General features: G+C 70.9%; 55 protein-coding genes (2 of these 55 only partly in view). 28 read left to right on the top strand and 27 right to left on the bottom strand.

Going from position 1 to position 55,529, the window contains the following annotated elements; genetic code table 11:
* From P0Y31_RS08955 to P0Y31_RS08910, 10 genes are all read left to right on the top strand, one after another.
* Positions 1–216 carry the 3' end of a YggS family pyridoxal phosphate-dependent enzyme gene (locus P0Y31_RS08955; protein ID WP_275868444.1) on the top strand. The gene continues 486 nt to the left of window position 1, outside the view, so 216 of the gene's 702 nt are visible here — the last part of the coding sequence; its start codon lies beyond the left edge, outside the window; its stop codon occupies positions 214–216.
* A 61-nt stretch (positions 217–277) separates the two neighbouring features.
* A complete protein-coding gene (gene sepF, locus P0Y31_RS08950; RefSeq protein ID WP_275803614.1) occupies positions 278–763 on the top strand; it encodes a cell division protein SepF in 486 nt (161 codons plus the stop codon).
* A gap of 43 nt (positions 764–806) precedes the next feature.
* Positions 807–1,094 carry a YggT family protein gene (locus tag P0Y31_RS08945; RefSeq protein WP_275868442.1) on the top strand — a complete coding sequence of 96 codons (288 nt, stop codon included), beginning with the start codon at positions 807–809 and terminating at the stop codon, positions 1,092–1,094.
* An 86-nt stretch (positions 1,095–1,180) separates the two neighbouring features.
* Positions 1,181–2,248, top strand: a complete 1,068-nt coding sequence (locus tag P0Y31_RS08940) for a DivIVA domain-containing protein (protein ID WP_275868440.1) — start codon at positions 1,181–1,183, stop codon at positions 2,246–2,248.
* 185 nt (positions 2,249–2,433) lie between these two features.
* A complete protein-coding gene (locus P0Y31_RS18585) occupies positions 2,434–3,498 on the top strand; it encodes a TraR/DksA C4-type zinc finger protein (RefSeq protein ID WP_345803622.1) in 1,065 nt (354 codons plus the stop codon).
* Positions 3,471–4,067, top strand: coding sequence for a signal peptidase II (lspA, locus tag P0Y31_RS08930; protein ID WP_275868438.1), 597 nt, complete (start codon positions 3,471–3,473; stop codon positions 4,065–4,067). The genes P0Y31_RS18585 and lspA overlap by 28 nt, the downstream gene beginning before the upstream one ends.
* Positions 4,060–4,983 carry an RluA family pseudouridine synthase gene (locus tag P0Y31_RS08925; protein WP_275803604.1) on the top strand — a complete coding sequence of 308 codons (924 nt, stop codon included), beginning with the start codon at positions 4,060–4,062 and terminating at the stop codon, positions 4,981–4,983. Before lspA ends, P0Y31_RS08925 begins: the two co-directional genes overlap by 8 nt.
* Before the next feature lie 228 nt (positions 4,984–5,211).
* Positions 5,212–8,775, top strand: a complete 3,564-nt coding sequence (dnaE, locus tag P0Y31_RS08920; RefSeq protein ID WP_275868436.1) for a DNA polymerase III subunit alpha — start codon at positions 5,212–5,214, stop codon at positions 8,773–8,775.
* A 62-nt stretch (positions 8,776–8,837) separates the two neighbouring features.
* Positions 8,838–10,970: a S9 family peptidase gene (locus tag P0Y31_RS08915; protein WP_275868434.1), complete on the top strand. Its 2,133-nt coding sequence runs from the start codon at positions 8,838–8,840 to the stop codon at positions 10,968–10,970.
* A gap of 147 nt (positions 10,971–11,117) precedes the next feature.
* Positions 11,118–13,271, top strand: a complete 2,154-nt coding sequence (locus tag P0Y31_RS08910) for a SpoIIE family protein phosphatase (RefSeq protein WP_275868432.1) — start codon at positions 11,118–11,120, stop codon at positions 13,269–13,271.
* A 46-nt stretch (positions 13,272–13,317) separates the two neighbouring features.
* Here P0Y31_RS08910 and P0Y31_RS08905 read toward each other — a convergent pair whose 3' ends face one another.
* From P0Y31_RS08905 to P0Y31_RS08895, 3 genes are all read right to left on the bottom strand, one after another.
* A complete protein-coding gene (locus P0Y31_RS08905) occupies positions 13,318–13,695 on the bottom strand; it encodes a hypothetical protein (RefSeq protein ID WP_275868430.1) in 378 nt (125 codons plus the stop codon).
* 122 nt (positions 13,696–13,817) lie between these two features.
* Positions 13,818–14,264 carry a nitroreductase family deazaflavin-dependent oxidoreductase gene (locus tag P0Y31_RS08900; RefSeq protein WP_275868428.1) on the bottom strand — a complete coding sequence of 149 codons (447 nt, stop codon included), beginning with the start codon at positions 14,262–14,264 and terminating at the stop codon, positions 13,818–13,820.
* 10 nt (positions 14,265–14,274) lie between these two features.
* Positions 14,275–15,069 carry an HPF/RaiA family ribosome-associated protein gene (locus P0Y31_RS08895; protein ID WP_275868426.1) on the bottom strand — a complete coding sequence of 265 codons (795 nt, stop codon included), beginning with the start codon at positions 15,067–15,069 and terminating at the stop codon, positions 14,275–14,277.
* Positions 15,070–15,463: 394 nt separating this feature from the next.
* On the opposite strand from P0Y31_RS08895, the gene P0Y31_RS08890 reads away from it, so the two are divergent.
* Positions 15,464–16,102, top strand: coding sequence for a phosphotransferase (locus P0Y31_RS08890; protein WP_275868424.1), 639 nt, complete (start codon positions 15,464–15,466; stop codon positions 16,100–16,102).
* Between the two features lie 102 nt (positions 16,103–16,204).
* Positions 16,205–17,326 (top strand): PP2C family protein-serine/threonine phosphatase, encoded by a 1,122-nt coding sequence (locus P0Y31_RS08885; protein ID WP_275868422.1) that lies wholly within the window; start codon positions 16,205–16,207, stop codon positions 17,324–17,326.
* An 8-nt stretch (positions 17,327–17,334) separates the two neighbouring features.
* Here the strand turns inward: P0Y31_RS08885 and P0Y31_RS08880 are convergent, their stop codons facing one another.
* The 5 genes from P0Y31_RS08880 to P0Y31_RS08860 form a co-directional block, all read right to left on the bottom strand.
* Positions 17,335–19,452, bottom strand: coding sequence for a SpoIIE family protein phosphatase (locus P0Y31_RS08880; protein ID WP_275868420.1), 2,118 nt, complete (start codon positions 19,450–19,452; stop codon positions 17,335–17,337).
* A 117-nt stretch (positions 19,453–19,569) separates the two neighbouring features.
* A complete protein-coding gene (locus tag P0Y31_RS08875) occupies positions 19,570–20,868 on the bottom strand; it encodes a DUF6596 domain-containing protein (protein WP_275868418.1) in 1,299 nt (432 codons plus the stop codon).
* Positions 20,865–21,221: a YciI family protein gene (locus tag P0Y31_RS08870; RefSeq protein ID WP_275868416.1), complete on the bottom strand. Its 357-nt coding sequence runs from the start codon at positions 21,219–21,221 to the stop codon at positions 20,865–20,867. The genes P0Y31_RS08875 and P0Y31_RS08870 overlap by 4 nt, the downstream gene beginning before the upstream one ends.
* Positions 21,222–21,339: 118 nt before the next feature.
* A complete protein-coding gene (locus P0Y31_RS08865) occupies positions 21,340–21,708 on the bottom strand; it encodes a bleomycin resistance protein (RefSeq protein WP_275868414.1) in 369 nt (122 codons plus the stop codon).
* Positions 21,709–21,757: 49 nt separating this feature from the next.
* Complete coding sequence (locus P0Y31_RS08860; protein WP_275868412.1) at positions 21,758–22,570, bottom strand: hypothetical protein; 813 nt, start codon at positions 22,568–22,570, stop codon at positions 21,758–21,760.
* 734 nt (positions 22,571–23,304) lie between these two features.
* Here P0Y31_RS08860 and P0Y31_RS08855 point away from each other — a divergent pair.
* Both P0Y31_RS08855 and P0Y31_RS08850 read left to right on the top strand, forming a co-directional pair.
* Entirely contained in the window at positions 23,305–24,030 is a 726-nt protein-coding gene (locus P0Y31_RS08855; RefSeq protein WP_275868410.1) for a DUF2975 domain-containing protein, read from the top strand.
* Positions 24,027–24,263, top strand: a complete 237-nt coding sequence (locus P0Y31_RS08850) for a helix-turn-helix transcriptional regulator (protein ID WP_275868408.1) — start codon at positions 24,027–24,029, stop codon at positions 24,261–24,263. The genes P0Y31_RS08855 and P0Y31_RS08850 overlap by 4 nt, the downstream gene beginning before the upstream one ends.
* An 81-nt stretch (positions 24,264–24,344) precedes the next feature.
* Here P0Y31_RS08850 and P0Y31_RS08845 read toward each other — a convergent pair whose 3' ends face one another.
* Both P0Y31_RS08845 and P0Y31_RS08840 read right to left on the bottom strand, forming a co-directional pair.
* Positions 24,345–24,761 carry a DUF805 domain-containing protein gene (locus P0Y31_RS08845; protein WP_275868406.1) on the bottom strand — a complete coding sequence of 139 codons (417 nt, stop codon included), beginning with the start codon at positions 24,759–24,761 and terminating at the stop codon, positions 24,345–24,347.
* A gap of 108 nt (positions 24,762–24,869) precedes the next feature.
* Complete coding sequence (locus tag P0Y31_RS08840) at positions 24,870–25,241, bottom strand: NYN domain-containing protein (protein WP_275868404.1); 372 nt, start codon at positions 25,239–25,241, stop codon at positions 24,870–24,872.
* A gap of 142 nt (positions 25,242–25,383) precedes the next feature.
* Here P0Y31_RS08840 and P0Y31_RS08835 point away from each other — a divergent pair, with 142 nt between their 5' ends.
* The gene (locus P0Y31_RS08835) at positions 25,384–25,725 is read left to right on the top strand and encodes a DUF2200 domain-containing protein (protein WP_275868402.1); all 342 of its coding nucleotides are present in this window, start codon (positions 25,384–25,386) and stop codon (positions 25,723–25,725) included.
* A 103-nt stretch (positions 25,726–25,828) separates the two neighbouring features.
* Here the strand turns inward: P0Y31_RS08835 and P0Y31_RS08830 are convergent, their stop codons facing one another.
* A complete protein-coding gene (locus P0Y31_RS08830) occupies positions 25,829–27,196 on the bottom strand; it encodes an AMP-binding protein (RefSeq protein ID WP_275868400.1) in 1,368 nt (455 codons plus the stop codon).
* Positions 27,197–27,311: 115 nt separating this feature from the next.
* Between P0Y31_RS08830 and P0Y31_RS08825 the strand changes: the two genes are divergently transcribed.
* A complete protein-coding gene (locus P0Y31_RS08825; RefSeq protein WP_275868399.1) occupies positions 27,312–28,058 on the top strand; it encodes a hypothetical protein in 747 nt (248 codons plus the stop codon).
* 16 nt (positions 28,059–28,074) lie between these two features.
* Here the strand turns inward: P0Y31_RS08825 and P0Y31_RS08820 are convergent, their stop codons facing one another.
* On the bottom strand, positions 28,075–28,653 hold the full coding sequence (locus P0Y31_RS08820) for a class I SAM-dependent methyltransferase (RefSeq protein WP_275868934.1): 579 nt from the start codon (positions 28,651–28,653) through the stop codon (positions 28,075–28,077).
* Between the two features lie 320 nt (positions 28,654–28,973).
* Between P0Y31_RS08820 and P0Y31_RS08815 the strand changes: the two genes are divergently transcribed.
* Together P0Y31_RS08815 and P0Y31_RS08810 are read left to right on the top strand one after the other, a co-directional pair.
* On the top strand, positions 28,974–29,555 hold the full coding sequence (locus P0Y31_RS08815) for a hypothetical protein (protein ID WP_275868397.1): 582 nt from the start codon (positions 28,974–28,976) through the stop codon (positions 29,553–29,555).
* A 138-nt stretch (positions 29,556–29,693) separates the two neighbouring features.
* Complete coding sequence (locus tag P0Y31_RS08810) at positions 29,694–30,041, top strand: hypothetical protein (protein ID WP_275868396.1); 348 nt, start codon at positions 29,694–29,696, stop codon at positions 30,039–30,041.
* A gap of 592 nt (positions 30,042–30,633) precedes the next feature.
* Here P0Y31_RS08810 and glnA read toward each other — a convergent pair.
* Positions 30,634–32,058, bottom strand: a complete 1,425-nt coding sequence (glnA, locus tag P0Y31_RS08805; protein WP_275803564.1) for a type I glutamate--ammonia ligase — start codon at positions 32,056–32,058, stop codon at positions 30,634–30,636.
* 225 nt (positions 32,059–32,283) lie between these two features.
* On the opposite strand from glnA, the gene P0Y31_RS08800 reads away from it, so the two are divergent.
* Positions 32,284–32,757: an RDD family protein gene (locus P0Y31_RS08800; protein ID WP_275868395.1), complete on the top strand. Its 474-nt coding sequence runs from the start codon at positions 32,284–32,286 to the stop codon at positions 32,755–32,757.
* A gap of 56 nt (positions 32,758–32,813) precedes the next feature.
* On the opposite strand, the gene P0Y31_RS08795 is transcribed toward P0Y31_RS08800, so the two are convergent.
* Both P0Y31_RS08795 and P0Y31_RS08790 read right to left on the bottom strand, forming a co-directional pair.
* Positions 32,814–33,410, bottom strand: coding sequence for a PadR family transcriptional regulator (locus tag P0Y31_RS08795; protein WP_275868393.1), 597 nt, complete (start codon positions 33,408–33,410; stop codon positions 32,814–32,816).
* A gap of 3 nt (positions 33,411–33,413) precedes the next feature.
* Entirely contained in the window at positions 33,414–34,289 is an 876-nt protein-coding gene (locus P0Y31_RS08790) for a DUF4097 family beta strand repeat-containing protein (RefSeq protein ID WP_275868391.1), read from the bottom strand.
* Between the two features lie 153 nt (positions 34,290–34,442).
* Between P0Y31_RS08790 and P0Y31_RS08785 the strand changes: the two genes are divergently transcribed.
* Positions 34,443–35,303 carry a hypothetical protein gene (locus tag P0Y31_RS08785; RefSeq protein ID WP_275868389.1) on the top strand — a complete coding sequence of 287 codons (861 nt, stop codon included), beginning with the start codon at positions 34,443–34,445 and terminating at the stop codon, positions 35,301–35,303.
* 10 nt (positions 35,304–35,313) lie between these two features.
* Here the strand turns inward: P0Y31_RS08785 and P0Y31_RS08780 are convergent, their stop codons facing one another.
* Both P0Y31_RS08780 and lipA read right to left on the bottom strand, forming a co-directional pair.
* Positions 35,314–36,048 (bottom strand): DUF4191 domain-containing protein, encoded by a 735-nt coding sequence (locus P0Y31_RS08780; RefSeq protein WP_275868388.1) that lies wholly within the window; start codon positions 36,046–36,048, stop codon positions 35,314–35,316.
* Positions 36,049–36,068: 20 nt separating this feature from the next.
* Complete coding sequence (lipA, locus tag P0Y31_RS08775) at positions 36,069–37,079, bottom strand: lipoyl synthase (protein WP_275868386.1); 1,011 nt, start codon at positions 37,077–37,079, stop codon at positions 36,069–36,071.
* A gap of 181 nt (positions 37,080–37,260) precedes the next feature.
* Here lipA and P0Y31_RS08770 point away from each other — a divergent pair, with 181 nt between their 5' ends.
* Entirely contained in the window at positions 37,261–37,614 is a 354-nt protein-coding gene (locus P0Y31_RS08770) for a tetratricopeptide repeat protein (protein ID WP_275868384.1), read from the top strand.
* Here P0Y31_RS08770 and P0Y31_RS08765 read toward each other — a convergent pair.
* Together P0Y31_RS08765 and lipB are read right to left on the bottom strand one after the other, a co-directional pair.
* Complete coding sequence (locus P0Y31_RS08765) at positions 37,565–38,227, bottom strand: hypothetical protein (protein WP_275868382.1); 663 nt, start codon at positions 38,225–38,227, stop codon at positions 37,565–37,567. The genes P0Y31_RS08770 and P0Y31_RS08765 overlap by 50 nt on opposite strands.
* Positions 38,228–38,263: 36 nt before the next feature.
* Complete coding sequence (lipB, locus tag P0Y31_RS08760; RefSeq protein ID WP_275868381.1) at positions 38,264–38,899, bottom strand: lipoyl(octanoyl) transferase LipB; 636 nt, start codon at positions 38,897–38,899, stop codon at positions 38,264–38,266.
* Positions 38,900–39,027: 128 nt separating this feature from the next.
* Between lipB and P0Y31_RS08755 the strand changes: the two genes are divergently transcribed.
* Together P0Y31_RS08755 and P0Y31_RS08750 are read left to right on the top strand one after the other, a co-directional pair.
* Positions 39,028–41,211 carry an MMPL family transporter gene (locus P0Y31_RS08755; protein ID WP_275868379.1) on the top strand — a complete coding sequence of 728 codons (2,184 nt, stop codon included), beginning with the start codon at positions 39,028–39,030 and terminating at the stop codon, positions 41,209–41,211.
* Complete coding sequence (locus tag P0Y31_RS08750) at positions 41,208–42,248, top strand: Gfo/Idh/MocA family oxidoreductase (RefSeq protein ID WP_275868377.1); 1,041 nt, start codon at positions 41,208–41,210, stop codon at positions 42,246–42,248. Before P0Y31_RS08755 ends, P0Y31_RS08750 begins: the two co-directional genes overlap by 4 nt.
* Before the next feature lie 123 nt (positions 42,249–42,371).
* Here P0Y31_RS08750 and P0Y31_RS08745 read toward each other — a convergent pair whose 3' ends face one another.
* On the bottom strand, positions 42,372–43,307 hold the full coding sequence (locus P0Y31_RS08745) for a DUF1996 domain-containing protein (RefSeq protein ID WP_275868375.1): 936 nt from the start codon (positions 43,305–43,307) through the stop codon (positions 42,372–42,374).
* Positions 43,308–43,594: 287 nt separating this feature from the next.
* Entirely contained in the window at positions 43,595–44,320 is a 726-nt protein-coding gene (locus P0Y31_RS08740; RefSeq protein WP_275868373.1) for a peptidase E, read from the bottom strand.
* 96 nt (positions 44,321–44,416) lie between these two features.
* On the opposite strand from P0Y31_RS08740, the gene P0Y31_RS08735 reads away from it, so the two are divergent.
* Positions 44,417–45,859: a serine/threonine-protein kinase gene (locus tag P0Y31_RS08735; RefSeq protein ID WP_275868371.1), complete on the top strand. Its 1,443-nt coding sequence runs from the start codon at positions 44,417–44,419 to the stop codon at positions 45,857–45,859.
* A gap of 44 nt (positions 45,860–45,903) precedes the next feature.
* Here P0Y31_RS08735 and P0Y31_RS08730 read toward each other — a convergent pair whose 3' ends face one another.
* From P0Y31_RS08730 to lpdA, 3 genes are read right to left on the bottom strand one after another with little or no spacing between them, the layout of a single operon-like run.
* Complete coding sequence (locus tag P0Y31_RS08730; RefSeq protein ID WP_275868369.1) at positions 45,904–46,806, bottom strand: TIGR01777 family oxidoreductase; 903 nt, start codon at positions 46,804–46,806, stop codon at positions 45,904–45,906.
* A 13-nt stretch (positions 46,807–46,819) separates the two neighbouring features.
* Complete coding sequence (sucB, locus tag P0Y31_RS08725; protein ID WP_275868368.1) at positions 46,820–48,664, bottom strand: 2-oxoglutarate dehydrogenase, E2 component, dihydrolipoamide succinyltransferase; 1,845 nt, start codon at positions 48,662–48,664, stop codon at positions 46,820–46,822.
* Positions 48,665–48,697: 33 nt separating this feature from the next.
* The gene (lpdA, locus tag P0Y31_RS08720; protein ID WP_275868366.1) at positions 48,698–50,077 is read right to left on the bottom strand and encodes a dihydrolipoyl dehydrogenase; all 1,380 of its coding nucleotides are present in this window, start codon (positions 50,075–50,077) and stop codon (positions 48,698–48,700) included.
* A gap of 223 nt (positions 50,078–50,300) precedes the next feature.
* On the opposite strand from lpdA, the gene P0Y31_RS08715 reads away from it, so the two are divergent.
* Complete coding sequence (locus P0Y31_RS08715; RefSeq protein ID WP_275803528.1) at positions 50,301–50,639, top strand: hypothetical protein; 339 nt, start codon at positions 50,301–50,303, stop codon at positions 50,637–50,639.
* Between the two features lie 86 nt (positions 50,640–50,725).
* Positions 50,726–50,926, top strand: a complete 201-nt coding sequence (locus tag P0Y31_RS08710; RefSeq protein WP_275803526.1) for a DUF5302 domain-containing protein — start codon at positions 50,726–50,728, stop codon at positions 50,924–50,926.
* Between the two features lie 75 nt (positions 50,927–51,001).
* Here the strand turns inward: P0Y31_RS08710 and P0Y31_RS08705 are convergent, their stop codons facing one another.
* The gene (locus P0Y31_RS08705) at positions 51,002–52,516 is read right to left on the bottom strand and encodes a leucyl aminopeptidase (protein ID WP_275868364.1); all 1,515 of its coding nucleotides are present in this window, start codon (positions 52,514–52,516) and stop codon (positions 51,002–51,004) included.
* A gap of 110 nt (positions 52,517–52,626) precedes the next feature.
* Between P0Y31_RS08705 and gcvT the strand changes: the two genes are divergently transcribed.
* Together gcvT and P0Y31_RS08695 are read left to right on the top strand one after the other, a co-directional pair.
* Positions 52,627–53,736: a glycine cleavage system aminomethyltransferase GcvT gene (gene gcvT, locus P0Y31_RS08700; RefSeq protein ID WP_275868362.1), complete on the top strand. Its 1,110-nt coding sequence runs from the start codon at positions 52,627–52,629 to the stop codon at positions 53,734–53,736.
* 115 nt (positions 53,737–53,851) lie between these two features.
* Complete coding sequence (locus P0Y31_RS08695; protein WP_275868360.1) at positions 53,852–54,706, top strand: LLM class flavin-dependent oxidoreductase; 855 nt, start codon at positions 53,852–53,854, stop codon at positions 54,704–54,706.
* Here P0Y31_RS08695 and P0Y31_RS08690 read toward each other — a convergent pair whose 3' ends face one another.
* Positions 54,707–55,486: an adenosylcobinamide-GDP ribazoletransferase gene (locus P0Y31_RS08690; RefSeq protein ID WP_275868358.1), complete on the bottom strand. Its 780-nt coding sequence runs from the start codon at positions 55,484–55,486 to the stop codon at positions 54,707–54,709. It abuts the gene before it with no gap.
* 28 nt (positions 55,487–55,514) lie between these two features.
* A protein-coding gene (locus P0Y31_RS08685; protein ID WP_275868356.1) for a bifunctional adenosylcobinamide kinase/adenosylcobinamide-phosphate guanylyltransferase crosses the window boundary here: on the bottom strand, positions 55,515–55,529 show its 3' end. Its footprint extends 537 nt past the window's final position; 15 of the gene's 552 nt are visible here — the last part of the coding sequence; its start codon lies beyond the right edge, outside the window — the gene reads right to left on this strand; it ends in the stop codon at positions 55,515–55,517.

Genomic DNA, 55,529 nt, shown 5'->3' with positions numbered 1-55,529 from the left:
CTCCTCGGCGTGATGGCGGTCGCGCCGCTCGGCGCCGACCCGGCACCCGCGTTCGGCCGGCTGCGAGAGGTGGCCGACGGCATACGGGCGACGCACCCGCGGGCCACGTGGGTCTCGGCGGGGATGAGCGCCGATCTCGAGGCCGCCATCGCCCACGGGGCGACACACCTGCGTGTCGGCAGCGCAATCCTCGGATCTCGTCCGTCACTTCGGTAACTTCAGGCGCGAACCCGATCGTTCTCGTGAACGACCGCACGACAGACCAAAGGGAGCTCTCATGGCAGGGGCGCTGCGCAAGACGATGGTGTACCTCGGGCTCGCTGAGGACGACGAGCGCTACGAGGGCTACGACGAGTACGACTACGACGAGCCCCACCGCGAGGCGCACCGCGAGCCGCAGCAGGAGCGCTCAGCTGCCGTCACGCCGCTGCCTCAGCGCACGCCGGTGGCTGCAGTCGTGCGCGACGTCGAGGTCGGCGGGCTGAACCGGATCACGACGATCCACCCGCGCACCTACAACGAGGCCAAGAACATCGGTGAGAGCTTCCGCGACGGGACGCCGGTGATCATGAACCTCTCCGACATGGACGACGCCGACGCCAAGCGCCTCGTCGACTTCGCCGCCGGTCTCGTCTTCGGCCTGCACGGGTCCATCGAGCGCGTGACCTCCAAGGTGTTCCTGCTCTCGCCGTCGCACGTCGAGGTCTCCGCCGAGGAGGGCTCGAGCGCCGTCCCGGCGCGCGGCCTGTTCAACCAGAGCTGACCCGCCCACCCGGGCCCCCGCCTGACGTGGCACGCTGACCGCCATGAGACTCGGCGTCGTCGGCAGCATCCTCGACTTCCTGCTGTACATCTTCTTCGTGCTGCTCATCGGGCGGCTGATCCTCGACTGGGTGCAGGTGTTCGCCCGCGAGTGGCGGCCACGCGGGGTCATGCTGGTCATCGCCGAGCTGATCTACTCGGTGACCGACCCGCCGCTGAAGGCGATTCGCAGGGTCGTGCCGCCCCTGAGCCTGGGGTCGGTGCGCATCGACCTCGCCTTCCTCATCCTGATGCTCGGGGTCTCCATCCTCATGGGGGTCATCCAGAGCTGAGCGGCCATCCAATAGGGTGAAGGGCGCCCCAGTCTCTGGGATGCTTGCGACTGCACTGCTTCTGACCTGCCAACCGAGGTGACTACATGGCGCTCACGCCCGAGGATGTCCTCAACAAGAACTTCACGCCGACCCAGTTCCGCCGGGGCTATGACGAACGCGAGGTCGACGACTTCCTCGACGAGGTCGTGGCGGAGATGCGTCGTCTCATCAAGGACAACGACGACCTCCGCGAGCAGCTGAACGAGTGCCGCCAGAGCAAGGGCATGGCTCCGGTCGCCAAGCCCGACGCGCAGGCCGAGGCCCGCAAGGCCGCCGCCGCGAAGGAGGCCGAGGCGGCCCAGGAGAAGGCTGCCGCCCAGGCCCAGGAGCGCATCGCGACCCTGCAGGCGCGTGCCGAGGAGGCCGACAAGGCCGCCCAGGAGCGCATCGCGGCCGCCACGCGCCGCGCGGAGGAGGCCGAGAAGGCGGCGCAGGAGCGGATGCGCGCGGCGGCGGAGCAGCAGGCTGCGGCCGAGCAGCGGGCCGCCGAGGCCGCCCAGGCCCAGCAGCAGGCCCAGCAGCAGGCTCAGCAGCAGGCCCAGCAGCTGGCCCAGCAGGCCGAGGCCCAGCAGCAGGCTCGGGCCCAGCAGGCCCAGGCCGCGCCGGTCGAGACTGCCTCCGAGCTCGGTGCCGCCGCCGCCGGCGGCGGTGCGAGCGCTGCCAGCCTCATCGCGCTGGCGCAGCGCCTGCACGACGAGCACGTCGGTGAGGGCGAGGCCACCCGTGACCGGCTGATCTCCGAGGGCCAGGCCCGCCACGACGAGCTCGTGGAGACCGGTCAGGCGCGCCACGACGAGCTGCTCGCCACGGCGCAGACCCGCCACGACGAGCTGATCAAGGACGCCACCACGCGCCATGAGCAGATGATCACCGAGGCTCGGGAGCGCTCCACCGGCATGGTGCACGAAGCGCAGCAGAAGAAGGCTCAGATCCTCGAGCAGCTCAACCGTGAGCGCGGGCTTCTCGAGAAGAAGATCGAGGAGCTGCGCGGCTTCGAGCGCGACTACCGGGCGCGCCTGAAGTCCTACATCGAGGGCCAGCTCGAGCAGCTCGACCACACGGGGGTCGACCTCGAGCCCAAGCGCGAGGGGCAGGACGAGCAGCAGGGCTGAGCAGCCTTCCACGCAAGCAGTCGCCAGAAGGCGCCGACCAGCACGGATGTGCGCGGTCGGCGCCTTCGGCGTTTTTGCGGAAACCCAACGCGTTTTGCCGTTGAGTACCGGCGCCCCAGGATCTATCCTCGCGGGACCTGACCGCGCTCGTGGGGACGGGCGCACTGCGACCCAAGGGGCCTGCTATGGCTGCACGGACGGCTGACGCCGCCGGGACGAGGAGTGGCACGAACGCGTCGAAGAAGGTCTCGCCGGCCAGTGCGGTGGCGAAGAAGGCGCGCTCTGCGGTCAAGGCCGCGGTGAAGAAGGCAACGACGTCACGCCCAGGGGTCAAGGCTTCGACGGCTGCGACGCTCGCCGCCACGAAGACCACGGCCAAGAAGGCCACGACGACGAAGACCACGGCCAAGAAGGCCACGACGACGAAGACCGCGGCCAAGAAGGCCACGACCCCGAAGGCCACGGCGAAGAAGACCGGGGCGGCCAAGAAGGCGGCCCCGACCAAGAAGACCGCGGCGGCCAAGAAGGCGGCCCCGGCCGCGAAGTCCGCAGCCACGGCGAAGAAGACCGGGGCGGCCAAGAAGGCGGCCCCGGCCAAGAAGACCGCGGCGGCCGGCAGGACCGCCGCGGCCGCGAAACCCGGTACCAAGGCCCCTGCCCCCACAACCGGCCGGTCCGGTACCACTACCGCTACCAAGGCCCCAGCCACCCAGGCTCCTCCTGGAAGGAAAGCCGCTCCCATGAAGAAGACGACGCCCGCCAAGAAGGCCGTCCCGGCACAGGCCGCACCCGTCAAGAAGGCCACTGCGGCGAGGAAGAGCGCAGCCGCCGGCCGGTCGAAGCAGCCCGCCGCAGCGGCGACGCTCCGGGTGCGCGAGGACGAGACGCCGTGGACCGCCAAGGAGCTCGCCGAGGTGCGGGCCTCCATCGAGGGCGACGTGGCGCACCTGCGCGAGGAGATCAAGGTGGCGGAGGCCGACCTCGTGGGGCTCATGCGGGACGGAGGCGACGGGGCCGGTGACGACCAGGCCGACGCCGGAGCCATGACGTTCGAGCGCGAGCACGAGATCTCGGTGGCCAACAACGCCCGCGAGATGCTCATCCAGAACCTCCACGCGCTCGAGCGCCTCGACGACGGCACGTACGGGATCTGCGAGTCCTGCGGCAACCCGATCGGCAAACTTCGCCTTCAGGCCGCTCCTCGTGCGACCCTATGCATGCCATGCAAGATGAAGCAGGAGCGCCGCTGATCGCTGCGCACGACGAGACCACCCCGCCCGAGCAGACAACCGACACCTCCGCCCTTCAGCGCAGCCGGCTCTTCGCCGTCCTCGGAGGCACCGCCGCCGTGGTGCTGCTGCTGGACCAGCTGAGCAAGCTGTGGGCGCTGCGCTCCCTGACCCCCGGTGACCCGGTCGACCTCGTCGGCTCGCTGATCCGGCTCAACCTGATCCGCAACCCCGGGGCCGCCTTCTCCATCGGCACCGGGGCGACGTGGGTCCTGACGCTCATCGCCTGTGGCGTGCTCGTCTTCATCCTCGTCACCGCGCGGCGCCTCGGCAGCACCGCGTGGGCGTGGGCGCTCGGGCTCCTGCTCGGCGGGTCGCTGGGCAACCTGGCCGACCGCGTCTTCCGCGAGCCCGGTCCCGGTCGTGGCCACGTGGTGGACTTCATCGACTACTTCGGCTGGTTCATCGGCAACGTCGCCGACATAGCGATCGTTGGCGCCGCCGGTGTCATCGCGGTGCTGGCGACGATGGGGATCGGTGTCGACGGCGCACGGCCCGAGCACGGCAGGCACGAGGCCGGACATGAGTGACACCCGCACCCTGTTCGTCCCCGACGGGCTCGAGGGGGAGCGCGTCGACGCCGCGCTGGCGCGCCTGTTCGGCGTCTCGCGAACCCGTGCGGCCGACCTCGCCAAGTCCGGTGACGTGCAGCTGAACCACCAGCCTGCCGGCAAGTCCGACCGTGTCGCGGCCGGAGACCTGCTCGAGGTCACCCTCCCGGCGGTCGACGCGAGCCCCACCTTGAAGGTCATCGCCGAGCCCGTGCCCGGCATGACGATCATCCACGACGACGACGACATCGTCGTGGTCGACAAGCCCGTGGGCGTCGCCGCCCACCCGAGCGTCGGCTGGACCGGCCCCACCGTGGTGGGCGGGCTGGCAGCCGCCGGCTACCGGATCGCCACGTCGGGCGCCAGCGAGCGGCAGGGCGTCGTCTCGCGCCTCGACGTGGGCACCAGCGGCCTGATGGTGGTCGCCAAGAGCGAGTACGCCTACAGCCGCCTCAAGCAGGCCTTCCGGTCCCGCACGGTCGACAAGACCTACCACGCCCTCGTGCAGGGCCTGCCCGACCCGGTCGTGGGCACCATCGACGCGCCGATCGGCCGCCACCCGAACCACGACTACAAGTTCGCGGTGATGGAGTCCGGCAAGCCGAGCGTGACGCACTACGAGGTCATGGAGGCGTTCCGGGCGGCGTCCCTGATCGACATCCACCTCGAGACGGGCCGCACCCACCAGATCCGGGTGCACTTCGCGGCGCTGCACCACCCCTGCGTGGGCGACCTCACCTACGGGGCGGACCCGAAGCTCGCGGCCCGGCTCGGCCTGGAGCGGCAGTGGCTGCACGCGGTGGGCCTCGGGTTCGAGCACCCCGGCACGGGGGAGTACGTCAGCTTCACCAGCCCCTACCCGGCAGACCTGCAGAAGGCGCTCGACCTGCTCTGAGAGGCGACGGTATGCCGCGGGGCCCAGCCCCGCGGCATACGTGTGCCTTTGTCGGGTGACCCGATGAAGAGGCACTTGCCCCCTGGTGGCACCTCGGGTGAGGCGCACCTTTGTCGGGTGACCCGATAAAGGTCCCAGCGACCCGCAGGGGCGCTCTCTGCGAGACCTGGGCGACACTCGAGGCGACACGCCGAAGGGTGTCGGTGCGGCGGCTTATGATCGTCGACGATGTCAGCACAGCCCGCCTCGCCCTCGTCCAAGGACAGCTTCGTCCACCTGCACGTCCACACCGAGTACTCGATGCTCGACGGGGCGGCGAGGATCGACGACCTGTTCACGACGGCGGCCGAGATGGGCATGCCGGCGGTGGCCACCACCGACCACGGGTACGTCTTCGGGGCCTACGAGTTCTGGTCCAAGGCGCGCAAGTACGGCGTGAAGCCGATCATCGGCGTGGAGGCCTACCTGACGCCGGGCACGCACCGCACCGACAAGACGCGGGTCAAGTACGGCGACGGCGGCCGCGACGACGTCTCCGGCTCGGGTGCCTACACCCACATGACGCTGCTGGCGAAGAACAACAACGGCATGCACAACCTCTTCCGCATGTCGAGCCTGGCCAGCCTCGAGGGCTACTACTTCAAGCCCCGCATGGACAAGGAGCTGCTCCAGACCTACGGCCAGGGCCTGGTCGCCACGACGGGATGCCCGTCCGGCGAGATCCAGACCCGCCTGCGCCTGGGCCAGTGGAAGCAGGCCGTGCAGGCGGCCTCGGACTTCCGTGACATCTTCGGCGCCGAGAACTTCTTCTGCGAGCTGATGGACCACGGCCTCGGCATCGAGCGGCAGGTGCAGAAGGACCTCATCCGCCTGGCCCGCGAGCTGAACCTGCCGCTGGTCGCCACGAACGACCTGCACTACACCAAGGCCGAGGACGCCAAGTCCCACGCGGCGCTGCTGTGCGTGCAGTCCGGCTCGACGCTGATGGACCCCAACCGGTTCAAGTTCGACGCCGACGACTTCTACCTCAAGAGCCCCGCGGAGATGCGCCACGTCTGGCGCGAGCTGCCGGAGGCCTGTGACAACACCCTGCTCATCGCCGAGATGTGCGAGGTCTCGTTCACCGAGGGTGAGGGCCGCTACATGCCGCGCTTCCCCTGCCCGCCGGGGGAGAACGAGGAGTCGTGGTTCGTCAAGGAGGTCGAGAAGGGCCTGCACGAGCGCTTCCCCGAGGGCGTGCCCGACTACGCGCGCACCCAGGCGAAGTTCGAGATCGACGTCATCGTCAGCAAGGGGTATGCCGGGTACTTCCTCGTCGTCGCCGACTTCATCCAGTGGGCGAAGAACAACGGCATCCGGGTGGGCCCGGGCCGTGGTTCGGGTGCGGGCTCCATGTGCGCGTACGCCATGAAGATCACCGACCTCGACCCGATCCCGCACGGCCTGATCTTCGAGCGCTTCCTCAACCCCGAGCGCATGTCGATGCCCGACTTCGACGTCGACTTCGACGAGCGCCGGCGGGGCGAGGTCATCAGGTACGTGACGGAGAAGTACGGCGAGGAGCGCGTCGCCCAGATCGTCACCTACGGCACCATCAAGGCCAAGCAGGCCGTCAAGGACGCCTCGCGCGTCATGGGCCACCCCTTCTCGATGGGCGAGAAGCTCACCAAGGCCATGCCGCCGGACGTCATGGGCAAGGGCGTGCCCCTCTCGGGGATCTACAACCCCGAGCACCCCCGCTACGGCGAGGGCCTGGAGTTCCGCCAGCTCGTCGAGGCCGAGCCCCACGCGAAGGAGGTCGTCGAGACCGCGCTGGGTCTCGAGGGCCTGAAGCGGCAGTGGGGCGTCCACGCGGCCGGTGTCATCATGTCGAGCGAGCCGCTCATCGACGTGATCCCGATCATGCGCCGCGAGCAGGACGGCCAGATCATCACCCAGTTCGACTACCCGAGCTGCGAGACGCTCGGCCTGGTCAAGATGGACTTCCTGGGCCTGCGCAACCTCACGATCCTCGACGACGCCATCGAGAACATCCGGGCCAACCGCGGCGAGGAGATCGACCTCGACGCGCTGTCCAAGGACATGACCGACCGCGCCACCTTCGACCTGCTCGGCCGCGGTGACACCCTCGGCGTCTTCCAGCTCGACGGCGGCGGCATGCGCTCGCTCCTGCGCCTGATGCAGCCCGACAACTTCGAGGACATCTCGGCGGCGCTCGCGCTCTACCGCCCCGGCCCGATGGGCGCCAACGCGCACACCAACTTCGCGCTGCGCAAGAACGGCAAGCAGGACATCGACTACATCCACCCCGAGCTCACCGAGGCGCTCGAGCCCATCCTGGGCATGACCTACGGCCTGATCATCTATCAGGAGCAGGTCATGGAGATCGCCCAGAAGCTCGCGGGCTACACCCTCGGCAACGCGGACCTGCTCCGGCGCGCGATGGGCAAGAAGAAGAAGGAGGTGCTCGACGCCGAATACGTCAACTTCGAGAAGGGGATGCTCGACAACGGGTACTCCAGGGAGTCGATCAAGACCCTGTGGGGCATCCTCCTGCCGTTCTCGGACTACGCGTTCAACAAGGCGCACACCGCCGCCTACGGCCTGGTCTCCTACTGGACCGGCTACCTGAAGGCCAACTACCCGGCCGAGTACATGGCCGCCCTGCTCACCAGCGTCCGCGACGACAAGGACAAGTCGGCGCTGTACCTCGGTGAGTGCCGCCGCATGGGCATCAAGGTGCTCCCGCCCGACGTCAACGAGTCGGTCGCCAACTTCGCCGCGGTCGGCACCGACATCCGCTTCGGCCTCGAGGCCATCCGCAACGTCGGCCGCAACGTCGTCGACGCCATCGTCGCAGCCCGCGAGGAGAAGGGCCGCTTCACCTCCTTCAAGGACTTCCTCTCCAAGTGTCCTGCGGTGGTGTGCAACAAGCGCACCGTCGAGTCGCTGATCCGCGGCGGCGCGTTCGACGGGATGAGCGAGACCCGCCAGGGCCTCGCCCGGGTCCACGAGGACTACATCGACCACTTCATCGACATCAAGCGCCAGGAGGCCATCGGGCAGGACTCGCTGTTCGGCGGGTTCGGCGACGACGACGCCGGTGGGGACGCCTTCGACGTGTCGGTGCTGCCCCCGATCCCCACGACCGAGTGGGACAAGCAGACCCTGCTCGGCTTCGAGCGCGAGATGCTCGGTCTCTACGTCTCCGACCACCCGCTCTTCGGCATCGAGCACGTGCTCTCCCAGCACGCAGACACCTCGATCGCCTCGCTGACCGGCGAGGACGGCAAGCCCGAGGGGTCGACCGTCCAGATCGCCGGGCTCATCACCGGCCTGCAGGTCAAGCGCACCAAGAAGGGTGACCTCTGGGCGATCGTCACGGTCGAGGACCTCGAGGGCGCCATCGAGTGCCTGTTCTTCCCGTCCGCCTACATGACCGTCTCGACGATGCTCGGCCACGACAAGGTCGTGGCGGTCAAGGGCCGGGTCAACCGCCGCGACGACTCGGTCTCGATCTACGCCTCCGACCTGATCCTCCCCGACATCACCGACGGCCCGCGCGGTCCCGTGGTGGTGACCATGGAGACGACCCGGGCGACCACGGGCAAGATCGAGCAGCTCAAGAACGTGCTCAGCTCGCACCCGGGCTCCACGGAGGTGCACGTCCGCCTCAGCCAGGCGGGCCGGTCTGTCCTGATGAAGCTCGACGACAGCTACCGGGTCAACGCCACCGAGGCGCTGTTCGGCGACCTGAAGGTCATCCTCGGCTCGCGCTGCCTTTCCGGGTAGCCGCCCCGGCCACGCAGGGAGCGATGGCCGGGCCGCCGAGCCCCGCGGCATACAGTGCTCCCATGCCGACCCCGCCCTCCGCGCCCCGCCGCGAGCACGTCCGCGAGCACCACGGCGACCGCGTCATCGACCACTACGCGTGGCTCCGCGACAAGTCCGACCCCGAGGTCATCGCGCACCTGGAGGCCGAGAACGCCTATGCGGAGGAGATGACGGCGCACCTCGAGCCGCTGCGGCAGGCGCTGTTCGAGGAGATCCGGTCCCGGACCCTGGAGACCGACCTGAGCGTGCCGGTGCGCAGCGGCGGCTGGTGGTACTACACACGCACGTTCGAGGGAGCGCAGTACGCCGCCCACTGCCGGGCGCCCGTCAGCGCACACCCCAGCCGTCCCGAGCCGGAGCCGGGCAGCGAGGTCGAGGGCGAGCAGGTCCTGCTCGACGGCAACGTCGAGGCGCAGGGCCACGACTTCTTCTCGCTCGGGGCGCTCACCGTGAGCGCCGACCACCGGTGGCTCGCGTATGCCGTGGACACCCAGGGCGACGAGAGGTTCGCCTTGCGCATCAAGGACCTCGACACCGGTTCCGTGGTCGACGAGGCCGTGACGCAGATCGGCTACGGCTGCGCGTTCTCCCTCGACGCGAACCACGTCCTCTACACCCGGGTCGACGAGTCGTGGCGCCCACATCAGGTCTGGCGCCACGAGGTGGGCACCCCGGCGGAGCAGGACGTGCTGGTCTACGAGGAGGTCGACCCGCGGTTCTGGATGGGTGTCGGCACCTCGCGCGACGACCGGTGGCTGATGATCGGCATCGGCTCCAAGACCACCTCCGAGGTGCGGCTGCTCGACGCCGCCGACCCGACGGCTGAGTTCCGCATCGTCGCGCCTCGCCGTGAGGGCGTGGAGTACGAGGTGGAGCCGGCCCGTGACCGGCTGCTGATCGTTCACAACGCCGACAACCCCGACTCGGACCTCGCCTGGGCGCCGCTCGACTGCACCAGCCACGAGCAGTGGCGCCCGCTGCTGGAGGCCGAGAAGGGCGAGCGGTTCCAGGGCGTCGACGCCTTCGACGACTTCGCCGTGCTGTCGCTGCGCCGCGACGGGCTCACGGCGCTTCGCCTGCTCCCGCGCAACGAGACGGCGGAGGCCGGCTTCGGCGCGGGCCACGACCTGCCGTTCGACCAGCCGGTCTACCAGGTCGGTCTCGGCGACAACCCGGAGAGCTCGACGCCGAGCATCCAGGTGGTGTTCGAGTCGATGGTGACGCCGAAGACGGTCTCCGACTACGACGTCGCAAGCCGCGGCTTCACCGTGCTCAAGCGCCAGGAGGTGCGTGGCGGCTACGACCCAGAGGACTTCGAGCAGCGCCGCGAGTGGGTGACCGCCCGCGACGGCACCAAGGTGCCGATGTCGCTCGTCTACCGACGGGGCACCGAGCCGGACGGCACCCACCCGGGCATGCTCACGGCATACGGCTCCTACGAGGCGTCCTCGGACCCGTACTTCTCCGTGGCGCGGCTGTCCCTGCTGCAGCGCGGCTTCGTCTACGCCATCGCGCACGTCCGCGGGGGCGGGGAGATGGGCCGGGCGTGGTACGACCAGGGGAAGCTGCTCTCCAAGAAGAACACCTTCACCGACTTCGTCGACTGCGCTGCGCACCTGGTGGACTCCGGCTGGGTCGCGCCGGACCGCCTCGCGGCAGAAGGCGGCTCGGCCGGCGGGCTGCTCATCGGCGCTGCCGTCAACCTTGCCCCCGAGAGGTTCCGGGCGGTCCACGCCTCGGTGCCCTTCGTGGACGCGCTCACCACCATCCTCGACCCGAGCCTGCCGCTCACGGTGGTGGAGTGGGAGGAGTGGGGCAACCCGCTCGAGGACCCGGAGGTGTACGCCTACATGAAGGAGTACACGCCGTACGAGAACCTCCGCCCGGTGCGATACCCCGCGGTGCTCGCGACCACGAGCCTGAACGACACCCGCGTCTTCTTCACCGAGCCGGCCAAGTGGGTGGCCCGCCTACGGGAGACGGTCACCAACGACCCGGCGCAGCGGCCCATCCTCCTGCGCACCGAGATGGTGGCCGGACACGGCGGAAAGAGCGGCCGCTACGACGCCTGGCGGCAGGTCGGATGGGAGTGGGCCTTCCTCATCGACCAGGTCGCCCCGGAGGCCGCGCCGAGCACCGGTGACGGCAGGTAGCCGCCCCCCGCGGAGTGACGGAACTGGCGGATCTGGCAAGTCCGGCGGATCTGTCCATAACGTCGCGCGGGTGACGCGGCGGGTCTACTCTCGTCTGGGAAGCAGGGGCCTGTAAGGGGTGGGCTTTTCGTGGAACGAGGCGCCGCGATGACCGCAGCGGAGCTGCTGCGCGCCCGGGACTGGTCGACCACCGGGCTCGGCCCGCGCTCGCGCTGGCCGGCCGCCGTCGAGCACGTCGTCGCCACGGTCATGGAGTCGCCGCTGCCGCTGTGCTACCAGCACGGCCCGACGCTGGACATGGTCTACAACGACGCGTTCGCCCACATCCTCGGCGTCAAGCACCCGGACGTCTTCGGCCTCCCCACGCGGGAGGCGGTCGCCGAGGTGTGGGAGCAGCCCAACGTCGGCGCGGCCTTCCTGCGGGTGCTCGAGACCGGCGAGTCGTTCCTCGAGCACGGAGTGCGCCTGACGCTGCGCCGTGGGCGACCCACGCCCTACCGGCTGGACGACGGCTACTACACGCGAGCCGCCTCCCCGGTCCGTGACGACACGGGCGCGGTGATCGGTGTGCTCCACATGGTGCTCGAGACCACCGAGGGCGTCGAGCGGATCCGTGAGCTCGCCGGCCTGGCGGGTTCCCTGTCCGTGGCGGCCACCGTCGACGACGTCTGCAAGGTGGCCCTGCAGCACGCCTCCCTCACGCTGCCGGTGGTCGAGGTCCTGATCTGCCTGCCGGAGGAGTCCGGAGGCGGTCAGTCGGCGGGGGAGCTGCGCGTCACGCGTCACCGGGTGGAGGACGTGGTCTCCCCGCTGGAGGAGCGTCTGCCGCTCATCTGGACGGCGTTGAGCGGTGATGAGCGCCTGGTCGTGCAGCGGGCGCTGGCCGGTGGCGGCGTCGCCCAGCACGACGACCTCGTCGTGGTGCCCATGCCGACCGACGGCCACATGGGAGCCGTCGTCCTGCGCCTGGAGAGGCTGGACGGACCCCATGGCCCGCTCGCTGCGGATGCCCGCACCATGCTGTCCTCCGCCGCCGCCCTCGTGGGCCAGGCAATCGCCCGTGCCCAGCTGCTCGACCGCGAGCGCAGCACGGCGGAGCTGCTCCAGCGGGCCCTGCTCCCGCAGCTCCTGCCGCAGTCGCGCTCTTTCGCCCTCGCCGGGCGCTACGAGCCCGTCGCCACCGGAGCGGTCGCCGGCGGCGACTTCTACGACGCGTTCTCCATCCCGGACGGCCGCCTCGTGCTGGTGATCGGCGACGTCATGGGCCGGGGTGTCGCGGCCGCGACGGTGATGGGGCAGATCCGCGCGGGTGCCCGGGGCGCCGCGATCTCCGACCCCGAGCCGGACTCGGTGCTGTCGACGCTCGACGAGATGGTGGCCGGACTCGACCACCTCTGGCCCGACGCGGTGTCGACCGGGCAGTCCCACGGCCGGGCCGGGCGCGGTTTCGGGGGAGGCTTCGGGGGCGAGCTGTTCGTCACCATGCTCTACGGGCTGCTCGACACGCACACCGGAGAGCTCACCCTGGCGAGCGCCGGGCACTGCCCACCGGCTCTCGTGCCGTCCACGCGGCCACGCGAGGCCGGGAGCGGTCCCGGACCCCGGCCGCACATCGTCGACCTCGTCACCGGGCCGCCCCTCGGCCTGAGCGGCCCACGCCCCGTCCAGACCATCAAGCTCGACGTGGGGGAGGTGCTGCTCACCTTCACCGACGGCCTGCTCGAGCGCCGCTCCAGCACCCTCGGCGACGGTGAGCGCCGGCTGCTTGAGGTGCTGGAGGCGGTGTCCTCGGACAACCCGCGCAACGTCTGCCAGGCGGTCCTCGAGGCGATGGCTGCGTCAGGGGGCTTCGAGGACGACTGCGCCCTGCTCGCGGTGGGGCGAACCTCGCTCGAGCACCGTCGGGCGACCCTCATGGTGCCTCCGCTGCCGGAGGCCGTTCGCCCCGCACGCGACTGGGCACGCAGCCAGCTGCTGCTCTGGGGCATCCAGGAGGACGCGCAGTTCGCCGTGGTCACCGGCCTGTCGGAGCTGGTCACGAACGTGGTGCTGCACGCCGGCACCGACGCGCACGTCAGCCTGGAGCTCGACGGGTCCCGGCTGACCTGCAGCGTCAGCGACACGGGCAGTCGCGGACTGCCCACAACCGCGTCCCAGGGCGGATCGGCCACCCGAGGGAGGGGGCTGCGGCTGGTGCAGAGCATCAGCAGCGCCTTCGGCTCGCACCGCACCGCCAACGGCGCCACGGTGTGGTTCGAGGTGGAGGTCGGGGCGACCTCGACGGGTGACCGCTGGGAGTGACGCAGCACGCCCTGCCGGAGCAGCGGCCGGGCCGCCCAGCGAGAGCTCAGCTGGCCAGCCCGGCCTCGCGTGCGTGCAGCTCGGCGATGGTCGCCTTCGCCTCCTCGAGGTCCTCGTAGAGCTCCGAGGTTCCCCGGTACTCGGCCGTGAAGCCCACGACGTAGTCACCGCTGATGCGGCCCACGACCTGGCCGGAGGCGTCCGAGAGGACGTAGAGCCCGGCGCGCTGGCGCGTGATCAGCAGTCCATCGGCCTCGGCTCCCTCGAGGCCCAGGAGGCGCTCAGGGAGCGGGAGTCGTTCCGTGGTCGGGACGTGGCGCAGGTCCTCAGCGGCGGGAAGCACCTCGGCGCCGAGGACGTGGTCACCACTGCGTGGTGCTCGTCGTGACGTGATCCTGGACACCCTGTGGCTGATCGCGCGCATCGTGACCCCCTGCTTGAATCGACACGCTGACGGCCGCTGCCGCCCCCGTATGCTGCGATTCAAGAAAGAGTAAAGACAAAGTAAAGAAAAGGGAAGAGGTCCCGAGCGTTCACGCCTGCCGCTCAGGCGGCCGACATCCGCCGAGCCTGCGTGATCGGGAAGCGGGCGAACCTGTCGATCCGGAAGCGCTGCCAGGCACGGCGGTGGCGCGCGTCGAGCAGGGGCAGCGCCTCGTCGGCGTCGAGCAGAACCGGCACGCCCACGGCGACGATCTCACCCTGGAACTGGATCGTCGCGCCACCGGCGGCAACGGCATTCCTCAGCCAGTCCACCTGCTCGCCGTAGGGCAGGGGCACGACGAAACCCCCCGACACCGGGACGGCCACGACCGGGGTGGCGTAGCGCCGGCCGCTGCGCCGGCCCACGTGCCGCAGCACCGCGGCATACCAGTGCCGTCGTCCCGCCATGGTCAGCATGGCGGGGTTCAGCACCCGCTTGTTGAAGGCCCTGATGGTGTCCCGCACCCGGTGCGTGGAGCGACTCGGGACCCGACTGGCTGGTGCGTCCACCGCCGTCGCCTCAGGTCTCGGCCGGGGTGACGAGCCCGTAGTGACCGTCGTACCTCAGGTAGAGCAACCGCCCCCGCCCGGTGTCGGGGTCGAGGTAGAACAGGAACGGCTCGGCGGAGACGTTGAGCCGCCCGATCGCCTCGGCCTCGGACAAGGTGGGGGCGGCGCCGGCGAAGGTCACCAGGGTGTCCTGCTCGGCATGGGGCACCACGTCGCCGACGATGGCGAACCGGCCGTCGCCGTTGCGGTAGACGACGGCGTCCTTGCCCGACTGCAGGTCGGTGAACATGTAGAAGTCGTGGCCGAGCAGGTCCATGTCGAAGGCGGCCTCGTCCGGCGTCAGCTCCTGGAGGGCAAAAGACTTGCGCCGCAAGACTTCTCGCTCTTCCGGAGGGCGGGGGAAGCAGGCCTCACGGCGGGTGGGCAGGTCGCCGTGGCGCCACTGGTGGGCGCTGGACTCGCCGATCCAGCGGTGCCGCGTCCGCAGGCGGTCCGCGTGCTGCACGATGTTGCGCTCGAGCTTCTCCTCGAGCTGGTCGACCGCCGCGAACATGTCCGCGGCCACCGCGTGGGCGCGCACGGGCGTGCCGTTGACGTCGAACACCGCCTCGGCGCGGGACCCGCGCTGCACGGCTGGGTCGGCGGTCGTGGTCAGCACCACGTGGGCCGCGAGGATCGGCTCGCGGGCCAGCCGGGTGACGTGCTCGACCTTGCCCTTGGCGTAGTCGGCCGCGCCCGTGGGCACCTCGCCGCGTTGCGTGACCTCGACCGGGGCAGGGGGCGCGGTGGCCTTACGCGCTGACATGGTCGCCTCGGCTCTGAGTGGCTGCGGTGTGGAACACCTCGCTCACCTCCATCGGTGCTGGGCCCGGCACGGGGCCGGCCCCGGGTGGCTGGTCTTGCAGGCTCCCTCCACGCTAGGCAGCACGCGCGAGGTGCAGCCCGGGCCGATGGTCCCGGCTTGGCCGATGCCCGGATATCGTCCCGGGCGTGCCGGACGCCTCGAACCTCACACCCGGGCAGCGTGTGCTGCTGCAGCAGTGGTTGGCAGACCTCGAGGTCGTGGCGGACTGGAGCTGGGGGCTGACCGACACGGTCGTGCTCCACGCGCGCTCCGGGGGTCGGGACCTGGTGGTGAAGGCGGCTGGCCCGCAGAACCACCACATCGCCCGCGAGAGATCCGTGCCCACCGCGAGTGGGTGGGGCCACTCGCCGACCGGGGCCTGGCTCCTCGCCTGCTTCATGCGGAGGAGTCCGCGAACCTGCTGGTCACCGGCCACCTCGAGGGACAGCTGGTCCTCGGGACGGCTGCCGAGGGGGAGTCTGCCACCTACGCGCAGGCCGGTGGCCTGCTCGCCCTGCTCCACGGCCAGGCCTCTCGAACCGACCCGGACTTCGAACGCGAGCAGAACGCCAGGACGCTGCGCTGGCTCGAGGGGCCACACCGCATCGACGCCGACACGGCTGCCGAGATCCGTGCTCGAGTGGCCACTTTCGACTGCCCGCCGGCGCTGCTCGTGCCGACCCACGGTGACTGGCAGCCCCGCAACTGGCTCGCCCACGGCGGCTGCATCCGCGCGATCGACTTCGGCCGAGCCGACTGGCGGCCCGCCTTCTCGGACCTGGCCCGGCTGGCGGTGCAGCAGTTCGCCGACCGGCCCGACCTGGAGGCTGCCTTCCTGGCGGGATACGGCACCGATCCCCGCGACCCTGACGCCTGGCGGAGCAACCAGCTGCGCGAGGCGGTGGGGACGGCGTGCTGGGCCAACCAGGTCGGCGACACGTCGTTCGAGACCCAAGGACACCGGATGATCGCAGATGCCCTCCGGGCCGGTTGAGTTTGGGGGAGCATGGAGGTGGAACGGGTGCTCGCCCGAGGGGCGCCTGTCCGCCCCCGGCCACCCACCGGTGGGCCGGTTGAGCCAAGCGGGTGACACCTGGTGAACAGCGAAGACCGCGGCGTCAGGACCGGACTGCTCGTGGCCTGCCTGTGGTTGGTCGGCCTGGTCCTGGTCGACCTCGCCGTCACGTCACCGTCGGTGAACTTCTCACCCCTCTACGCCCTCGCCCCGTTGGCCGCCTGCGCGTGGCTGCCGACGGCGACCACCGCCACCTTCGCGGTGGTGGCTCTCGCCCTGACGGCCGCGTCACACACGTGGAACGGGCAGTGGGGCGTGCCACAGATGTGGGTCCGGCTCCTGGACGTTGCCCTGGTGAGCGCGGCAGCCGTGGCGATCGCCGCGGTGCGCGTGCGGAGGGAGGAACGCCTGGCCCGGGTGGAGCGCATCGCAGAGGTGGCGCAGCGGACGATCCTCCCCCTCATCCCGGCGCGGGTGGGCTCGGTCTCGGCCGCGGCGCGCTACCTGTCCGCGGCCGAGGACACGCTCGTCGGCGGCGACTTCTACGACTGGTTCCACTCCGAACGCCGCACCTGCTTCCTGGTCGGCGACGTCCGGGGGAAGGGCGTGGGCGCTGTCGAGCAGGCCGCTCGCGTGATCCGGGCGTTCCGCCAGTCGGCAGCTGCTGGGGAGGACCTGGCCACGATCGCCGGACAGATGAGTGCCTACCTCGTGCCGTTCTTCGACGACGAGGAGTTCGCGACGGCCGCCCTGCTCGAGGTGGGCACCAACGGCCAGGTCACGCTGGTCGACTGCGGGCACCCCGCCCCGCTCCTCGTGCCCCACCGAGGGATGGCCGGCTTCGTCGAAGCTCCGGTCTGCCTGCCGCTGGGCCTCGGCACGACCTATGAGGCAGCCTCGGTGTCGTGGTCGCCCGGCGACCGGTTGCTGCTCTACACCGACGGCCTGAGCGAGGCGCGTGACGGGCACGACGAGTACCTGCCGGTGGCGGAGCTGACGCCCCTGCTGGTGGAGCGGGCCGTCGAGGAGGCCCTGGACGCGGTGCTCGACCAGGTGCGCGAGCACGTGCCGGACGGCCGTCTCGCCGACGACCTGGCGGTGCTCCTCCTCGAGAACACGGGCGTGGAGCCGCCCCGCCGGAGGGACGCGCGCGACCACCTCGCCTTCGAGGCGTCGGCGAGGCGCCTGGAGGCCACCTGGTGAGAGACGGGTCAGTGGGGGACCAGGGCCCCCGTGACGCCGTCCCTGTCACCGGCCCCACTCGCCGGCTGGGGGTCCCTGTCGCACACGGCAGCGAGCAGACAGGTGTCGTCCGCCCTGGCCGACCCGCGCAGCAGGGCGTCCTCCACCTTCTGGCAGACGGCTTCGGCGGTGGTCCGCCGGTGCCCGGCGAACACGTCGGCCAGCGCCGCGAGTCCGTCGTCGATGGAGCGAGTGCGGTCCTCGACGAGGCCGTCGCTGTAGAGCAGCAGGGCGCACTCCGGGCCCAGGCGCACCGTGCCGTTGCTGAACGTCGCTCCCTGCTCCACGCCGAGCATGAGGCCGGCGGGTTCGTCGAGGTATGCCGTGCCGTGGGCCGTGGTCACGAGCGGCGGCGGGTGGCCGGCGTTGGCGAAGGTGAGCTCTCCGGTGGCCCGGTTCAGGATGGCGCAGAACACCGTCGCGAGCGCTTCCGGGAGGAGCCGCACCAGCGCGTTGTTCGTGCGCTCCAGCACGAGCGCCGGGTCCGGGTGGTCCACGGCGTAGGCGCGAAGGGTGTTCCTGATCTGGTTCATGGCGGTGGCCGACGCGAGGTCGTGGCCCACGACGTCCCCGATCACGAGGGCGAACGTCTCGCCGCCCAGGGGGAACGCGTCGTACCAGTCGCCGCCCACACCGACGCCCTCGGTGGCGGGGAGGTAGCGGACGGCCAGGTCGAGTCCCGGGGTCGCCGGCAGCCGCTCGGGAAGCACCGACCGCTGGAGTGTCTCGGCGACACCGTGCTCGCGCGCGAAGGCCTCCGCGTTGGTGAGCCCGACCGCGAGCCGGCGCCCGAGCTCCTCGACGACCAGCACGTCGGCCTCGGTGAACGCGGCCACGGGGCGGGTCCGGCCCACGAGCAGCACCCCGAGCCTGCGACCTGAGACGTCGAGGGCGACCGAGATGGTGCTGTCGTGCTGGTCGAGGAGCTGGCTCTGGCCGGTGCGGAGCGTGTGCTGGAGCGCGGTGACCTCGTCGGTCGTGAGCTGCCCCTCGGGCGACGACGACAGGGTCCGCTCCTCCGGTGCGCCGAGCCGCTCACCGGCGGCCAGGTGGAGGGCGCCGTCGCTGCCGGGCACGAACACCGCGGCGAAGTCGGCGAGGGCGGGCACCACCAGACGCGTCGCGTGCTGGAGCAGGTCGTCGCTGTCGCCGGTCGCGGCGACGAGCGCCCCGGCCCGCAGCAGGAGCTGCAGCCGGTCCTCCGCCTCCTCGGCGTCGGTCCGTGCGGCGCGGGCGCTCGCGAGCAGCGCGGCGCGTTCCTCCTCGGCGTGCCGGCGCTCGGACAGGTCGACCACGAAGGTCACCCAGTGCAGCGGGTCGCGGCCGACCACGGCCGCGCCGACGAGCACCGGCACCCGGCGGCCCGAGGAGTGCACCAGCTCCTTCTCGTAGGGCGAGCACGCGCCTCGCTGGCGGAGCTGGGCGATGCCGTCGTCGTCGTGCCCGCTCCACTCCGGCGGCGTCATGGCCCGCCAGTCCACCCGCCCGTGGGTGAGGTCGGCGCGGTCTTGGCCGACCATGGACAGGAACGCGTCGTTGGCCTCCAGGACGCGCCGCTCGTCGGCCAGCACGAAGCCCAGGACGTTGGCGTCGCGCAGACGCCCCAGGAAGCGGTCCCACTCGCGCAGGGCGGCAGCGGCACGGCGCTGCTCGGTCACGTCGGTGAACATCGTGTAGACCCGCTGTGGCACACCGTGGACGTCGCGTGCCTCGGGCACCGCGGTGACGAGGAGCCATCGCCGTTCGCCCGTCCGCCCGTGCCGCACGCCCATCACGACGTCGCGCACGACGTCCGCGCTGCGCAGTGCCTCCATCGCGGGGTGCTCGATGCCCGGGAACGGCGAACCGTCCTCGTGGACCGCGTCCCACGACGGGTCGTCCGAACGCAGCCCCATGAGGGCCTCGGCAGGTGCTCCGAGGATCTCCGCGGCGGCGGGGTTGACCGTGATGATGGAGCCCTCGGCGTCCTGGTAGACGACGCCGTGCAACATGGTCTCGAAGAGCGTGCGGTAGCGCTCCTCTGCCTCGAGTGCCGGGTGGTCCTCGCTGCGCGGCGGGTCCTCCGGACGTGCTGGAACCGGCTCCATCCGCCCTCCCGTCCAGCGGCCGTCGTCCCGTGGCCCGACCGTAACACCGCGTCCCGACGGGAACTCGGTGAATCGGGAACCCGGGGCCAGGTCACTGGGCGCACCGCCGGACGCTGGTCAGCGTTCGGCGGCGCGCTCGTCGAGGCGCTCGGCCAGGAACGCCTTCTCGGCCTGGTTCCTCGTGAGCTCGAACGCCCTTCGGTATGCCGCGGCCGCTTCTTCCGAGCGCCCTTGGCGTTGCAGGAGGTCGGCCTTGACGGTGTGGAGGTACTGGTAGGAGTCGAGCGCGCCGTCCCGTTCCAGCTCGTCGATCTCGGCCAGCGCCCGGGCCGGTCCCGCGACCTCCGCGACGGCGACTGCGCGGTTCAACGCCACGACCGGTGACGGCCACACCGACAGCAGCGCGTCGTAGAGGCGCACGATCTGCGGCCAGTCCGTGTGGTCGAAGGACTCGGCCTGCGCATGGAGGGAGGCGATGGCCGCCTGCAGCATGAACCGGCCCGTCGGGCCACCGCGGAGCCCCTCGACGAGCAGGTCGTGCGCCTCCGCGATCGCGGACCGGTCCCACCGCGAACGGTCCTGCTCCGCGAGCCGCACCAGCCGTCCCTGCTCGTCCACCCGTGTGCTTCGTCGGGCGTTGGTGACGAGCAGCAGGGCCAGCAGCCCCTGCACCTCACGCTCGTCGGGCACGAGCTCGCGGAGCATCCGCGCCAGGTGGATGGCCTCGTTCATGAGGTCGCCGCGCACCAGGGAGGCGCCCGACGGTGCGGTGTGGCCGATGGTGAAGAGCACGTGGACGACGCCCAGCACCCCGTGGAGACGGTCGGGCAGCTCCGCCGGGCTCGGCACGCGGTAGGGGACCCGTGCAGCAGCGATCTTCTTCTTGGCCCGCATGAGTCGCGCGCCCATCGTCGGTTCGGACACCAGGAACGTTCGGGCGATGTCGGCCGTCGAGATCCCGCACACCAGCCGCAGGGTCAGCGCGAGCTGCGCCTCCTGCGCCAGCGCGGGGTGGCAGCAGAGGAAGACCAGCCGGAGCCGTTCGTCCGGCACGTGGTGGGTCAGCTCATCTGGGTGCCGTTCATCGGTATGCCGGGGTGCCGGCTCCTCGGGACCCGCAGCTGCGGTGTCTTCCGGCTCGACGAGGAGGGGCAGCCTCGAGCGCACGACGTGGTCTCGGCGTCCCACGTCGATCGCCCGCCGCTTCGCCGCGGTGGTCAGCCAGCCGACCGGGTTCTGGGGAAGGCCATCACGCGGCCACGTGGCCAGGGCCGCGGCATACGCCTCCTGGACGCACTCCTCGGCGACGTCGAGGTCGCGTGCGACGCGCACCGTCGCGGCGAGCACCAGCGCCCAGCCGCGACGGTGCGCGTCAGCGACCGCTGTCGCTACGGCATCCGGGTCGGCACCGCTCACCCGGCCACCGGCTCCCGCACGAAGCTGCCTGCGACAGGTCGGACCTCGACCCCGCCGCCCTGGCGGGTGACGGGGTTGCGACCGGCGATCGCCAGTGCTGCGTCGAGGTCGGGTGCCTCGATGATGTAGAACCCGGCCACCACCTCCTTGGCCTCCACGAACGGGCCGTCGGTGATCGCGTCGCCTCGGATCGACGTCGCGGTGGCACGCGACTCCAACGCGAAGGCGGCCGTCATGCAGCCGGCCTCCTCCAGCTCCTGCGCGTGCCTCTGGTGGACGTCCAGCTCCTCCAACGATGGGTTCTCGCGGTGCGCCGCGTCCGCCGCGTAGATGAGGACGGCGTACTGAGCCATGGTGTTCTCCTTGTCGGTCTGTCTCTCGTCCTGACACCTCTTTGTCGAACGGGATCGGCGATTTCGACAGCCCTCGCCTGCACCGTCTCGATGTCCGATGGCGCGGGGTGTGCCGGAGTCACGTGCCGGGGTTCGCAACGAGGCGCAGGAGGGTGGCGTCCAGGTCGATGAGCGCTCCGATGCGCAACCCCGACTCCTCCAGTCTGGGCGGATGCAGTCGCGGCCATCCCTGGGTCGTGATGGGCAGGCCCGCTGCCACACACGTCTCGTAGAACGCGTCGACGTCGTCCAGGCGCAGGCAGCAGCTGAAGGAGCTCGTGGCCGGGTCGAGCTCGGGGAACGGGAAGAACTCGAGGGTTGCGCCGTCCCGGGTGAGGATCAACCAGCCGTTGTCGCCATACTCCTCGACGAATCCTAGCCGGGTGTAGAAGGCCAGCGTTGCCTGCAGATCGCGTGACGGCAGGTTCGGTGTCGCCCGGTTGGCCATGGTCGGACCGTAGGGAGGGGCACTCGTGCGGTCAAGCGCTGGACAGCCCTCAGCGGATGGCGTCGAGCAGCGCCAGCGCGGCCTCGTCGTCCCAGCCGATGTTGGCCAGCTGGTCGGCCGAGGTGCCGGGGCCACCGTTGGTTCCCAGCTGCAGCCGCACGTCACCCTGCCCCGGGCTGTGGGCGGGGGCGATCCAGAGCTGTTGGACATCACCGACGTACTCCCACTGGAGCACCGTCACGCTTCCACCTGAGCTCAGGGGCAGGGTTCGCCTGCTTGCGGTTGCCGGTATGTCTCGGTCGTTGTCCACCCCACCGAGCCGCCCGAGGCCAGTGCCGATGCTGACCACGACCTCGGCGGTGCCGGCGTCACCATGGAACAACAGCAGCTGCTTCATCTGGCCGATGCGCTCAGGGGGCCCCTCCTGGAAGACGATGGACATCCATGGCGCCTGGTGTGGCTTCTCGCCCAGGACGGAGGTGGCCCACGCGGAAAACGTCGCGTCGAGGCACCGACTGACGCGCGCGGAGCAGCCCGGACTGGCCGGGCGCACAGGGTCGGAGGAGCGTGGCGTCGACACGGAGGTCGGGGACTGGGAGACCTGCCGCGCCGGTGCGGTCCCGGTGCTCGGCGGCTGAGGGCTGGCAACGGCCATGAACAGCAGGCCCGCCGATGCCGCAGCCAGGCCCGCGCCGACACCCGCGGCGATGCGGCGGTTGCGCTGTCGGCGCCTGCCGGCTCCCATGATCGCCGCAGGCGTGTACTGCGCCGGGGAAAGGGGACTGTGGTGAGCCTGCCGCAGGAGGGTCAGGACGTCGGCGTCGGCGGTGTCCTCGTGGATGTGTCCCAAGGCATCGTTCACGAAGTCCACGTCCTCTCCGCGATCGGCGTCAGTGCTCGGCGCAGACTGCGCATCCCGTCGCTGGTGGTGCTTTTCACGGTTCCCTCCGAACAGTCCATGAGTCGGGCGACCCCGGCAACAGGCAGCTCCTCGAGGTGGCGCAGGACAACGGCCAGCCTCTGTCGTGGCGGCAGGCCGGCCAGGGCAGCAGTGACGGTGAGGCGGGCCTCCGCCTGTTGCCGTCCGTCGGCGCGGGGCCCTCGAGCTCTGAGTGTGCCGTTGCGACCTCACGAGCCCACCAAGGGCGGCGTTGCTCCGAGATCAGGGCGCGCACGAGCACCTTCCGCGAGTGGGCGTGCGGGTCGTCGGCGGCGTGGATGCGCGGCCAGGCCGCATACATCTTCTCGAGCGTGGTCTGGACGAGGTCATCCGCTCGGTGCGCGTCGCGGCAGGCGCTGCGGGCAAGGCGCCGGAGCCGCGGAATGGCGGCTTCCGCGAACTCGTGAAATGCGGCGTCGCTGGCTCGGCTCACCCGGCGGTCCTCTCCGTCACACTGGTAGAGACGCGCCGACAGCGCGAACCGTTGGGTCGCCGTCTTCGGGAAACAGCGCCCTCGGCTCGGCGGTCCGGCCGTTCTCGGCCATTCCAGCACACCGGACCTCGGTCAGCGCTCTCCTGCCGTTGGAGTCATTGACGTCACCTCCAGTGTCTATTATCGTTTTTCGATAATAACGATGGTCGATAAAGGGGGAGCGATGCGTCGGCGACAAGACATGGTGCTGACCTTGGCGCAGTGGGTTCTTCGAGCCTTGGCGGTGTTCTCGCTGCTCGGGGCACTCGCCGTTGTGTTGGGTGGCAACGGCACCCAGTCACTGTTCGACCGGCACGTCCCGCAGGTGGTGACTGAGCAGGTCCAGCGCCTGTGGCCCCAGAGCAGCAAGGTCCCTGCCGCGCCGGTGCTGGTCCGCCCAGCGCACTGGGAGGACTCCCACGAGGAGTTCAACCAGATGTACCCCAACGGTGGCGTCACCCCACAAGGATGGGCCGAGCTGAGTGGCGGGCCCGTCGACTCCGTGGGCCGGGTCGGGGACCTCACCTTCTGGGATCCAGGCTTCGCGGCGCGCACCGCCTGGGTGGTTGCGCTCGCGCTGGTACCGCTTGGCCTTGCGTGGCTGTGGTGGGCGTTGTCGCGGATTGCCGGCTCGGCTCGAAACGGTGACCCATTCATCGCCACCAACGCGAAGCGGCTCGCGTGGGCCGGCGCCCTGGTTCTCGTCGGCCCGACCTTGGCGCTGCTCTCGCAGCAGGCGGTTCTGCGGTGGATGCTCGCGGAGTCCACGGCCGCCGGGAAGGCAGACGTCTGGTTCCGCTGGGAATGGATCCCTGTCTGGCCGCTCGGCGCAGGACTCGCGCTCCTGGTGCTCGCCGCGGTGTGGCGTCGTGGCGTCGCCATGCGCTCGGACCTCGAGGGGCTCGTGTGACGCCGCCGGCCGAACTCGACGAGGGGCACCGCATCGTCTGCCACCTCGACCGAGTGCTTGCCGATCGGGGGATGACCCTCACTGAGCTGGCTGACCGGGTGGGGGTCTCCATCGTCAACCTGTCGGTGCTCAAGAACAACCGCGCCAAGGCAGTTCGTTTCTCCACGTTGAGTGCCATCTGCGATGCGCTCGGGTGCGATGTGAAAGACATCCTCAGCCGGGCAGCCGACTGACGGGGGTCCTGATCGAGGAGATGACTCCTCCCAGCAGGGCTCACGTGCCTGCTGCTGCGGTTCGGGCCAGGAAGCTCGACGTCACCCGGCCTGGTGCGGTTGCGCGCGGAGACCCAGACCCGTCGGGCGGGTGGGGTACTTCGGTGAAGGGCCGAACGCGTTGTCTGCGCCGCTGTCCTTGACGAGGGCAACCAGGAGGATGATCCAGCCCACGATCGGAATGAGCCCCATGACAAGGAACCAGCCGCGGTGATCGACGTCGTGGAGTCGGCGAACCGCAACGGCCAGCGATGGCAGGAGGAGTGCGAGACCGGTGATGATGCTGACCGGTCCGTTGTCCTCGACCTTGGTCCCGAAGACCATGGTGTCGATGGAGGCGGCCGCAATGGACACCAGGAACGTGAAGAGGAAGAACCACCAGTACTCGCTGCGCCGGGCGCGGCCGGAGAAGGTGACGTACTGATGCAGCGCGGTGCGTGTCGCGGTGGAGAAGTTCACGAGGCTCCCTGTTCGTGGTGGTCCGCACGGATGGTACGCAACCATTGGCTCCGGCGGATCCGCATGCCGCTGGCCCATCCGAGAGCTCCTGCGACCGGCTGTCCCCGATCACAACTGGTCGAGCAGCCAGCGCGGGCTTCTGCTGCTGGCGCCGGACACCTCGACGCGGTGGCGCAGCCCCCGGTCGGCGGTCACCACGGTGACACCACGCCCGTCCCCGATGCCCAGCTGCCTCCTCACCTCGTCCACGATCGCGTCGTCGCCCGAGCCCTCTGCGTGAACGGTTCGCACGCGTCCCACCTCGCCCGCCCGCGGCCCATGCCTCGCGGCACCCTCGAGGACCAGCACGACCTCGTCGTGGGCCAGATCGGTGGCCGCAAGGCGTTCCTGCAGCCGACGGGCTGCACCGGCCCGGTCACGCCACCAGCCGTCGGGACGGCTGCCCACGACATTGGCCCCGTCGACGATCAGAACCTCCACCTGCCAAGCGTATTGAGCGGTCGCCGTCACGCAGACGGGTTGGCGGTCGGAATTGCGACAGTTCGACGTGACCACCCGGGGCGAAGCGGGCCTCGTGGTTCCACCCCTGAGCCTGTTGTCGGCGAGGCACTACGCTCACCGCATGAGCCGAATCTTCACCACCAGCTTCGCGTCGGTGTATCCCCACTACGTGACGAAGGTTGAGAAGAAGGGGCGCACGAAGGTGGAACTGGACCAGGTGATCGAGTGGCTGACCGGTTTCGACGAGTCAGCACTGAGTGGTCATCTGGCCGCGGGCACGACCTTCGAGGACTTCTTCGCGGCTGCACGGCTCAACCCGCAGGCGTCGATGATCACCGGCGTGGTGTGTGGCGTGCGCGTCGAGGACGTCGAGGATCCGTTGATGCAGAAGATTCGCTACCTGGACAAGCTGGTCGACGAGCTTGCCAAGGGCAAGCCGATGGACAGGGTCCTGAGGGCGTGAGCGTCTTCGGACCAGCAACGTCCCCCAATGATGGCCCCGCGTAGCGAGCTAGCCCCGGCCGCCGCCCGGGTGAGCTCAGGGCGCAACCGCGCCACGGGGCCGTTCAGAGGGCCCATACCTGCCGGAACTTGCCGCTCCGAGCGTCGACGGCAGGCGGGTCATGTGATCGTTCGACTGCGACCCCGGACGCCCCGTGGGCCGCGAGAAACTGCGTCAACCGTGCCACCACGGCATGCCACACCTCGTCCGAATCGGCGTCCTGCCGGGTGTCGAGCCGCACGGTCAGGGTTCTCGGGCCCGTGCCGAGAGCCTGGAAACGGTGCACCCCGGGCGTCTCCTCCACCACGGCTCCCAGCGCGAGAGGCAGGATTCTGACGGCGCGGCCGTCCGGCGACTGGAAAGTCAGCACGTCGTTCGCCCGACCCTCGACTTTCACCGCAGGCAGCACGTTGCCGCAGGGACAGGCGGTCGTCGCGACTTCGACGCGGTCGCCGAGGTCGTAACGGATCAAGGGCTGCACCAGGTTCGCCAGGTTGGTGACGAGAACCGTGTGGGAGGTCGTACCCGCAGGGACCGGCTGGTAGCGCTCGTCGACCGGCTCGAAGAGGTACCAGTCGGTGTTGACGTGGAACGAGCCATGGGTGCAGCCGATGGCGAGACCAGGTGCCTCCGAGGCTGCATAGCCCTGCACGACCCCAAGGCCCTCGAATGCGTTGTCGATCTCACGCCGGTACTCGTCCGTCATCGCTTCGCCCGCAGTGATCGCCAAGAGCGGGCTGATGCTCAGGCGGCCCGCGATCTGCTCCTCCGCCAACAGGGCCAGCGCGCTGGGGTAGGCACTGATCAGTGTTGGCTGGTACTCGTTCAGCCCGGCGACGAGTTCTTCCACCGGACGGATCACTGAGAGCACGCGAATCCGTCGCGCGAGGATGGGGCTGCGCCGGCGGACGCTTTCGGCGAGGACGACCCCGGCGTAGTGGCCGCCGGTCGCGAAGAGGACGGTCGAGCGCAGGCCGTGCCGGGCCAAGGCGGGCATGAGACGCCACGTCTGCAGGGCCTGCCGGGCGCGGAGGCGGGCCACGACCTGCAGCACCTGCCACGACGCGCGGTCGTGCACCACGACTGCGGGCTCTCCGGTGGTCCCCGAGGTGGTGAAGACGTGGTAGCGGCCCAGGTAGGGGCTGCCGACCAGCGAGAGGTCGGGGAGGAAATCCCGCCTCAGCCCCGCCAAGGTGACCTCGGGATCCGTTACCCAGGCGTCGAAGTGCGCCATGAGGTCCCGCTTGGTGACCGGTGGCAACAGTTCTGGGGCTGCGACTCGCGCCGGTAGGCCTTCGTACAGCGAACGGTAGTACGGCGAGGCGGTGCGTGCGTGATGGACGAGCCGGTGCAAGCGCTCGCCCTGCAGTCGCCGAACGGTGGCCTCCCCGCCGCGCTCGGCTCGGAGGGTCTCCCACAGCGTCTTGAGCATGTCCACCCCCAAGCAGGGCCTTCCCCCCACACGCTAAGGCATTGCCGCATGTCGGGCAGTTCTCACTTCCCGCGGATGATGTGCGTGGGCCAACGCCCGACGCACCTTGTCTGTCGTGATGTTCGACTGGTACCAGCGCTATCTGGTCGACACCGGCAGGTCGGCCATGCTGTGGCTCCTCTTCGGGTTCGTGCTCACGTATGCCGCCACCCGGTGGGTCACGCTGCGGATCCGTTCGCGGACGGCGAGGGAGTCCGGACAGCAGGGCACCGCGGTCAAGAACGTCTACATCGGCGGCGTGCACGTCCACCACCAGGTCTGGGGAATCCTGCTGGTGCTGGTGACGGGCATGCTGGAGTTCCGGTTCAGTCCGTCTTCTCCGTGGCACGAGGTGCTCAGCACCCTCTTCGGCGCGGGCGCGGCACTCGCCCTCGACGAGTTCGCCCTGTGGCTGTATCTCAAGGACGTCTACTGGACCGAGGAGGGGCGCAAGTCCATCGACGCGGTCATGGTGGCCGGGGTGGTGGGCCTGGCTCTTCTCGCGGGCACGTCGCCGTTCGGCATTGAGCCGGGCTCTGTGGAGGCTCAGGGCTTGGTCATCACCTCGATCGGCGTGGTCATCCACATCTCCTACACGATCATCTGTCTGCTGAAAGGGAAGCTCGCCACCGGGCTCATCAGTCTTCCGGTGCCACTGGTCGCCCTCGTCGGTGCACTGCGTCTGGCCAAGCCGGAGTCCTTCTGGGCCAGGCGCTTCTACCCCGAGCGGAAGATGGTGAAGTCTGAGGAGCGGTTCGGCGCGCGCTACCTTGCCCGACGGGAGCGGCTGCGGAGCCTCGCCTCCGGTGGGAGCGGCAGGTGACCTCGCTGGCGCCGAGCTAGCGGGCCAGGACGCGAGCCCACTGGTAGTGCCCACCGTCCTCGAACCAGTCCCAGGTGTCGAAGGCCACGATCCTTCCCACAGCCTGAAGGTCGTGCTGGAGCTGCTCGTCGGAGCGGTGGTTGAAGTAACGGCCGTCCGAACTGGTCCACTCGCGGTTGCTCGTGTGGCCCCACACGCCGATCTCGACCGTCCCACCGGATCGGACCACCCGAGCAAGCTCTTGGACAGCCAGTGCGAAACCGTCTCCGGCCAGGTGCATCAGGGTGCTCATGGACCAGGCGGCGTCGAAGGCGTGGTCGTCGAAGGGAAGAGCCACCGCTGAGGCCTCGACCGCGTCGAGTCCCAAGTCGCGGCAGGTCTGCACGGCCACGGGCGACAGGTCGACTCCGGTGTAGGCCCATCCGTTCTCACTCAGGATGAGGCCGTCGCGCCCGGCTCCGCATCCGACCTCGAGGACAGAACGTGCTCCGGTGGTGCGCAGGTGCTCGGCGAAAGTCCTGACGCGGGCGGTGCGCTCGTCACCGAGCGCACGGCCCGCGCGGTCCTTCTGCTCACCGTCGTAGTACGCCTTCAGACTCTCTTGATCCCGCTCACGAAGGGACTGTAGCGGCGGACGAGATGGCTATCCGGCACCGCAGTCGTTCACCAGGCGGCCTCCGACCCGGGCCGTGGTGCGGCTGCTCTCCGTCTCGCGGCGAAGAGGTGGCAGGAACGACCGCCATGCCCCGGAGCGCTGCGTGCGGGGAGACGTCCGTGAGATCTCGGACCGCTGGCCCAGTGTGCTCGCGGAGGCCTGCCCCAATTTCGACGCTCAGCTCGCACGCCGTGCGCAATCACGAGACCGGGAACGCCCTTCGCGGCCTGTGAGTGCGTTCGGAACCATCGTGGGACGACATGCACGACGATGGCGTGGTGTCAGGTTCGCTGCCGGAGTTCGTCGCGCTGTGGTTCGGGTCCTCGAACGAGGGCTTGGAACCGCGGGCGATGGTCGAGCCTCTTCTGTCCTTCAACGCTGTCCCCTCGGAACCATGGAGAGATGGGGACGTCGAGGTCCTGGTGGTCGAGAACCAAGGGGTGTGGCTGTGGGGGCGGCGCCCGGATGGCAGGTTCGTCGAGCGGGAGAACGAGCCTGAAGCGCCCTGGCGTGAGATCGAGGAGGACGATGAGGCGTTCTGGCTTCATCACGCAGGCTTCGAGGCAGTGTGGGCTTTGCCCGCCCATCGCAGCGCGCAGGAGTTCGGCACGGACGCGGTTCGGCGCCTGGAGGAGCTCACCAGCCCTCTGCCCTGCGCTGAGTGGAGCTGGCCAGGCACGAGGCAGCGGATCAGGGTGCGGGATCGGACGGTCCTGATGATCTGTGCAGCCGAGCAGGCGCACTGGGTTGTGGCCGCTGCGCCGTCCGAGACCGATCTTGGCTGGCTCGATGCTCTGGACCTGCGCTGGGACGAGCACGACTCCCGTTCATCTCCTGAGTGAGCACACCAAACCGATTCACGCGGTCAACACTCGTGCTGGCCTTTTCGTGCCGGTGACTGCGGGCCATCCGGATGGTTGTCGCCTGACCCGCCACAGGCTCGCCACTACTCACCGCCACGCTGCCCTAGCGTGTGAGTCATGGATGAGGACCAGCCTGTCCCTGAGCGCTTTCGTGGACTTGTTGAAGTGGCCGTGGGGCTGATCCGAGATGGGGACCCTGGAGCTCTCGCATCGCACGATCGGATCTCCTTCGTCGGAGACGATCCACTTCTCTGGCTTCGTGAAGACGCCGTCGAGCTGACACCCCTTCCCACCGAAGCGTGGGCGTCGTCCATCGCAGGGCCGATGGACGGCGAGCCTGGGACCTGGTGGCTTGTGGTCGACCTCTGGGACTCTGAAGGTCGAACCGACTACAGCCTCGAGGGTGCTGCGTCTGAGCAGGCCGACGGTATCCGACTGGTGGTCAACAACATTCACATGATGTAGCAGTCGGAGAGCATCGGCCTCAGCAGCCCGCTTTGCGGCAGACGCGGACTCGTTCACCAGGCTCACGCCACCCCGCTCATGGGCCCCGCGAGTGGTGCCTGGGCTGTCGTGGCGCTCGGCGGCACCTGGCAAACGTCTGCAGTTGAACTACGGCCCCTACCAGGAAGAAAGCAGCGAGGACCCACCAGAACAGGCGCCACACGCCATCGTGCTCGAGTGAGTTGACAATCGAGATGATGCTGAAGCCGACGCACATGATCAGCCGAAAGCCCGGTGCTTCCCAACGGCGCGCCCACAAGGCGGAAGGGGAGTCTGATCGATCGTCGACAACGTAGTGGTCGGGCTCGACCTGGTCGGGCCCCCGCGACGACCCAGGGGTTTCGGAACTCGTCGTCACGACGCCATTGTGTGGCATGGGGAGCTTTGAGGACGCGCAGGTCGCACCCAACGCGAAACGGCGGCTGACGCTGCGGGGCGTCCGTAGACGTTCGCAGGTCAGCCGCCGTTTCAGGCGACACTCAGCAGGTCAGAGACCCGTGCTTGTCAGATGTCGCTGAGCTCTTCGTTCGACATCTGCCTCGCTGGCGCTCGGCTAGATGTCGAAGTACATCTCGAACTCGTGCGGGTGCGGGCGGAAGCGGATCGGGTCGACCTCGTTCTTGCGCTTCCACTCGATCCAGGCCTCGATGAGGTCCTCGGTGAACACGTCGCCCTGGAGCAGGAACTCGTGGTCGGCCTCGAGCGCGTTCAGCACCTCGGGCAGCGAGCCGGGCACCTGCTCGATGGCGGCGTGCTCCTCCGGCGGCAGCTCGTAGAGGTCCTTGTCCACGGGCTCCGGCGGCTCGATGCGGTTGCGGATGCCGTCGAGGCCGGCCATGAGCTGCGCGGCGAAGCACAGGTACGGGTTGGACGACGGGTCCGGCACGCGGAACTCGATGCGCTTGGCCTTGGGGGAGCTGCCCGTGATCGGGATGCGCACGCAGGCAGACCGGTTGCGGGCGGAGTACACCAGGTTGACCGGGGCCTCGTAGCCGGGCACCAGGCGGTGGTAGCTGTTGACCGTCGGGTTGGTGAACGCCAGCAGGGCAGGGGCGTGCTTCAGCAGGCCGCCGATGTACCAGCGGGCGAGGTCCGACAGGCCGCCGTAGCCGCGCTCGTCGTAGAACAGCGGCTCGCCGTCCTTCCAGAGCGACTGGTGGGTGTGCATGCCCGAGCCGTTGTCACCGAAGATCGGCTTCGGCATGAAGGTGGCCGTCTTGCCGAACTCCCAGGCGGTGTTCTTGATGACGTACTTGAACTTCATGATGTCGTCGCCGGACTGCAGCAGGGTGTTGAACCTGTAGTTGATCTCCTGCTGGCCCGCGGTGCCCACCTCGTGGTGCGAGCGCTCGACCTCGAGGCCGACCTCGGCGAGGTTGAGGCACATCTTGTCGCGGATGTCGGCGAAGTGGTCGACCGGCGGGACGGGGAAGTAGCCGCCCTTGAAGCGGGTCTTGTAGCCGCGGTTGCCACCCTCCTCCTCGCGGCCGCTGTTCCACGCGGCCTCGATGGAGTCGATGTAGTAGTAGCTGGCGTTCGCCTTGGTCTCGAAGCGGACGTCGTCGAAGACGTAGAACTCGGCCTCGGCGCCGAAGTAGGCGGTGTCGGCGATGCCGGTCGACTTCAGGTAGGCCTCCGCCTTGGCGGCGATGTTGCGCGGGTCGCGGCTGTAGGAGTCACCGGTGAACGGGTCGACGATGGAGAAGTTCATGACGAGCGTCTTCTCCTTGCGGAACGGGTCCACAAAGCCGGTGCGCACGTCGGGGACGAGCTTCATGTCGGACTCGTGGATCGCCTGGAAGCCGCGGATCGAGGAGCCGTCGAACATCTGGCCGTTGGTGAAGAAGTCCTTGTCGACACTGTGGGCAGGCACGTTGAAGTGCTGCATCACGCCCGGCAGGTCGCAGAAACGGATATCGACGAACTTGACGTCCTCGTCCTTGATGAACGAGAGGACCTCGTCAGCGTTGCTGAACATCTAGCCTCCTGTGAAGGGGCGGCGGGAAGCCACCCGGTGCGTCGCGACCCACCGTAACGGCCGCGGGTTTCCCACCCATGACCCAAATGTTTCGCCGGTGTTACGGAAAGACCGTCTCACGATCCGGATGTCGGCGCCCACTCACCGGACTTGGGCGCGGCACAGGGTCGCGCACGCGGCATACCGGCCGGGGCTCGTCACAGGGCCACGAACTAGGCTGGCCACGTGGTGGATCGCAAGGACATCGGCTCCTGGCTCGAGGGCCCGGGCTCGCGGGCGCCGGAGAGCACCGAGTACCCGGGGGAGCGCCTCGGTCTCGCGCGCGAGGGCGCCGGGTCCATCGGCCGGGTCGGGCGGCGCGTGCTCGGGGTCCTCATCGACTGGACCCTGTGCACGCTCATCGCGTTCGGCCTGTTCGACGTGCCCCTGCCCTTCACGGACACCGCCGACGGTGGCGCGTGGATCACCCTGGCGGTCTTCGCCGTCGAGAACCTCCTCCTCGTCGGCACCCTCGGCTTCACCATCGGCCACCGCGTGGTCGGCCTGCAGGTGCGCAGCATCAACGGTGCCGCCGCGCGCCCGGTGCAGGTGCTCGTCCGCACCGTGCTGCTGTGCCTGTTCCTGCCGGCGATGTTCTGGGACCGCGACGGGCGCGGGCTGCACGACAAAGCCGCCGGCACCGTCATCGTGCGCCTCTGATCCGCCGCGTCTTCGGGCAGGTATGCCGCGGGGCGGGGTCGTGCGGTGGCGCGCCGTCAGTGCCGGCGCACCACCTCCTGGATGCGGCGTGACGCGTCGGACAGGATCTCGACAACCTCGCGGCCCTGCTCCGAGGTGAGCCCGTACTGGCGCCACGCGCGCCGGGCCTCCTCCCGCAGCTCGGCCACCGCGGTCTCCACGTCCTGGCGCACCGACGGCGCCGAGCCTCGCCATGCGTCGGCCCCACCAGCGGGCGTCGCGGTGCTTCGGGCCTGGCGGGCGGCCTCCTTCAGCTCGGTGCGCAGGTCGCTGCTCTGGGTGCTCACCCGCGACCGGACCTGTTCGGCGAGCTCGTGGACGGAGTGGTCGAGGTCGCTCTCGAGTGTGGCGAGCTCCTCGGCCCGCGCGGAGACCTCGGCGCGACCGGCGTCGGTGATGCGGTAGACCGCCTTGCGCCCCTCGTCGGCGCGCTCGACGAGGCCCTCCTCCTCGAGCTTGGCCAGGCGCGGGTACACCGTGCCCGCACTCGGCGTGTAGAGCCCGTTGAACCGCTGCTCGAGGTCCTGGATCACCTCGTAGCCGTGCCGTGGTCCTTCGTTGAGCAGGGCCAGCAGGTAGAGCCGCAGCTGGCCGTGGGCGAAGACCGGGCTCATCCGTCAGACCGCCTGCTCGCCGGTGCTGCCGAACTCGCCCAGGCCGCTCCCACCCGTGGCCGGGCCGTGCGCTGCCCTGAGCACCACGACGTTGCCCGTGACCGCGTTGGCCCTCAGCCGCAGCGCGCCGTCGCCCTCGGTCAGCTGCCCACCGGCGGCGTACGGACCGTGCCGCAGTTCGCGGCCGTCCACGACGACCTGGCCGCCGGGCGAGGTGGCCCGCACATCGTAGCCGCGGATGGGGGAGCGAACCGTCACGTCGCCGGACACCGACGTCGACGAGATGCTCGCCGTCCCGTTGAGCATGTCGAGCGCCACGTCGCCGCTGACTGTGTGGATGCTGACGTCGGGCAGGTCGCTGCGCTGCGCCGTCACCGAGCCGGAGACGGAGTTCACCGACAGGGGACCGTTCAGCCGGCTGCACTCCACGGCACCGCTGACGGTGTTGACGGAGGCTGCGCCGGTGAGGTCGTCGAGGGTGAGCGAGCCGGAGACCGTGTTGGTCCTGACCGCGGCCCGAACGCCCGCGACCAGGGCGTCGGCGCTGACCGTGCTGACGGTCGCCGTCGCCTCCTGTGGGATGGAGACGCTGACGACGACCCGGTTGTGGTCGATGCCCTCGACGGTCTGGCGCACCCGGTCGACGACTCCCACGTCGCTGTCCGGCCCGTGCGTGATCCTCAGCATCGAGCCGTCCCAGCGCACCAGCACCGGCTGCCCCACGACCTCCAGGACCTCGACCCGGGCGGTGGGGGAGTCGTCGTGCGTGACGACGTCGACCCGCCCGCCCACGATGCCCACCTTGAGGGCTCGGACCTGCTCACCGTCCCCACCGATGTCGAGGACCCGCGGGCCCTCCACGCTCCACTTCTCCGGCATGGCCTGCTCCTGTCTCCGATCGCGCTATATCGCGTTTCCCGTCACGTTATATCGCGTTCTCCGCCGATGCAAGGGTCTTGTCGGGTGCGCGATGTTGTGACCCGCTGGCCACCCCGAGGTCAGTACCCCCGGGCGCGCTGGGAGACTGCGGGCATGTCGCACCGGGCGCCTTGGATCGCCTTCGTGAACTCGCTCGCGTATGCCGAGCACGACCCGGAGGCCCCGCTCGTCGTCGAGGCCCTGCGCGAGGCGGGGGCTCGCGCCGACCTCCACGCGTGGAACGCGACGGTCGACTGGACCGGCTACGACCTCGTGGTCGTCCGCTCACCCTGGGACTACTTCGACCACCTCGACCGGTTCCTGCGCTGGGTCGATGAGGTCGCCGCCGCGACACGAATCGTCAATCCCGCCAGCGTGATCCGGTGGAACTCGCACAAGGGCTACCTGACCGAGATGGGGGAGCGGGGCGTGCCGGTGCTGCCCACGATCCTGCTGGCCGGCGGCACCACCCACGCGGCCGAGCGGCTCGCCGACTGCGGCTGGGCCGACGTGGTCGTCAAGCCAGCCGTCGACGGTGGTGCACGACAGACGCTGCGGGCCGACCCGTGCTCGGGCGAAGCCGCCGCTCACGTCGAGCGCCTCGTCGCCGGTGGTGACGTCGTCGTGCAGCCCTACGCGCCGCAGATCGAGGCCGGCGAGACGTCGCTGCTCTTCTTCGGCGGCGCGTTCTCCCACGCCGTGCGCAAGGTGCCGGCCAAGGGCGACTACCGGGTGCAGGCCCACCACGGCGGCACCGAGCAGCCGCACGCGCCGAGCGCGGCCGAACTCGAGACCGCCCGCCGTGCCATGGGGTGCGCGCCGGGACCCCTCACGTACGCCCGCGTCGACCTCATCGACGTCGACGGCGCTCCGACGCTCATGGAGCTCGAGGTCATCGAGCCCGACCTGTTCCTCCGCCTCGCCGACCGGGCGCTTGGCCGGTTCGCCGACGCGGTGCTCGCCGAGCTCAGGTAGAGAAGCGGCCTCAGCGGCCACGCATCGCCTTGCGGTCGACGCGGGCGCGCATCGGGTCCATGCCGGCGGGCACCGGGGGCCGGACGCCGCCGAGGGACTTCAGCCGCTTGTTGACGACCGAGACCTCCTGCTTGGTCAGCACCGGCTTCATGCGCTGGACCTTGCCCGACAGCTTGCGCACCGGCACCTGGCCCTCGCCGTCCCCGACGGTCAGCAGGTGGACGGGCACGCCGGGGGCCACGCGGGCGGTCTTCTTGCGCTCGGCCTCGAGCAGGCGGGTGACGCGGCCCTGCGGACCCTCGCCGACCAGCACGATGCCCGGGCGGCCGACGGCGCGGAAGACGAAGGCCGCGCCGGTCATGTCCTCGGGCCGGGTGCCGCGGGCGCCGTCGAGGGCCACCGGCTGCTGTTCGAAGAACCAGCCGCGGCGCAGCGCGCCGAGGGCGGCGCCGGCGGCACCCGGCTGCCCCTCGATGGCGCTGTAGGCGGCCCGCTCGGCGCGGCGGCTCATGGTGATGGTCGCCGCGAGCACCGCCAGCGGCAGGCCGAGGATCAGCGCGTAGACCCAGTGGCCCACCAGGACGCCGATGCCGACGACCACCGCGAGGGTGGCGACGAACGCGAGCAGCATCCACCAGCCGATGAGCCGGTCGACCCGGCGGGCAGCCGTGAACACCTGGCGGATCTGTCCGGCGCGCCCCTGCTTCTTGGGCGCGGTCGACTGCTGCTTCTCCTTGCGGGCCATGAGGGTCAGGATACGGGTCGTCAGCCGCGCGCCACCAACGAGGCCGCCTCCTGGCGGGCCGGGCCGTCGGCCTTGGTCGCGAGGTGCTGGAGGTGCTCCGGGATGGGCCTGCCCCATCGGGTCATGGCCTGGGCGTAGAGACGGCCCGCGCGGTAGGACGAGCGCACCAGCGGTCCGGCCATGACGCCCTTGAAGCCGATCTCCTTGGCGAGGTCGCTCCAGTGCACGAACTCCTCGGGCTTGACCCACCGGTCAATCGGGTGGTGCAGCTTCGAGGGGCGCAGGTACTGCGTGATGGTGAGGATGTCGCAGCCGGCGTCGTGCAGGTCGCGCATGGCCTGCTCGATCTCGTGCTCCTCCTCGCCCATACCGAGGATGAGGTTGGACTTGGTGACCAGCTCGGCCTCACGGGCCATGCTCAGCACCCTCAGCGACTTCTCGTAGGTGAAGGCGGGACGGATCTTCCTGAAGATGCGCGGCACGGTCTCGAGGTTGTGGGCGAACACCTCGGGACGGGCGTCGAAGACCTGGCTGACGAGCTCGGGCTTGGCGCCGAAGTCGGGCGGGAGGATCTCGACACCGGTCGTCGGGTTCTGCCGGTGGATCTCGCGGATCGTCTCGGCGTAGAGCCAGGCGGCGCCGTCGGGCTGGTCGTCGCGCGCGACACCGGTGACGGTGGCGTAGCGCAGGTCCATCTGCGCGATCGACTCGGCGACGCGGCGCGGCTCGTCGCGGTCGAGGGGGAGCGGCCGACCGGTGGCGATGTCGCAGAAGTCGCAGCGGCGGGTGCAGATGTCACCGCCGATGAGGAAGGTCGCCTCCCGGTCCTCCCAGCACTCGAAGATGTTGGGGCAGCCGGCCTCCTGGCACACCGTGTGCAGGCCCTCACGCTTGACCATCGAGTGCAGCGACGTGTACTCCGGGCCCATCTTGGCGGTGGTCCGGATCCACGACGGCTTCTTCTCGATCGGCGTCTCGGCGTTGCGCGCCTCGACGCGCAGCAGCCGACGGCCCTCGGGTGCGACAGTCACGAAGACTCCCTTGCCTTCTCCTCGGTGGTGCCCCGACAGCGGGTATGCCGTCGGGCACGGCTGTGCCCGGAGGTCACCGGGCGTCCTTCAAGAGTACGCCTGCGGGAACCGCCGCATTCCCGCGGTCTCCGCCCCCGGCATACGGGTGGAACACCGGCGAGGCCTGTGGTGTTCTGACGGCATGACCGACTCGCTGCGCCTGCAGTTCGGCATGGCCGAGCTCAACTTCGAGCAGCGCAACTACCGCCAGGCCGTGGCGATCCTCGAGGGCATCATCGAGGAGGTGCCGGGCAACGCGGAGGTGCGCACACTGCTCGCGCGCGCGTACTTCCACGCCGCGATGCTCCGCAGCGCCGAGGAGCAGGCCCGGCTGCTCATCGAGCGCTCACCCGTCGACGCGTACGCGCACATCATCCTGGGCCGGTCGCTGCAGCGGCAGAGCCGTCACGACGAGGCCCTCGTCTACCTTCGCGTGGCCGCCGCGCTCACCGGGAACGACGACCTGCTGCCGCAGAGAGGTCAGCCCGGCCAGTAGCCCATGAGGAGGCCCTCGCCCGGGCGCCCGACCCGCGGAAGACCGTGCGGGTGGTCAGGTCGACGGCCGGCCCGACGAGCAACGCGGTGATGACCGTCCCCGGTCCCACTGCCGCGCCCAGCGCCCAGCCGCCCAGCGCTCCGCCGGCCTGGAGCACGGTGTAGCTCCAGCGGAAGGCCAGGGGCGGGTCGAAGGCCAGCGCCGCGGCCTCGGCCGGCCCCGCCCCGGTGCGCGTCGCGAGGTAGCCGGCGACGCCGAGCGTCAGCAGGACGAATGCGGCCGCGAGCTCGGCGAACTGCAGGGCAAGGTCCTCGGGGGAGGGCAGCGCCGGGAGCAGCAGGGCGACGACGCCTCCGACGACGACCGGCTGGACCAGCGTGCCGAGACCCGGGCGGGTGCCGCGGCTCCAGGCCAGGGCGATGAGGGCGACGCCGATCGCGATGTTGACCAGCGCGAAGGAGACCCCGGTGGCCAGGGACAGCCCGGAGACGAGGGAGGAGTAGCCGTCGGAGCCCAGCGCGGCGTCGAGCAGCAGGGCCACTCCGGCGCCGAGGACGACACACGACAGTCCCAGTTGGAGGACCCGGAAGCGCATGCGGGGTTCGACCGGCACGGGACGGTGGTGTCTTCCCGAGCCAGGGGGCTGGGCTCAGGAGGGGTCGAGGACGTCCGCGAGGTGCTTCTCGGCATAGGGGAGGACGTCCTGCACGCTGACGGTGTGCCCGGCCTCCCGGCTGATCGAGCTGACGCCGGCGTCGTCGATGCCGCACGCGATGATGTTGTCGGCCCACGAGAGGTCGGCGTCGCAGTTGAGGGCGAACCCGTGCATCGTCACCTGCCGGCTGACGCGCACGCCGATGGCGCCGAGCTTGCGGTCGGGCCCGCGGTCGTCGGCGAGCACCCACACGCCCGAACGGCCCTCGACGCGCTCGGTCTCGACCCCGAACTCGCGACACACCCGGATCATGACCTCCTCCAGGCGCCGGACGTGGGCGACCACGTCGATCGGCACCCCGTGCAGCCGCACGATGGGGTAGCCGACGAGCTGGCCCGGGCCGTGCCACGTGATGAGGCCCCCGCGGTCAACGTCCACGACGGGGGTGCCGTCGAAGGGGCGCTGGTGGGGCTCGGTGCGCTTGCCGGCGGTGTAGACCGGCGCGTGCTCGAGGAGCAGCACGGTGTCCTCGGCGCCCGCCACGACGTCGGCGTGGACCTCGCGCTGGCGCTCCCAGGCCGACAGGTAGTCCACGAAGTCAGGGGCGAAGCCGAGGTGCTCGAAACGCATGGCGCAAGGGTACGCCCCGCCAATCCGACCGCGGCCGCCCTCCGAATGCCGGTGGGCGGCATCCGCATAGGGTGGTGCTCGCGCGGCTGCAGCCAACCGGACGTGGCCTGACAGAGCTGGGGAGCCTGATGAGATCTCGCTGGGTCGTTCGTCTTGGTGCACTGGTCATGGTGCTGCTGTGGTTCGCGATCGGGGGAGTGGGAGGCCCGCTCGTCGGGAAGCTCTCCGAGGTGCAGAAGAACGACAACGCCTCGTTCCTGCCCGAGGCCGCGGAGTCGACCGAGGTCATGAGCGAGGTGGCCCGGTTCAGCGAGAGCGAGTCACTGCCCTTCGTCATCGTCATGGAGTCCGACGGGAAGGTCACGCCCGAGCAGCAGCAGGCCGCGGCCGACTACGTCACCGCGCTGCCGGACCTCGAGCTCCCGGGTGTCGGCGAGGGCAAGACACTCGGCGACTACCTCACCGAGACACCGCGGGCCGCCATCCCGAGCCAGGACGGCGAGGCCCTGCTGCTCGTCGTGCCGGTCGACGAGGCCACGGCCACGGCGACGGTGGAGGAGACCAGCGCCCTCTTCGAGGCGACCGAGGCGCTGCGGGCCGCGGCCGAGAAGACGCTGGCACCGGTCGGCCTCGCCACCTACGTCACGGGCCCGGGCGGCATCACCGCAGACCTCGTCAACGCCTTCGGCGGCATCGACGGCATTCTGCTGCTGGTCGCCCTCGGCGTCGTCTTCGTCATCCTGCTCGTGGTCTACCGGAGCCCGATCCTGCCCTTCGCCGTGCTCATCACGGCGATCTTCGGCCTGGCCCTGGCGGTCCTGGTGGTCTACCCGCTGGCCGACAACGACGTCATCGGCCTGTCCGGCCAGTCGCAGGGCATCCTCTTCATCCTCGTCGTCGGCGCCGCCACCGACTACGCGCTGCTGCTGGTCTCCCGCTACAAGGAGGAGCTGCACGACCAGGAGAGCACCTGGGCGGCGATGAAGCGGGCCTGGCGCGGGTCGGTGGAGCCGATCGCCGCCAGTGCCGCCACGGTGGTCCTGGGCCTGCTGTGCCTCCTGCTCTCCGATCTGGCCAGCACCTCGGGGCTGGGCCCGGTGGGCGCGCTGGGCATCGTCGGCGCCCTGGTCGCGGCGCTGACCTTCCTTCCCGCCGTCCTGCTGCTGTTCGGGCGGCGCATCTTCTGGCCGGCGGTCCCCCGGGTCGACCACGTCCACAAGGAGGACAAGATCGGCGGGCGCGGCGTGTGGGGCCGCGTGGCCTCGCTGGTCGGCAACCACCCACGACGCACCTGGGTGCTCACCCTGGCGGCCCTGCTGGCCGCGGCGGCGTTCCTGCCCACGTTCAAGGCCGAGGGCATCACGCAGGCCGACACCTTCCTCACCGAGGTGGAGTCCGTCACCGGGCAGGAGGTGCTGGCCAAGCACTTCCCGGCCGGCTCCGGCAGCCCGGTGCAGGTCCTCGCGCCCGAGGCCAAGGCCCAGCAGGTGATCGACGTGCTCTCGAAGGAGGAGGGCGTCAACGAGCCGTATGCCGGGCTGGCACCGGGTGCCCCGCCCAAGGTCGTCGACGGCAACGTCCTCGTGCAGGCGACCCTGACGGCATCGGCCGACAGCCCCGAGGCTGACGACGTGGTGCGGCGGCTGCGCGCCGACCTCGACGCCGTGGGCACCGAGGTGCTCGTGGGGGGACAGACGGCGATGAACGTCGACGTGCGCGACGCCAGCGACCGCGACCTGCGGGTCATCATCCCCGCCATCCTCGCCGTCGTCTTCCTCGTGCTGACCGTGCTGCTCAGGTCGTTCGTGGCGCCGTTGCTGCTTGTCGTCGCCAACGTCATCTCCTTCGCGGCCACGTTGGGCATCTCGGCGCTGGTGTTCAACCACGTGCTCGACTTCCCGGGGGCCGACCCGTCGACGCCGCTCTACGGCTTCGTCTTCCTCGTCGCCCTCGGCATCGACTACTCGATCTTCCTCATGACGCGGGTCCGGGAGGAGGCGACGAGGGTCGGCACCCGCCGAGGGATCCTCGTCGGGCTCGCCGTGACCGGAGGGGTCATCACGAGCGCCGGCATCGTGCTGGCCGCGACGTTCTCCGCCCTGGCCATCCTGCCGCTGCTCTTCCTGGCCCAGATCGCCTTCATCGTGGCCTTCGGCGTGCTGCTCGACACCCTCGTCGTCCGTTCCCTCCTCGTACCGGCACTGGCCTACGACATCGGCCCACGCATCTGGTGGCCGAGCCGGCTCGCCCGTGAGGACCGGCAGCCGGCCTCCCCGGAGGAGAGCGAGGCGACGGCTAGGGTCACCGCATGACGATGCGCGTGGGACTGGCCGGTTACGGCATGGCGGGGCGCGACATCCACGCCCCACTGCTGGTGGACGCAGGGTTCGAGATCGCCGCGGTCTCGACTGCGAACCCCGAGCGACGCGCTGCCGTCGAGACGGACCACCCCGGAGCCGCAGTGGTGCCCGACCTCGAGGCACTCCTCGCCGTGGAGGGCGTCGACCTCGTCGTGCTGGCCACCCCCAGCGGTGACCACGCCGCTCACGCCCTCGCCGTCATCGAGGCGGGGCGTCCCGTGGTCGTCGACAAGCCGCTGGCCGTGCACTCCGACGCGGCCCTCGAGGTCGTCGACGCGGCCCAGCAGGCAGGGGTGCCGCTGACGGTCTTCCAGAACCGGCGCTACGACGCCGAGCACGCCACCCTGGCCGAGGTGGTGCGCTCCGGTGCGATCGGTGACGTCTACCGCGCCGAGCTCCGTTGGGAGCGGTGGCGGCCCGTGCCCAAGCAGCGGTGGCGCGAGCAGGCGGAGCCGGAGCAGGGCGGCGGGATCCTGCTCGACCTGCACTCGCACCTCGTCGACGCCGCAGTGCAGCTGTTCGGCGAGGTCGAGACCGTCTACGCCGAGGTGCACGCGCGCACCACCAACGCCGAGGACGACGCCTTCCTGGCGTGCCGGCACACCTCTGGGGTCGTCACGCACCTGAGCGCCACGTCGGTCGCAGGGGCGCCCGGTCCCCGGGTGCGCGTGCTCGGCAGCCGGGGTGCCTTCCTGCTCAACCAGTTCGAGTCCGAGCCGAACATCTTCTCGGAGCTGCGCGACGACGACGGCTACGCGGGGTGGATCTACCGGGGCGAGGAGCGCGAGCCGGTGGTGCGTCAGCAGTCGCACCAGGCCGACTTCTACCGCGCCGTGGCGGCGGCGCTCACCAGTGACGACCCGGTCGGCAACATGCCCGTCGACCCGCGCGACGCCGTGCACACGGCGGCGGTGATCGACGCTGCCCGCGTGAGTGCCGAGGGCCGCCGCGTCGTCGACGTCATCACCCCCGGCGAGCGGATCGACTAGGCCGGCAACGCGACGGGCCCCGGCAGGTTCGCCCTGCCGGGGCCCGTCGTCAGCCGCCGGTGCCGTCAGGGTGGTGGGATCCCCTGCATCCCTCCACCTCCGCGGGCCGGGCGGACGTCCAGCTCAGCCGCACTCGGCGGTGGTGAAGTTCCCGCCCGGGTTCACGCAGTTGCGGACCATCGAGGCGAAGCCCTTCGGGTCCCAGGCGTTCCAGAAGTCGGCGTGCATCGAGCGGCCGTCGGTCGTGCCCTTCTCGTGGTCGCTCGACAGCTCCACGTCGTCGCCCTTGCCGGTGTACTGGAACTGGATCGTCTCGCGGAGCTGGACGGTCTTGATCGGGAAGCCGGCGGGGCAGGACTTGCCGACCCGGTAGGCGAAGTGCTTGTTGTCACGCGTGTCGCCGACCTCGTCGGGGCTGTGCGAGGGCTTGACCCCGTCCCAGCACGACGGGAAGTCGATGTGGGCGGTGAGGGTCGAGCCGGGGCGTCCGTCGGCCATGGAGCAGTCGGGGACGGACTGCTGCGGGGCGACGTTCTCGAACTGTCCGCAGGTCCAGTTGAACTTCGTGCCGATCAGGCGGACGTCGTCGGGCAGCGGGACGCCCTCACCGAAGTCCTTGAAGTCCCAGCTGCGGTAGTACGCGGTGAAGGCGCGGGTGGGGACGATGGCGCCGGTGTTCTTGTACCTCAGGACGGGAGTCCAGTACCCGGCGGTGTCGGCCGGGTTCTCGCAGTTCGTCCCGCCGTTGCGCAGGTCCTCGTAGTTCGCCGTGTTGGGGTTGGCGAGGGAGAGGAAGCTGTTGTTGCCGAAGAACTGGTGCATGTGGGCGGAGCCCTGGGCGGGCTCGTTGTGGTGCACGATCGGGTCGACGTCGTCGGTGCCCGTGGTCTCCTTGCACTTGATCTTGGCCTTGGCCTGGGACGGCGGTGCCGAGGCGACCGAGGAGACGAAGGCGAGTCCGAATCCGCCCAGCAGAGCCGTCACCAGGGCCATGACGCCAAGCGTCCTCTTCTTGCTGCCGCGGTGACGGCCGACGTGGCGTTGGGGGACAGAGGGCATGCGTGCTGCTCCTAACAGGGGGTGGGTGTCACAGGCCGCGGTGTGCCCCCCGGGGTGGGGGTCGCCAGGGGTCCGGAGCGTCCGCGGCCTGCGCGAAGGTACAAGGAGACATGGGTCACGGGAAAGTAACGGCCCCGCGAGCGATCCTGCGTTTGAGCATGTTTGCGTGAGTCCGTGCGGTCGGGCGGAATCGCCCAAAGGCGTGTGACCTGCGCATTTCGACGACCGGTGTGATCTGCGTCACAAAATGGCATTTCGCCCACATTGCGGGCGTGACCGTGGGCGCCTCAGAGGCGGCGGGGCTCGATGCGTTCCTCGCGCGCGCCGTCGCCGTCCCGGGTGACGACGTAGGCGCCCTTGCCGTCCTGCTCGCTGACGGCTTCGACGAGCTCCGTGCCGTGGTAGACGAGGCCGACGCCGTCATCGGTGCAGTGCGTCGTCGGCAGGGTGCCGTCAGCGACCAGGCGGTGCACCAGCGGGCGGCGGCGCTCCTCGGAGTCGTAGTGCACCCCGTTGCCGTAGGGCAGCAGGCCGAGACCGTTGGTGACCGCGCGCAGCTCCGGGCCGAAGGAGTCGGTCGTACCGCCCAGGAACCAGCAGATCGACCCGGCCGACACACCGGCGAGCACGACGCCCGCCTCCCAGACCCGCCGGAACACCGGCCGCAGGTCGTGCACGTCCCAGACCGCCAGCAGGTTGGCCACCGAGCCGCCGTTGACCCAGACGGCGTCCTGCTCGAGCAGGTGGCCCTCGACGTCGTCGAGGTTCGGCATCGGGAACAGGTTGAGGTTGGTCAGGTCCCAGCCGGCGTGACGCGCCGCCTCCTGCATGTGGTCGCCCCAGTACCGCTGGTCGCCGTTGGCCGTGCCGAGGTGGGTCAGGCGAGGGATGGACCTGGTGGTGCCGGAGAGGTCCATCGCGTGGTGCAGCAGGGCGTTGAACTCGATCTGGATGCGCTCGCCGTAGCGGTAGCCTCCCGACGTCGCCACGATGGTCGGCTGGGGTGCGGGCATGGGGCAGAGCGTAGGCCGCGTGGTTCGCGTCCCGGCAAGAGGGGGCCTGTGGACATCCCGGCGGGGTCGGTCGGCCTCTCGGGCAGGGTGGAGTCCATGGACGCGATGCCTGTGCCGGCCCGCCCCCGGGTGCCCGGCTACGAGCTGCACGAGCGCGTCGCAGCCGGCGGCAGCAGTGTCGTCTGGCGCGCCACGCGCGTCGCCGACGGCACGGTGGTGGCGGTGAAGGTCGTGGTGGCCCACGGTGACGGGGACCGCGCCGTCCGGGAGTCCGTCCTGCTCCGCCGGCTGCCCTTCGAGGGGCTGGTGCGGGTCCATGACGCCTTCTCGCTGCCCGATCACCCCCAGGCAGTGGTCCTGGTGCTCGACTTCGTGGAGGGCGGCTCGCTCGCCGCGGTGCTGCGGGCGCGCGGCCACCTCAGTGCCGGGGAGGCGGTGACGGTGGTGGCCCCGGTGGCCCGGGCGCTGGCCAGCGTGCACGCCGCGGGTGTCGTGCACGCCGACGTGGCGCCCGGCAACGTGCTCCTCGAAAGGAGTGGGCGCCCCCTGCTGGCCGACCTCGGGGTCTCCCGGCTGGCGGTCGAGGCGCCCGCCGAGGTTTACGGCACACCGGGTTTCACCGCCCCCGAGGTCGAGGCCGGTCAGCAGCCCACACCGGCGTCCGACGTGTATGCCGTGGGTGCCCTCGCGTGGGCCTGCGTCACCGGCGAGCCGCCGCCGCCCCTGGGGTTGCGCCGCCCGCTGGCGGGGCTGGCTCCCGGCCTGCCACCGGCCTGGGTGGAGGTGGTCCTGCAGTGCCTGTCGCCGATGCCCGCTGAGCGGCCGGGTGCCGCCGAGGTGGCCCTGCGGCTCTTCGACGCCGCGCCGTGCGAGCCGCTGAGGCTGGTCGCCGGGGACGACGAGGTCTCCCTGATCACGCATCGCCTCCGCAGTGCGCCTCGCGACGAGCCGCCGGCCGCCGAGCCTGCGGGAGGCATGCCGTGGCGACCTCGGCTGTCGCGGCGACTGCAGGGGCCCTCGACGGTCCTCGCCGGACGGCTCGCAGCCGTCGCGCTGCTCCTGCTCACGGTGGGCCTGGCCGGCACGGCCTGGGCCGCGAGCCGGGACGGGGACCCGGCCCCTGCTGCTCGTGCGACAGCACGGTCGGACCCTGCGGCCCCCGACCGGCGCCCGGAGCAGCTCATGCAGGCTCTGGCCGACCTGCGGGCTGCGGTGCTGACGTCGGGCGACCCGGCGATGCTCGGGCAGCTCGACGTCCCTTCCTCGCCTGCCTGGCAGGCCGACGCCCGCCTGCTCCGCGAGATGTCGGGCAGGGGGGAGCGCTACGAGGGCCTGCGCTTCACGGTGCGCTCAGCGCGGCTGGCGACGGCGCAGGGCGAGCGGGCCACGCTGAGGGCGCGCGTCGACACCGAGGCCTACCGTGTCACGGGGCCGGGCAGCGCCCGCACCGCCCGGCCCGCCGAGCCGGGCGGGGAGCTGCTCGTGCGCCTGCGCTGGTCGCCGGGCGGCTGGCTGGTCGAGAGCATCGCGCCGGCCTGAGCCGTGGTCCGGAGCAGGAGCCGCTTTCGTTCCGGGCGGCTCGGTCACTGGTGGGCCAGCAGCCACCCGATGGCCTTGGGGAGGGAGTCGTGCTCGTGCGCGAAGCCGCTCTCGCAGAGCCGTTCGGGCACCACCCGCTGGCTGCCCAGGATGTCGTTGGCGAACTCCCCGAGGTAGAGCCGCACCCCCATGCCCGGCGCCGGCAGCAGGGCGGGGCGGTGCAGCTGCCGGGCGAGCTCGGCGGCGATGTCCTTCTGCCGCGCGGGCGCCGGACCGACCACGTTGACCGGTCCGGTGATCTCCGGGCGGTCGACCAGGAAGGCCAGCGCGCGCACGGTGTCACGCAGGGTGATCCACGGCCAGAACTGCTGGCCGGAGCCCAGCGGCCCGGCGAGCCCGAGCTGGGCCAGCCGCAGCAGCGGCCCCATCGCGCCCGAGCCAGGGGCGAGGACGATGCCGGTGCGGGGGTGCGCCACGGCGAGCCCGGCAGCCCGGGCCGGCTCTGCGGCCGCCTCCCAGGCCCGCACGACCTCCGCGAGGAACCCGTGCCCGCTCTCGGACTTCTCCGTGAGGATCTCGTCACCACGGTCGCTGCCGTAGATGCCGACCGCCGACTGGCTGACCAGCCGGATCGGGTGGTCGGCCTCGGCCAGCGCAGCAGCCAGGGTGTGGGTGCCGTCGACCCGCGAGGCGAAGATCTCCTGCTTGCGGCTCGGCGTCCAGCGCTTCTCGCCGACGTTGGCGCCGGCGAGGTGCACGACGGCGTCGACGTTGGCCAGGGCCGCCGCCTCCAGCTGCCGGTTGCTGGGGTCCCACGTGATCTCGGCGGACGTTCGGGCAGGCCGGCGCACGATGTGCAGGACCTCGTCCCCGCGCTCGCTCAGGAAAGCCGACAGCGCGCTGCCGATCAGTCCCGAGGCCCCGGTGATGGCAACGCGCTGCGGCATTCCTGCTCCTGACCTAGAGGCCCAGCGAGGCCTCGAAGGCCCCCTCCTCCAGGCGGTTCTTCATCGTCGTGAGGAACCGGGCGGCGTCGGCGCCGTCGACGATCCGGTGGTCGTAGGACAGCGCGAGGTACATCATCGAGCGGATCGCGATGGTCTCGCCCCCCTCGGCGTCGGTGACCACGACGGGCCGCTTGACGACCGCGCCGGTCCCGAGGATGCCCACCTGCGGCTGGTTGATGATGGGCGTGTCGAACAACGCACCGCGGCTGCCGGTGTTGGTGAGCGTGAAGGTCCCGCCCGCCAGCTCGTCCGGCGTGATCTTGTTGTTGCGCGTGCGGTCGGCGAGGTCGGCGATGGCACGGGCCAGGCCGGCGATGTTGAGGTCGCCGGCGTTCTTGATCACCGGGACCAGCAGGCCGCGCTCGGTGTCGACCGCCATGCCGAGGTTCTCCTGGCCGTGGTAGGTGATCTGGTCGCCTTCCACGCTGGCGTTCACGTTCGGGTGCGCCTTGAGCGCCTCGACGGCGGCGAGGGCGAAGAACGGCAGGAAGCTCAGCTTGGTGCCCTCACGCCGCTCGAACTCGGACTTCGCCCGGGCCCGCAGCCGCGCGATCTTGGTGACGTCCACCTCGACCACCGTCGTCAGCTGGGCCGACACCTGGAGGGACTCCACCATGCGCGTGGCGATGACCTTGCGCAGGCGGGACATCTTCTCGGTGGTGCCACGCTTCGGGGAGGCGGCGGGAACCGAGGCGGCCGGAGCCGGGGCCTGCGCGGCGGGCGCCGCGGCGGGTGCCGCGGCGGGCTCGGCCGCCTGCTGCGCCGCCCTGGCGGCGTCGAGGACGTCCTGCTTGCGGATACGCCCGCCGACGCCGGTGCCCTGGAGGCTGGCGAGGTCGACGTTGTTCTCCGCTGCGAGCTTGCGCACCAGCGGGGTCACGTAGGCGGAGGCGTCCTCGCCGCCGCGCTCGGCCTGAGCCGGAGCCTGTGCAGGCGCGGGGGCCTGGGTCGGCGCAGGGGCAGCCTGAGCCTGCGGGGCCTGGGCCGGCGCGGCCTGCTCCTCACGCTGCTCGGGCTGGGGGGCCTGCGGCGGGGTGGCCTCCTCCTGCGGAGCCTGCTGCTCCTCCTTCGGCTCGGTGCTGGGCTCCTCCTGAGGAGCCGCGGCCGCGCCGCCGGGGGCGCCGCCGATGACGGCCAGGTCGGCCCCCACGGGGACGGTGTCGTCCTCGCTCACCAGGATCTTGGTGAGCGTGCCGGCGACGGGCGAGGGGATCTCGGTGTCGACCTTGTCGGTCGAGACCTCGAGCAGCGGCTCGTCGACGGCGACCTCGTCACCCTCCGCCTTCAGCCAGCGGGTGACGGTGCCCTCGGTCACGGACTCGCCGAGTGCCGGCATCTTCACGGTCTCGCCGCCGCCCTGGGCCGCGCCGGAGGGCTGCTGCGCCTGCTCCTGCTGGCTACCCTCGGCCTGCGCGCGCTCGGGCTCGGAGGTGGCAGGCTGCTCGGGCTGCTCGGGCTGCTCGGTCGAGGGGGCTTCGGGGGTCGGCGCCTCCTCCGCCTGCGGCTCGGCAGCCGGCTGCTCCTCGCCGCCCTGGCCACCCTGGTCGCCGGAGGGCGCGGCGCCGTCGCCGATCACCGCGAGGTCTGCGCCGACCGGCACGGTGTCGTCCTCGTTCACGAGGATCTCCTGCAGCACACCGGCGACAGGGGAGGGGATCTCGGTGTCGACCTTGTCGGTGGAGACCTCGAGCAGCGGCTCGTCGACCTCCACGGTGTCGCCGACGTTCTTCAGCCAGCGCGTCACAGTGCCTTCGGTGACCGACTCACCCAGGGCCGGCATGGTCACGCGTTCAGACATGGGCTCTTATCTCCTTGTTGTTCTTCGCTGGCTTCAGGCGTGCACGTGGAGGGGCTTTCCGGCCAGGGCCAGGTGCGCCTCTCCCAGCGCTTCGTTCTGGGTCGGGTGGGCGTGGATCAGGCTGGCGACGTCGGAGGGCAGTGCCTCCCAGTTGTAGATCAGCTGGGCCTCGCCGACCTGCTCGCCCATGCGGGCGCCGATCATGTGGACCCCGACCACCGGGCCGTCCTTCTCGCGGATGAGCTTGACGAAGCCCTGGGTCTGCAGGATCTGGGACTTGCCGTTGCCGCCGAGGTTGTACTCGAAGACGTCCACCTCGCCGTACCTCTCGCGCGCCTGCGCCTCGGTGAGGCCGACCGAGGCGATCTCGGGGTCGCAGTAGGTGACCCGCGGGATGCCGAGCTCGTCGATGCGTGCGGGGGCGAGACCGGCGATCTCCTCGGCGACGAAGATGCCCTGGGCGAACCCACGGTGCGCGAGCTGCAGACCGGGCACGATGTCGCCGACGGCGTATACGCCGGGCACGCCGGTGCGGCAGCGCTCGTCGGCCACGACGTAGCCGCGGTCGAGGCGCACACCCGCCTCCTCGTACCCGAGGCCCTCGGTCACGGGACCACGGCCGACGGCCACCAGCAGCAGGTCGGCCTCGATGCTCTCACCGCCCTCGAGGGCGACGGTCACCGTGTCGCCGCTCTGCGTGGCCCCCTCGAACCTCACGCCGGTGCGGAAGGCGATCTTGCGCTTGCGGAAGCTGCGCTCGAGCTGCTTGGAGACGGACTCGTCCTCGGCCGCGACGAGGCGGGGGAGCGCCTCGACGATGGTGACCTCGGAGCCGAAGCTCTTGAAGACCGAGGCGAACTCGACGCCGATGACGCCACCGCCGAGGACGACCACGCGCGGGGGCACGAAGTCGAGCACGAGGGCCTGCTCGCTGGTCATGATCCGGCCGGAGATCTCCAGGCCGGGCAGGGACTTGGCGTAGGAGCCGGTGGCGAGCACGACGTTCCTGCCGGTCAGCCGGCGGCCGGCGACCTCCACGGTGTTGGGGGCGACGAGTCGCCCCTCGCCCTCGACGTACTCGACGGACCGCGACTTCACCAGGCCCTGGAGACCCTTGTGCAGCCGGCTCACGACGCCGTCCTTGTAGCGGTTCACGCCGCTCATGTCGATGGACTCGAACGTCGTCTTCACGCCGAACTTCTCGCCCTCGCGGGCGCTGTCGGCCACCTCCGCCGCGTGCAGCAGCGCCTTGGTCGGGATGCAGCCCTGGTGCAGGCAGGTGCCCCCGAGCTTCGACTTCTCGACGAGCGCGACGCTGAGCCCGAGCTCGGCGCCGCGGAGGGCGCACGCGTAGCCGCCGCTGCCGCCTCCGAGAACCACGATGTCGAAGGTCTTCTCGGCATCAGCCGACATACGTCTCGCTCCTAGCGTGTGTCGCGTGAACGGTCTGCCGGCCGCTCACCCGGCAGGTCGATGCCGCGGCGCAAAACCGACTTGGGTGCATCTTGTCACTCTTTGCTCGCGCAGGCGCAAGCAGGTCCCACCATGGCCACGGCGTGCCGGCAGCGGTGGCGGCGTGGCCGCGACACCCCCTGAAACGCACCGTCGCAGCAGGACGGCCACCTAAGGTGGTGCCATGGCGTGGTGGAGACGCGGCCGCGGGGGGCGGCGCACCGTGGGTCGCTCCGACGGCCCCGACATGACCGTCGACCGGGAGGCCGTCCGTCGACACCTCTCGGAGTTCGCCGCCAGCCGGCGCGGGGTGGAGGCCTACATCGAGCCACCTACCAACGTCACGGCGACGACCGTCATCCTCATCGCCCACGACGGGGAGTGGACCAGGCGTGCGGCCGGGAGCCGTGAAGCAGCCTTCGAGCTCGCCCGGCGGCTCGGTGTGCCGGTCTACGACGTGAACCAGACGGGCTACCCCAACCGCATGCGCGAGTGGAACTCGCGCCAGCGCCGCAAGGCCTGACGCGGCACACCGGGAAGAAATGGTGTGGGCGCTGGCAGCCTCGAGGTGCGAGGCTGTCAGGACCACCGACCGAACGGGAGTGACGAATGTCGAACACGCCGAAGGGTTCCGGCCGTGCGGCCGCGAGCGAGGACCTGAAGAAGAAGTTCCGCGAGGCCCTCGACCGCAAGCATGCGCACGGCGGCAAGGACGTCACCGACAGCCACGGCGGCTCGAAGGTCGACCACGAGCAGGGCGCGGCCACGAGCGCCACGCAGCAGATGTTCCGCCGCAAGAGCGGCGGCTGACAGCAGCGCAGGCCGGTATGCCGAGGGGCCCCGTTCCACAGCGGAACGGGGCCCCTCGCGTGTGCGGGGACGCGGTCAGCCCGCGTAGCCCTCGGCCAGGGAGAGCAGCGTCGCGACGCCGTAGCCGGTGCCGCCCTTGGGGGTGTGGCCCCAGGCGCCGCCTTCGTTGAAGGACGGGCCGGCGATGTCGACGTGTGCCCAGGGCAGGCCCTCACCGACGAACTCCTTGAGGAACAGTCCGGCGGTGAGCATCCCGCCCCACCGCTCGCCCTTGTGGGCGAGGTCGGCGACGGTCGAGTCGAGCTGCGAGCGCAGGTCGTCGGGCAGCGGCATCGGCCAGGCGGCCTCACCCGCGCGGCCGGCGGCGTCGCGCACGGTCTCGCGGAAGGCGTCGTCGTTGGCCATGATGCCGGCGACCCGGGCGCCGAGGGCGACCATCTGCGCGCCGGTCAGGGTGGCGATGTCGACGACCGCGTCCGGCTTGCCCTCGCTGGCCAGGCAGAGGCCGTCGCCGAGCACCATGCGGCCCTCGGCGTCGGTGTCGATGAGCTCGACGGTGGTGCCGTTGCGCATGGTCACCACGTCACCCGGGCGCTGGGCGGTGCCGCTCGGCATGTTCTCGGCAAGGCAGAGGTACCCGGTGACGGCGACCGGCAGGCCGAGCTCGGCGGCGGCGAGGACCGTCGCGGCGACCGCGGCGGCACCGGCCATGTCGGACTTCATGGTGAGCATGCTCGCCGGGGGCTTGATGCACAGGCCGCCGGAGTCGAAGGTGATGCCCTTGCCGACGAAGGCCAGCGACGCCTTCGCGCGGGCGGGCTTCCAGGACAGCTCGACGATGCGCGGCGGGTTGGCCGAGCCCTGACCGACGCCGACGATGCCGCCGAAGCCGCCCTTGGCGAGAGCCTTCTCGTCGAGCACCTTCACCGCGACCTTTGCGGACGAGGCCCCGGCGCGCTCCTTGACCGAGTCGGCGAAGGACTGCGGGAACAGCAGGTTCGGCGGGGTGTTGACCAGGTCGCGGGCGTACGCCGTGGCGTCGGCGAGGATGCCGGCGCGCTTGGCCGCGGCCTTGGCCGCCTTGTCCTTGGCCTCGCCGGTGACGACGGTGACGGTCGACGGGGCGGAGTCCTTCTCCTTGCCCGCCTTCGCGGCGCCGGCCTTCTGACCGCGCACCCCGGCATACCGGTAGCAGCCGAGCGCGGCGCCCTCGGCGACCGCGGCGACCTCGTCGACCCCCGAGGCGGGAAGCGCGACGGCGACAGAGCCCACGCCGGACAGCGCGCGGGTGGCGGCACCGGCGGCGCGGCGCAGCGCCTCGGTGGTGGGGCCCTCGGAGACGTCACCGAGGCCGGTCAGCACCACGAGCGGGGCCTTGACGCCGGGCACGGCGGCGAGCTTGAGGACCTCGTCGGCCTTGCCCTTCGCCGAGAGCGTGCCCAGCGCGGAGGTCAGGTGGCCCTCGGCCTCGCGGGGCAGCCCGTGACCCTCGGCGAGGGCGGCCGAGCCGTCGGACGAGACGGTGGCGAGGACGAGCACGTCGGCCTTGACGTCGTGGGCGGAGCGGTCGGAGAGGTTCACAGTGGTCACGGGGTGCGCGGTCCTTCGCGGTCGGGGAGAGGGTCTCGGGCGGGGGCGCCTGCCCCCGCAGGATAGCCACGGGCCATCACCCCGGGCTCGGTGACGGTACGGTTCGGCCCATGAGCAACGGTGCCCTGAAGACGTCCCCCCTGCACGAGAAGCACGTGGCGCTCGGCGCCAAGATGGCCGACTTCGGTGGCTGGGAGATGCCCATCGAGTACCCCGGCGGCGGCGTCGTCGCCGAGCACACCGCGGTGCGCACGGCCGTCGGCGTCTTCGACGTCTCGCACCTCGGCAAGGCCAGCGTCCGGGGTCCCGGTGCAAGGGACTTCGTCAACGCCTGCCTGGCCAACGACCTGAACCGCATCGAGCCGGGCAAGGCGCAGTACACGTTGTGCTGCAACGACTCCGGTGGTGTCGTCGACGACCTCATCGCCTACCTGCGCAGCGACGACGACGTCTTCCTCATCCCGAACGCCGCGAACACCGCGGAGGTCGTCGAGATGCTGAAGGCGGCGGCCCCCGAGGGCATCGAGGTCGAGAACCTCCACGACCGCCACGGCGTCATCGCGGTGCAGGGCACCAAGAGCGACGAGGTGCTCGAGGCGCTGGGCCTGCCCACCGGCCACGACTACATGTCGTTCGTCGAGACCACCTGGCAGGGGCAGCCGGTCATCGTGTGCCGCACCGGCTACACCGGCGAGCGGGGCTACGAGCTCGTGCCGGCGTGGGAGGTCTCCGCGCAGCTCTGGGACGCCCTGCTCGAAGCCGCCCGCGAGCACGGCGGCCTGCCCTGCGGCCTCGGCGCTCGCGACACCCTGCGCACCGAGATGGGCTACGCGCTGCACGGCAACGAGCTCAGCACCGACATCACCCCGGTGCAGGCACGCGTCGGCTGGGCGGTCGGCTGGAAGAAGGACACCTTCTGGGGCAAGGAGGCGCTCGTGGCCGAGAAGGCCGCCGGCCCCTCCCGCGTCGCCTGGGGCCTGCTCGCCACCGGCCGCGGCATCCCACGCTCGCACTGCGCCGTGAAGAACGCCGACGGCGAGACCATCGGCGAGGTCACCTCGGGCACCTTCTCGCCGACGCTGAAGCAGGGCATCGCCCTCGCGCTGCTCGCTCCCACCGTGGCCGAGGGCGACGAGGTGGTCGTCGACGTGCGCGGCCGCGACGTGCCGGCACGCGTGGTGCGCCCGCCGTTCGTCGAGGTGGGTGTGCGCGAGTCCTGAGCGCCCCCGGCGAGGACCGGGTGTGCCGCGTGGCCGGGTGTGCCGCGCCGCCGGCTTGCCGGCGTCAGCGCCGGAGCACCCCAGGTGTGTCGGTGGGGCGGCCTAGCGTGGAGTCATGCGCTTCGGTTTCGTCGTCCCGTATGCCGACACCCGTGAGTTCACCGAGCTGGCGGCCCTGGGGGAGCAGCACGGCTGGGACGGGATCTTCACGTGGGAGGCCGTCTTCGGCGTCGACGCCTGGGTGACCCTGGGCGCGGCCGCGATGGTCACCGAGCGGATCCGGCTCGGCACGCTGCTGACCCCGGTGCCTCGCTGGCGCCCGTGGGACCTCGCCTCCCGCGTGGGCACCGTCGACCGGCTCAGCGGTGGCCGGGCCGTGGTCGGCGCCGGGCTGGGCGCGCTGCACGAGGGCTGGCTCGCGTTCGAGGCAGACGAGGGCCGACGGGTGCGGGCCGAGAAGCTCGACGAGGGCCTGGCCGTCTACGACGGGCTGATGCGCGGCCAGCCGTTCTCGTTCGAGGGCAGGCACTACCGCGCCAGACCGACCGATTTCATGCTCCCGCCGCCCCCGGTGCAGCAGCCCCGGCCGCCGGTGTGGGTGGTGGGCGCCTGGGTGCCGGGCCGCGAGCGGCAGCCCTCGTTGGAGCGGGCGGCGCGCTGGGACGGCCTGCTGCCCTACGTCGTCGACCGGTCCCAGGCCGGACCGGGCTCGAACTACGACCTCGACTCCTTCGCCCACGTCGTGGGCCTGGTGCGGGCCGAGCGTCAGCGCCAGGGCCTGCCGTGGGAGGGCTACGACGTCGTGGTGGAAGCCGACTCCAGCGGCGAGTTCGCCCAGCTCGAGGGCACGCCCTCCGACTGGGCGCAGGCAGGCGGCACGTGGTGGGTCGAGAGCTGGTGGGGTGTCCCGGCGGGCGTCGAAGGCCTGGCCGAGGTGCGGCGACGGGTCGAGCAGGGGCCGCCGGCCTGACTAGGTCGAGACGAGCAGGGCCGCCGTCACGAGAGCCGCCGTGAGCGAGACCTCCACACCGGCCCCCAGCACGTCGCCGGTGACGCCGCCCAGCCTGACCCGGCAGCGCCGGGTGAGCCAGCCGGCCGCCCCGAGGCCGATGGCGAGCACGGCCGGCACCCCCCACAGCACGAAGGACCGGTCCTGCTGGGCGGCAAGGGTGCTGACGCCAACGGCGGATGCCAGCACCAGGGCGGTCGCCACGGCCAGGGAGCCCCGGCTCACCGTGCCCGCCACGAGGGCCCCGAGCCCGCGTTCCTGTGCCGCCGGCACCCCGGCTCGGCAGGCCCAGGCGATCGCGTGCCGTGAACCCAGCCACGCCGCGGCCGCGAGCGCGGTGCCGGCCGCCGAGGGGAGCAGCGTCGCGAGGGACGCCACCTGCAGGAGCAGGGCCAGCACCACGGCCGCGACACCGGAGGGACCGGTGTCGGAGGCCTTCATCGCCCGCAGGGACGACTCGGCGTCGTAGCCCGCGGAGAGGCCGTCAGCGGTGTCGGCGAGCCCGTCGAGGTGCATGCCGCGGCTCAGCAGTGCCCCGGCCGTGACGACGACCGCGCCCAGCAGCAGCGGGGGAGCACCGGCCGCCACCGCGGCGTGGGCTCCCACGACCGCCAGGAGCAGCGGGACGGCGGTGAGGGGCGCCAGCAGAACGGCCCGCCCCGCCGACCGGCGGTCGACGCGGGGGAGTCGCCCGACGGGGACCGCGGTGAGAAGGCCGAAGGCCAGCCGCAGGGCGTTCACCGATGCCCTCCGCGCGCCGGGCCGGCGCTCACTCGCCGACGAC

Origin of the sequence: Knoellia sp. 3-2P3, from assembly GCF_029223115.1 — a bacterium.
GTDB lineage: Bacteria > Actinomycetota > Actinomycetes > Actinomycetales > Dermatophilaceae > Pedococcus_A.
The sequence above is the reverse complement of the archived record's forward strand: the minus strand, read 5'-3'. Positions and strand labels throughout refer to the sequence as shown.

Excerpts from the sequence above, each read along its gene's own strand:
- sepF (WP_275803614.1), top strand. The coding sequence starts at position 278 with ATGGCAGGGGCGCTGCGCAAGACGATGGTGTACCTCGGGCTCGCTGAG.
- P0Y31_RS08945 (WP_275868442.1), top strand. The coding sequence starts at position 807 with ATGAGACTCGGCGTCGTCGGCAGCATCCTCGACTTCCTGCTGTACATC.
- P0Y31_RS08940 (WP_275868440.1), top strand. The coding sequence starts at position 1,181 with ATGGCGCTCACGCCCGAGGATGTCCTCAACAAGAACTTCACGCCGACC.
- P0Y31_RS18585 (WP_345803622.1), top strand. The coding sequence starts at position 2,434 with ATGGCTGCACGGACGGCTGACGCCGCCGGGACGAGGAGTGGCACGAAC.
- lspA (WP_275868438.1), top strand. The coding sequence starts at position 3,471 with ATGCAAGATGAAGCAGGAGCGCCGCTGATCGCTGCGCACGACGAGACC.
- P0Y31_RS08925 (WP_275803604.1), top strand. The coding sequence starts at position 4,060 with ATGAGTGACACCCGCACCCTGTTCGTCCCCGACGGGCTCGAGGGGGAG.
- dnaE (WP_275868436.1), top strand. The coding sequence starts at position 5,212 with ATGTCAGCACAGCCCGCCTCGCCCTCGTCCAAGGACAGCTTCGTCCAC.
- P0Y31_RS08915 (WP_275868434.1), top strand. The coding sequence starts at position 8,838 with ATGCCGACCCCGCCCTCCGCGCCCCGCCGCGAGCACGTCCGCGAGCAC.
- P0Y31_RS08910 (WP_275868432.1), top strand. The coding sequence starts at position 11,118 with ATGACCGCAGCGGAGCTGCTGCGCGCCCGGGACTGGTCGACCACCGGG.
- P0Y31_RS08905 (WP_275868430.1), bottom strand. The coding sequence starts at position 13,695 with ATGCGCGCGATCAGCCACAGGGTGTCCAGGATCACGTCACGACGAGCA.
- P0Y31_RS08895 (WP_275868426.1), bottom strand. The coding sequence starts at position 15,069 with ATGTCAGCGCGTAAGGCCACCGCGCCCCCTGCCCCGGTCGAGGTCACG.
- P0Y31_RS08880 (WP_275868420.1), bottom strand. The coding sequence starts at position 19,452 with ATGGAGCCGGTTCCAGCACGTCCGGAGGACCCGCCGCGCAGCGAGGAC.
- P0Y31_RS08870 (WP_275868416.1), bottom strand. The coding sequence starts at position 21,221 with ATGGCTCAGTACGCCGTCCTCATCTACGCGGCGGACGCGGCGCACCGC.
- P0Y31_RS08865 (WP_275868414.1), bottom strand. The coding sequence starts at position 21,708 with ATGGCCAACCGGGCGACACCGAACCTGCCGTCACGCGATCTGCAGGCA.
- P0Y31_RS08855 (WP_275868410.1), top strand. The coding sequence starts at position 23,305 with ATGCGTCGGCGACAAGACATGGTGCTGACCTTGGCGCAGTGGGTTCTT.
- P0Y31_RS08835 (WP_275868402.1), top strand. The coding sequence starts at position 25,384 with ATGAGCCGAATCTTCACCACCAGCTTCGCGTCGGTGTATCCCCACTAC.
- P0Y31_RS08830 (WP_275868400.1), bottom strand. The coding sequence starts at position 27,196 with ATGCTCAAGACGCTGTGGGAGACCCTCCGAGCCGAGCGCGGCGGGGAG.
- P0Y31_RS08815 (WP_275868397.1), top strand. The coding sequence starts at position 28,974 with ATGCACGACGATGGCGTGGTGTCAGGTTCGCTGCCGGAGTTCGTCGCG.
- P0Y31_RS08810 (WP_275868396.1), top strand. The coding sequence starts at position 29,694 with ATGGATGAGGACCAGCCTGTCCCTGAGCGCTTTCGTGGACTTGTTGAA.
- glnA (WP_275803564.1), bottom strand. The coding sequence starts at position 32,058 with ATGTTCAGCAACGCTGACGAGGTCCTCTCGTTCATCAAGGACGAGGAC.
- P0Y31_RS08795 (WP_275868393.1), bottom strand. The coding sequence starts at position 33,410 with ATGAGCCCGGTCTTCGCCCACGGCCAGCTGCGGCTCTACCTGCTGGCC.
- P0Y31_RS08790 (WP_275868391.1), bottom strand. The coding sequence starts at position 34,289 with ATGCCGGAGAAGTGGAGCGTGGAGGGCCCGCGGGTCCTCGACATCGGT.
- P0Y31_RS08785 (WP_275868389.1), top strand. The coding sequence starts at position 34,443 with ATGTCGCACCGGGCGCCTTGGATCGCCTTCGTGAACTCGCTCGCGTAT.
- P0Y31_RS08780 (WP_275868388.1), bottom strand. The coding sequence starts at position 36,048 with ATGGCCCGCAAGGAGAAGCAGCAGTCGACCGCGCCCAAGAAGCAGGGG.
- P0Y31_RS08770 (WP_275868384.1), top strand. The coding sequence starts at position 37,261 with ATGACCGACTCGCTGCGCCTGCAGTTCGGCATGGCCGAGCTCAACTTC.
- lipB (WP_275868381.1), bottom strand. The coding sequence starts at position 38,899 with ATGCGTTTCGAGCACCTCGGCTTCGCCCCTGACTTCGTGGACTACCTG.
- P0Y31_RS08755 (WP_275868379.1), top strand. The coding sequence starts at position 39,028 with ATGAGATCTCGCTGGGTCGTTCGTCTTGGTGCACTGGTCATGGTGCTG.
- P0Y31_RS08750 (WP_275868377.1), top strand. The coding sequence starts at position 41,208 with ATGACGATGCGCGTGGGACTGGCCGGTTACGGCATGGCGGGGCGCGAC.
- P0Y31_RS08745 (WP_275868375.1), bottom strand. The coding sequence starts at position 43,307 with ATGCCCTCTGTCCCCCAACGCCACGTCGGCCGTCACCGCGGCAGCAAG.
- P0Y31_RS08740 (WP_275868373.1), bottom strand. The coding sequence starts at position 44,320 with ATGCCCGCACCCCAGCCGACCATCGTGGCGACGTCGGGAGGCTACCGC.
- P0Y31_RS08735 (WP_275868371.1), top strand. The coding sequence starts at position 44,417 with ATGGACGCGATGCCTGTGCCGGCCCGCCCCCGGGTGCCCGGCTACGAG.
- P0Y31_RS08730 (WP_275868369.1), bottom strand. The coding sequence starts at position 46,806 with ATGCCGCAGCGCGTTGCCATCACCGGGGCCTCGGGACTGATCGGCAGC.
- sucB (WP_275868368.1), bottom strand. The coding sequence starts at position 48,664 with ATGTCTGAACGCGTGACCATGCCGGCCCTGGGTGAGTCGGTCACCGAA.
- lpdA (WP_275868366.1), bottom strand. The coding sequence starts at position 50,077 with ATGTCGGCTGATGCCGAGAAGACCTTCGACATCGTGGTTCTCGGAGGC.
- P0Y31_RS08715 (WP_275803528.1), top strand. The coding sequence starts at position 50,301 with ATGGCGTGGTGGAGACGCGGCCGCGGGGGGCGGCGCACCGTGGGTCGC.
- P0Y31_RS08710 (WP_275803526.1), top strand. The coding sequence starts at position 50,726 with ATGTCGAACACGCCGAAGGGTTCCGGCCGTGCGGCCGCGAGCGAGGAC.
- gcvT (WP_275868362.1), top strand. The coding sequence starts at position 52,627 with ATGAGCAACGGTGCCCTGAAGACGTCCCCCCTGCACGAGAAGCACGTG.
- P0Y31_RS08695 (WP_275868360.1), top strand. The coding sequence starts at position 53,852 with ATGCGCTTCGGTTTCGTCGTCCCGTATGCCGACACCCGTGAGTTCACC.